Origin of the sequence: Stenotrophomonas sp. 22692 (assembly GCF_052045015.1) — a bacterium.
Lineage (GTDB): Bacteria > Pseudomonadota > Gammaproteobacteria > Xanthomonadales > Xanthomonadaceae > Stenotrophomonas > Stenotrophomonas geniculata.
In genome coordinates this window covers 218424-273161 of record NZ_JBQEMR010000003.1, presented here as the reverse complement: position 1 = coordinate 273161, position 54738 = coordinate 218424, and the positions used below count along the sequence as shown (strand labels likewise).

Below are 54738 nucleotides of genomic sequence, written 5' to 3'. Positions count from 1 at the left end.
GTCCGCGGCATGGATGCCGCGGCCAAGCCCCCAGGGACGGGTTTACGGCGTCCCCGCAATCCGACACCGCCCCGCCCAACCCACAGAAAACCCAGAGCCGCTTTGGCTTTGGCTTTGGCTTTGGCCGTTGCCCTGGCAGGTGCAGGGCGCAGCCCTGCCGACCCACCCTTCCCCTGCGCACGAAAACGATTTCACTGTTTTCAGCAAACCGTCATCCCTTCGCCACGCCAGTACCATATTGCGGAGCAGCATGCGCCCGCGCGCGACCCATGCTAAAAAACGCCCGCCCATCGCTTAGATCGATCCAAGAACGACGCTGCGATGGCCGGGAGTTGGGGGAGCAGCAACAGGACGTACCAGGCCACGCGCACGGTGCTACTGCCACTGCATGGCAATAGCGACAATGTCACTTCAAATTAGATCGATTCAAGTTGTCCGTGCCACGTCACCGGATCAATCCAGGAGAGAGGGAGAGATGGGAATGAAGCATTCAACACGTACGCATGGCCAGGACGTACTGGCGTTGGCCATCGCGCTGGCCTTGGCCGCCGCCGTCATTCCGGCTGGCGCCGCCGCGCAGCAGGCCGCTTCCACCGGCGCGCAGGACGCCACCAACCTGGACAGCGTCCAGGTCACCGGCTATCGCTACGCCATTGAAAAGAGCCTTGAGCAGAAGCGCGACGCCAACGCCGTGGTCGAAGTGATCACCGCCGAAGACGTCGGCAAGTTCCCCGACAAGAACGTGGCCGACGCACTGCAGCGCGTGCCCGGCGTGGTCATCACCCGCAGCGGCGGCGAAGGCAAGACCGTCAGCGTGCGTGGCCTGGCACCAGACCTGACCCTGACCCAGTTGAACGGCAACTACGTCGCCACGTCGGAAACCAACGACGAAGCGACCCGTTCGTTCAACTACACCCTGCTGCCGTCGAACATGCTGTCCAGCGCGGAGCTGTTCAAGTCGCCGGAAGCACGCATCGACGAAGGCGGCATCGGCGGCACGGTGATTCTGCACACCCGTCGTCCGCTGGACATGGAGTCCAACTCGGGCTTCGTCACGCTTGAGGGCACCTCCTCCGATACCCACCACGATATCGACCCGCAAGCCTCGGCCCTGTATTCGTGGCACAGCAAGGATGAGCGTTTCGGCGTGCTGATCGGCGTGACGCAGCAGAAGCGCACCACCCGTACCATGGAAGCCAGCACCGAGGACTACCAGTGGTATGGCGCCGGCAAGGCGCGCGATGCCTATGGCAACGTGCAGGCGCAGGATGGCATCCACTACTGGTGGGGCAAGTCCGGTTTCAACAACCAGACCGGCGGCAACTACAGCGATTTCTTCATGCCGACGTCGGTCAACTTCGCGGTGAAGGAAGAGAAGCGCGAGCGCAAGGGCGGCCAGCTGACCTTCCAGTTCAAGCCGGTCGACAACGTCACGATGACGGCCAACTACTTCCGCTTCGAACTGCAGGGTGATTACACCCAGAACATGCTGAAGATTCCGGAATGGAGCATGGCCCGCTTCAATGGCGATGGAAACTGGGCCGGTGGACGCCTGCTCAACGGCCTGGACTTCGATCCCAGCGGCAACACCGTTACCGGCGCCCAGTTCGAAAAGCTGGCTGGAAAGACCTACTACTGCAATGAAGACCAGGCCAAGGCTGCCGGCCTCAAGCCCGGCGGCTGGGGCCCGGACGACTGCACGGTTCCGACGCCGCAGCTGACCGGTGGCTACAGCAAGGAAAAGGCGCTGTCGCAGACCGCTGACCTGACCATCGACTGGGACATCAGCCCGCTGTGGAAGGCCTCGTTCACCGGCGGCCGCACCTGGTCCGAAGGTGGTCCGTCGATGAACTTCCGGATGTCGGCCAAGCCGCGCCGCAAGGTCGGCAACGATTACCTGTCGGGCAATCTGTACAGCGCCTGGGATCTGACCGGCACGCCTTCGGCCACCTTCTCGCCCGACCTGCAGCAGCAGCTGATGAACGGCATCGCCGAAGTCGACACCGGCTCGACCGATTCGTCGTGGAAGCGCACCGAGGTCAAGCAGAACTACTTCCAGGCCGACGTCACCAAGCTGTTTGAATCCGGCTGGCTGGACTCCATCCAGTTCGGTGCCAAGTACCGTGATGGCAAGGTCCACCGCAACACCGGCAACACCTACTGGGTGTGCCCGGGCCGTGACCCGGCCGACTATGACAACAGCCGCTACCAGAGCGGCTGCGATCCGACTGCCGGCGATGCGCAGCCTGGCTTCTTCCTGTCCAACCCGATCAGCAACATCGCTGGTGGCTTCAATGCCAACGTGTTCCCGGGCATCAACTACCCGGCCTACATCGACTACCTGAACAAGACCTACGGCGGTTCGCACAACCGTACCGAGGAAGACTTCGTCTACAACGTCAACGAGAAGATCTATTCGGGCTACTTCCAGGCCAACTTCCGCACCGAGCGTCTGCGCGGCAACGTTGGCGTGCGCGTGGTGCGCACCAAGCAGTTCGCGCAGTCCTCCGACTCGATCGAGAAGTTCAACGACTACTTCCTGGACAACGCGTCCGGCGCGCCGATGGCCTGCACCGATCCGGCCGCTGCAGCCTACCCGACCTACAGCTGCGAGAGCGGCTTCGTGCGCCTGCCGCACGACCTGGCGCAGAGCAAGACCTACAGCCTGATCGGCGTGGATCGCACGTACACCGACGTGCTGCCGAGTTTCAATATCGCCTGGGACATCACCGACACGCTGGTGCTGCGTGGCGCCGCATCGAAGGTGATCGCCCGCCCCGGCTACACCGACATCGCAGCACCGGGCGCACTGAGCTATTACAGCGAAGAGTACGTCAATGATCGCCGCGTTGCCGGTGGCGCTTCGACCGCAGGCTGGGTGGGCCAGGGCAGCAACAAGCAGCTGGAACCGTTCAAGGCCACCCAGTTCGACCTGGGCCTGGAGTGGTACTTCCAGCCGGGCGCAGTCGCCGGCGTCGGCCTGTTCCGCAAGAACGTGGACAACTTCACTTTGCCGGTGGTGCGCGACACGCCGATGGTCATCAACGGTGAAGCGGTGAACGTGCAGCGCTACGAGACCCAGGCCAATGGCCGCGATGGTGTGTCACAGGGCGTCGAGCTGTATGGCCAGTACACCTTCGATTTCGGCTTCGGCGTGCAGGCCAACTACACCTACAACGACACCAACCTGGCCTCGATTGTTCTGGACGGCCAGGAAATCGGCTCCTCGCCGCTGGTTGGCAGCGCCAAGAACCAGGCCAACGTCACGGTGTTCTACGAGAACGAGAAGTTCCTCGCGCGCGCTTCGTTCAACCGTCGCGGCCAGGTGGTCGGCGGGCTCAACAATGGCCTCACCGTCTACACCGAACCGTATGACCAGCTGGACCTGAATGTTGCCTACAACCTGACCCCGGACTGGACCCTGACCGCCTCGGTGATCAATGCCACCAAGTCCGAGCAGCGCGTGCACCTGGGCAATGACACCAAGGCCCGCCTCGTCTCCAACACCTACGCAGGCCGCCAGCTGTACTTCGGCGCCACCTGGAAGTTCTGAAGCACCACGGGTTGCGCAGGTACGCCCGGCGCAACCCACGCCCTGCTCCGGCGGGGACGTTCCTCCACGGCAGCCACGCTGGTACAGGTGGCTGCCGTTTTTTGTCGGCGCCTTGCCTGTCGTTCAGCCCGGCGCTTGACCCTGCCATCGTTGGAAGGTGCACACTGACTCCACCCCAAGAGCACCGAAGGAGCTACAGATGGAATTCCATGTTGAAGGCATGACCTGCGGTGGTTGCGCGCGCAGCGTGACCCGCGCGATCCAGCAGATCGATCCGAACGCCAGCGTGGTTGCCGACCCGCCGACCGGCCTGGTCAAGGTGCAGACCACCGCGTCGCAGGAACAGGTGTTCGCCGCGGTGAACGATGCAGGCTTTCCGCCTCGCACTGCCTGATTCCCTGAACTGCGTCCACAACGAAGCCCGCCCCGTGCACTGTCACAGGGCGGGCTTTTTGGTTCACGCGATATCGATTCAATGCTTCTGTGCGCGTCGCCGCACTGCACCGGTCTTCGCGGTATCAACCGGCACCGGCGTATCATCGTCCTCACCCAGCCGCTGCAGGATCGGGCACTCAGGGCGCTCGTCTCCCACACAACAGCTGATCAGCGACTTCAGCGTGTCGGCCATCTGCCGCATGTGCTCGATGCGCTGTTCCAGATCGGCGATGTGCTGTTCGGCCAGATGCTTCACGTCGGCACTGTGCCGCGAGGTGTCATTCCAGAGGCCCAGAAGATCGGTGATCTCGGCCACCTGGAAGCCGAGATCGCGCGCACGGCGGATGAAACGCAGGCGGTGGATGTCCGCCTGCGAATACGCCCGGTAGCCCGACTCGGTTCTATCAGCGGCGGGAATCAGGCCGATCTGCTCGTAGTAGCGGATCATCTTCGCCGACACGCTGGAGGCCTTGGCAGCTTCACCGATGTTCATGCGGATCTCCTTCAGTGGGTGGCAGCGGCGGCATCCGCCATCGGCGGCTGGAAGCGGCGCAGGCGCAACGCATTGCCCAGCACGAACACGCTGGACAGGGCCATCGCACCCGCCGCGAACACCGGTGACAGCAGCACGCCCCAGACCGGATACAGCACGCCGGCGGCCACCGGAATCAACGCGGTGTTGTAGGCGAAGGCCCAGAACAGGTTCTGCCGGATGTTGCCCAGCGTCGCCTTCGACAATGCAATGGCATTCGGCACACCCTGCAGGTTGCCCGACATCAGCACCACATCGGCCGATTCCACTGCGATATCCGTACCGGTTCCGATGGCCAGGCCGACATCGGCTTCAGCCAGTGCCGGCGCATCGTTGATGCCGTCGCCGACGAAGGCGACATGGCCATGTGTGGCCTTCAGGCGGCGCACCGCCTCGACCTTGCCTTCAGGCAGTACTTCGGCCACGACCTCGTCGATGCCGAGCTGCCGCGCGATCGCCTGCGCGGTACCGGCATTGTCGCCGGTGATCATCGCCACCTTCAGTCCGAGCTGATGCAGTGCCGCGATTGCGGCCGGCGTGCTCGGCTTGATCGGATCGGATACCGCGATGATCGCGGCCAGGCGACCGCCGATGGAGGCATACAGCGGCGACTTGCCCTGCGTTCCAAGCTGGGTGGCCAGCGCCGCGAACGGCGTGATATCCACCCTCAGATCGCGCATGAAACGATCCGCCCCCACCTCCACGCGCGCGCCATCAACGCTGGCACGCACGCCCATGCCGGTGACCGATTCGAAATCGGCCATCGCCGGCAACGCGATGCCCTGCTCGGTGGCCGCATCCACGATGGCGCGTGCAATCGGATGCTCCGAGCGCGACTCCACTGCCGCCACCGCCCCCAGTACCGTACTGCGATCAAAACCGTCGGCGATCTCCAGGTCGGTCAGGCGCGGGCGGCCTTCGGTCAGCGTGCCGGTCTTGTCCACCGCCACCACCTGCGCGTCCTTCAGCAGCTGCAGTGCTTCGCCCTTGCGGAACAGCACACCCATTTCGGCGCCGCGGCCGGTACCGACCATGATCGAGGTCGGCGTGGCCAGTCCCATCGCGCAGGGGCAGGCAATGATCAGCACCGCCACCGCATTGACCAGCGCGAAGCTCAGCGCCGGCGATGGACCGAAGATCAGCCAGACCGCGAAGGTCGCCAGCGCGGCCAGCATCACTGCCGGCACGAACCACAACGTGACCTTGTCGACCACCGCCTGGATCGGCAGCTTCGAGCCCTGCGCCTGTTCGACCATGCGGATGATCTGCGCCAGCATCGTCTGCGCGCCCACCGCCGTGGCTCGCACCGTCAGTGCGCCCTTCTGGTTGACCGTGCCACCGACAACGCTGCTTCCCGGCTGCTTCTCGACCGGAATCGGCTCGCCGCTGATCATCGACTCGTCGATGTAGCTGCGACCCTCGACCACCTCGCCATCGACCGGCACGCGCTCGCCCGGGCGCACTTCCACCACGTCGCCGCTCTGCACTTCATTGACCGGGATGTCGACGGTGCGGCCGTCACGGATCACATGGGCGACCTTGGCCTGCAGGTTGACCAGGCGCTTGATCGCCTCGGAGGTACGGCCCTTGGCCCGAGCTTCAAGGAAGCGGCCGAGCAGGATCAGCGCGACGATCACCGCCGCCGCTTCGTAGTAGACGTTCACCGTGCCCGGTGGCAACAGCCGCGGTGCAAAGGTCGCTACCACCGAATAACCGAACGCCGCGGCGGTGCCCACCGCCACCAGCGAGTTCATGTCCGGCGCCAGCCGCAGCAGTGCCGGGAAGCCCTTCTGGTAGAAACGGCGGCCGGGGATGGCCAGCACCAGGAGGGTCAGCACGAACTGCAGGTACCAGCTGGCCTGCATGCCGATGGTGGCCATCACCCACTCGTGCATGCCGGGAATCAGGTGCGAACCCATCTCCAGCACGAACACCGGTAGCGCCAGCGCGGACGCCACGATCAGGTCGCGTTTCAGTCCGGCGCGCTCGGCATCCTTCTTTTCTGCAGCCTCATCGTCGGACTGCACACCGGCCTGGATCAAGCGTGCGGCGTAGCCGACCTTGTCGATGGCCGCCACCAGCGCGTCCACGCCCGCCACGCCGCGCACGGTCGCACGCTCCGTGGCCAGGTTCACGCTGGCCTGGCTGACGCCCGGCACCGCCAGCAGCGCACGCTCCACGCGGCCCACGCAGGAAGCGCAGGTCATGCCTTCCACGGCCAGTTCAACGGTAGCGGCGGGCACGTCATAGCCCACCCGCTCCACCGCCTGGATCAGCGCGGCCCGATCGACCGGGCCCGACGGGCGGATATCCGCGCGCTCGGTGGCCAGATTGACCGAAACACTGCCCACACCTTCGACCTTGGACAGCGCGGCCTCGACCCGGCCGACACAGCTGGCGCAGGTCATGCCCTCGATGGGCAGGCTGATGGTGGCGGGGCTTGCGGGGGCTGCAATGGCGCGGGGCGTGCTCATGATCGGATTCCCGGGGTTCCTTCTGGATGTGGACAGGCTAAACCTTGCCATCGTGGGAAGGTCAAATCCAGCCGCCACGTCCAGCCGGTAGCGCCGGGCCAGGCCCGGCGTACCGCCCGCAATCCGCCTCAGAAGGTGAACACGTACTCCAGCGCGAACTCGCGGCCCACCGCGCCGAGCAGGCGGGTCGGGGCGAAGTCATAGTCCAGCTTGTACGGATCCTTGTGGTTCCAGCTGGCCGAATTGAACACGTTGTTGACGTAGACGTTGACCTTGGCGCGTTCGGTCACCTGGTAGCCCATGTTGAAGTTCCAGGTGATGAACGGCCCGACCCGCCCGTAGTAGCGCGTGGTCTGCTGGCCGGCGTTCGGGTTCGGGTTGGGCGAGCCATCCGGACGTGTTGCCGGTTCCAGGCAGTTCAGCGACGGGCTGTCGCTGGGCACATAGCCATCAGCGAACGGCAGACAGCCACCCGGGTTGTTCAGGCGATCGGTGCCCCAGTGGTAGCGCACGCCCGGCACCGAACCGATGCGGTCGGCATAGACATTGGCGTTCCAGTTGCCGCGCTGCCAGGCCAGGCTCGCGCGCAGCTTGCTGCGCAGGTCGCGGTCACGACGCTCCGGGTTCGGGTCGTTGGCGTAGCGCTGTTCCTTGGTCGAGATCTGGTTGGTGTAGTTCAGGCCCAGCTGGAAGCTGCCCCACTGCGCGGTTTCCAGGCGATAGCGCGCGGTCAGGTCGATACCGCGCACTTCGCGGCTGGCCAGGTTGAACGGCCCGCGCTCGATCGATACCAGACGGCCGTTGCTGTCGCGGTTCACGCGGGCCAGGATGCCGGCGCAGTATTCGCCACCGGCCGGATTGGCCCATGGTGTACCGTCGATGTTCTTGCCGGTCAGGCAGCCGGCTTCGCTGGCCAGCACCTCGTCGGCGCCGACGTCGACGATCATGTCTTCCAGCTTGATCGCCCAGTAGTCGGCACTGACCGACAGATTGGGCATCACATCCCAGACGAAACCGACCGTCCACGAATCGCCGGTTTCCGAACGCAGCAGTGGCGTGCCGCGGCGGTTCACGTCGAAGGTGTACCAGACGTCGGTGTTGCCCACGCCGCAGTTGTTGACCAGGTAAGCGCCACTCTGGATGCAGCGCAGGCGGTCATAGGTCTGCACTTCGGAGCTGCTCGGCTGGCCCAGCAGGTAGTGCATGTCCGGCGCATGGAAACTGGTGGCGTAGGAGCCACGCACCAGCAGCGACTCCACCGGGCGCCATTCCAGGCCGACGTTCCAGGTGGTTTCCTTCTGGCTGCCGATGTCCAGCGCTTCGCCGCTGTTGTCAGCCTTGTAGTTGCCATAGCGGTCATAGCGCGCGGCCGCAGTGGCGGTTACGCTCTCCAGCAGCGGGATCTTGAACTCGACGCCGGCCGAATAGCGGGTGCGCTCGCCGCCGCCGCGATCGACGTTCTGCAGGTCGAAGTCGATACCTGCACGCGGATCGGGGCTGAGGTGATAGCCCTGCTGCGCGACTTCGGCCACTGCCGCGAACGAAATCGGACCCGCCCACCCTTGGAACAGCTCGCCGGTGATGTCCGCCGAAGCCTGGTTGACCCACGATGATGCGCGGTTCCTCGCCACCGTGCCCATCTGCCAGTACTGGTCCGGCGTCAGCGGATTCCACCAGCGCGATTCGTTCAGTGCGTAGATCGCCTCGCCATCGGCGGTGGTGCCCAGCTTCGGACCCAGGAAGTAGTCATACGACTTCTGCTTGTCGACCACGTTCTGCCGTTCTTCAACGCGGTAGTAGGAACGCCCCACTGTGGTGCTCCAGTCGAAGCGGTCAGCGAGGCGGCCACGCAGGCCGGCGCTCCAGTCCCAGGACAGTTCGCGGTTGGTGTTGCGCAGCGTATCCAGGCCACCGACTTCATTTGGCGTGAACTGGCGCACGCCCAGGATCGGGCGGTTGCGGTTGGCATCCCAGTAGTAGCCGTTGTCGTCGTCGATCAGCGACACGCTCGGCGGATTGGTGCCCCAGATCGCTTCGGAGCGGTAGACGGCCAGGTTGGTCCAGGCCTGCAGGTCATTGCTGAAGTCGAAGGTGGCATACAGGTTGCCGGACACGTTCTCGGCACCGCCCGTAAGCAGCCAGTTCGCATAGTCCGCACGCATGCCGCACAGGCGGCCGGTGTTGGTGATGGTGTTGGCGGCGTAGTTGTAGACCAATCGATCGGCGGTGTAGTACTCGCCATCGAACTTCTCGCAGGTGCCGGTGGGCGGCGCCAGGCGCTGGCCGGTGGTCGGATCGATCAGCGCCAGGCCGGCGGTGGGACGGAAGCCGACCTTGCGTTGTTCCATGTTCCAGGACGGATACGGTGCATCATCGGCATCGTCCATCTGCGGGCGGTCACGACCGAACAGCGGGTCGCGCTTGGTGTACTGCAGCGCGTAGGTCACGCTCCAGTTGTCGCCGGTCTTGCCGCCGGCCCAGGACAGGTCCCAGGTATCACGGCCGCCTTCGGTGGAGGTGCCGCCGCGTACGCGCACTTCATCGCCGTCGTAGTTGGTTTTCAGGATGACGTTGACCACGCCGGCGATCGCATCCGAACCATAGATGGCCGAGGCGCCACCGGTCAGCACTTCGATGCGCTCCACCGCCGCGGCCGGAATGTTGCCGTAGTTGGAGAAGTTGGTTTCACCGCCATACGGCAGCGGGTAGTCCGCCACGCGACGGCCGTTGACCAGCAACAGCGAGCGGTTCGGGCCCATCCCGCGCAGGTTCAGGCCGCTGGCATTGGGCGTATGCGAGCCCCACTGCGAGGCGGCTTCAACAGTGCCGGTCGCTTCGGTGAGGGTCTTCAGCGCGTCGTACACGCTGACGAAGCCTTCCTTCTGGATCTGCGCGGCGGTGATCACATTGACCGGTGCCGGGCCTTCGACACTGGCGCGCTTGATGCGCGAGCCGGTGACGGTGACCGCATCGAGATCCTTGGTGGACGAGCTTGGGGCTTCCTGCGCATTGGCAGCCAGGGGAAGCAGGGCCAGGACCAAGGCCTGGGACAGCAGGTGACGGCGCTTGCGGACGATCTGAGCCATGGGTGGTTGCTCTTCGAAAGTGTGAACGCATGGACGGGTGGTGGTGCGGCACTACCGGTGATCCGGGCGCCTGGATCGGTTCAGGACCGTCGCAGCACCCTCCCCTGTGGATCGATCCAAACTAAAGCACAGCTGAATCACACCCGGCATGCGGCGACGCAGCAACAGCCCGCGGAATGCCGCTACCGGCCACCGTCATCCCGAACAATCAAAGGGTTGCGAAACATCGCTGAGAGAACGGCTCACACGTCAATGACACGATCGCGACAATCGCGCGCGGAACGGTTTTGTCCGTGATGCCGTGTACGGCCGACAGCGGGTCGTTGTAGATCCGAGCCCGCGCTCGGCTGCTGTTGTTCGCCGCGAAAAGCAGCCGAGCGTGGGCTCGGCTCTACAGAAGAGGCGGGCTACCTTGCGCCGTCCAGCGCCTGCCGCAGCGCGGCCACGGTCGCGGTGGCGGTCTGGCTCCAGTCCGGGTCCAAGCCGCGCAGGGCCGGGTTCTGGAACTGCATGGCCGAGCGGCGCAGGCCTTTTGCGGACGCGTGCAGTTCGGTACAGCCCGCCTGCCGCGCGACGGTTGCGATGTTGCCCGGGGCCAATCCGGCACCTGCCATCACCGTGATACGCCCGGCCGCCTGGGTGACCAGCGCCGCCAGCACATCGACACCGGCCTCGGCGCTGACCTGGCCGCCCGAGGTCAGCACGCGCTGGCAGCCCAGCCCGATCACCTGTTCCAGCGCTGCCGGCAGGCCGCGGGCCGCATCGAAGGCGCGATGGAAGGTCACCTGCAACGGCCCGGCCGCCTGCATCAGTTCACGGCACAACGCCACGTCAACGCCGCCCTGCACATCCAGCGCACCGATCACCACGCCATCGCAGCCCAGCGCGCGGCACTGCGCGATGTCACGCAGCATCAGTTCGGTTTCCAGCGCGTCGTAGTGGAAATCACCCGGGCGCGGGCGCACCAGTACGAACAGCGGAATCGACAGGCGTTCGCGGGCAATCGCGATGGTGGCAAACGACGGCGTGGTGCCACCCTCGACCAGGTTGTCGAACAGCTCGATGCGGTCGGCCCCGCCGGCCTGCGCCGCCAACGCCGAGGCCAGCGAGTTGCTGGCGATCTCCAGGGTCAGCCGCGTGCTCACGCCTGGGTGCTCGTGTAGATCGACGGCGAATCGCGCAGATCATCCTGGCGCTGCGCATCGCACACGGCGTAGACGAAGCCGCGATGCAGCGCGTAGGCGCCCACCTCGCCCTGCTTGTTCATGGCCAGGAAGCACACCTGCAGGGTCTTGCTCGCCTCCGGCCGCTTGCGCATCACACGGTCGATTGCCTCGCGGCAGGCCTGTGCCGGCGAGCGCCCCTGGCGCATCAGCTCAACCACCAGGAATGAAGCGGCGTTGCGGATCATCTCCTCACCCACGCCCGAGGCGGTGGCCGCACCCACTTCGTTGTCGACGTACAGGCCGGCACCGATGATCGGGCTGTCGCCCACGCGTCCGTGCAGTTTCCAGGCCATCCCACTGGTGGTGCAGGCACCGGCCAGATGGCCCTTGGCGTCCAGTGCCAGCATGCCGATGGTGTCGTGGTTGTCGCTGTTGCCGGGAATACCCCGGCGCTCGGCATTGATCTGTGGCTGGTACTTCTCGGTCTTCAGCCACTCGCGCCAGGCCGCTTCGGCCTGCGGCGCCAGCAGGTGCTTGCGCTCGAAACCCTGCTGCACCGCGAACTGCTGCGCGCCCTCGCCCACCAGCAAAACATGCGGGCTGTTTTCCATCACTTTGCGGGCCACCGACACCGGATGCAGGATGTCGACCAGCGCAGCCACCGCACCACAACGGCCATCGCCATCCATGATGCTGGCATCCAGGCTCAGCACGCCATCGCGATCCGGGTTGCCGCAATGACCGACGGTGGGGTTGCACAGCTCACTCTCGGCCCAGCGTGCGCCCGCTTCCACCGCATCCAGCGCGCTGCCGCCCTGCGACAGCACCTTCCATGCGGCCTGGTTGGCCGGCACGCCGAAGTCCCAGGTCGAAACCACCTTGGCCCCACCCTGCGTGCGCGCCTGCACGCCCGGCAAAGCCGCCATGCCTGCGGCCAGTGCGCCGGCCTGCAGGAACTGCCTGCGATCCACCATCTTCCCCTCCCAGTCTGCAATGCACGGCCGGCCCGATGCCGGTCGTGCCGATCAGTCGTGCATGGGCTGTCGTGCGGCGTGCCAGACCGCTGCACCGAGTACGCCCAGCTGGCCGTGCTCCACGCGCCATACCGGCACCTGGCGCAGCACCTCGGTCAGCACGCCCTTGTTGAGGAAGCGCTCACGGAAGCGGCCATCGGCCAGGAAATCCTGCACGTGCGCGGAAATGCCTCCGGCCAGGTACACCGAGCGTGCACCGACGGCGATCGCTGCGTCGCCGGCCAGGCTGCCCAGCCAGGCGCAGAACACCTGCAGCGTCTCCACCGCCAGCGCGTCTTCACCGCTGCGGGCGGCACCGATCAGTGCTTCGGTACTGGTCCACACCGGGGTGACGCCGCGCAGCTCGCACAGGCACGGATACAGGTTCATCAGGCCACTACCGGACAGCACGCGCTCGTTGTCCACGTGCGCCCAGCGCTGCAGCAACTTGCCCAGCACCTGCAGTTCCAGCGCGTTGCCGGCGCCGAGCGCGGCGTGGCCGATCTCGCTGGCCAGCACCGGGCGCCCGCCATCGGCGAAACGCAGCGCGGCGCCCAGGCCGGTGCCCGCGCCCAGCACCAGCGCCGGGAACGCCTGTGCCGGATCGGCGTCGCCGTTCAGTGGCACCAGGGTTTCCGGCTGCAGGTACGGGATAGCCAGCGCCACCGCTTCGAAATCATTGATCAACTGCAGCTCATGCAGCCCGGACTGCGCGCGGGTGGCCGACAGCGAGACCGTCCACGGCAGGTTGGAATTGATCAGTACATCGCCATCGAGCAGGCCGGCGATGGCCACCACCGCGGTCTGCACTGGCTGGCCAAGGCCAGCGGTGAAATCAGCAAGGATCGCCGCCAGGCTGGGATGCTCGGCGCAGGCGTAGATGCGATGGCTGCCCAGCAGCGGCGCCTGGCCGGGTTGGGTTTCAGCCAGCGCAAGGCGGGCGAAGGTGCCACCGACATCGGCGACCACCAGACAGCGCGGAGGACCGCCGCGGGCGGAGTCGGAGGAAACCGGGGACGCTGCTGCGATGGTCACGCTGGCCTGCTTGGATCGATTGAATCGCCCCGATTCTCAGGCATCGGGGCGGCTTTGCCTAGCACGCCGATGATTCAGGTTGGCCTACATGCCTTCCTGTTCGGCCACCTGCACACCATCCACCAGCACGCGCAGGCGCTGCGGGCGGAAGCCGGCGAACACCAGCGGCCGGGTACGCTCGACCAGCACTTCGTGGCCTGCGATGTGGCGCAGCCACGACTGTACCAGCGAGAAGGAGAAGTGCGTGCCCGGATGCAGCGGGTGCTGCACCCAGACCTTCTCGGTGGCGCTCTGCAGCAGCATCGCGCCGGTGAACCAGTGGCGGCTGAGGGTCACCGGCGTGGTGCCGGCCATGAAGCGGATATCCATGCGGGGTCCTTTCGCTGGGGCCGTGATGCGGAGGTCAGGGCTGGGCAGTCTGCAGGCTGTAGCGGGTGGTGGCGGTGAACACCGCACCGTCAGGCTGGGTGGAGCGTACTTCGACCTTGTGGCTGCCCACCGCCAGATCGGTCGGCAGCGCGCCACGCCACAGGTGCGGCGATGCGGTGGCCTCCGGCGAGCGGTCGTAGCCACGCAGGCTGTCAGCCAGATCGTCGGCCACGTTCTCCACCATCAGGCGCGGATCGGGCTGGCTGACCTGCTTCATCGGCTGCCAGGCGCCGCCATCGACGCGGTACTCGACCACGCTGGCATCCTCACCCATGTAGACGTTGGCATAGATGCCCCACGCCGGGTAGGCCCCCTGGCGCAGCACCTTGGGGGCATGCAGACCGATCTGCTCGCTGGCCGGCTTGCCCGCCACCCGGTACTGCAACCAGTAGCTGCCGTTGCCGGCCACGTCGAGCAGCGCATAGCCCTTCGGCGTGCCATCGCTCATGGTGCTGTCCGGCACGCCGGCGGCATTCTTCACCCCGGACCAGAACGCACCGCAGTTGGCCCCCACGTTGTACTCATGCAGCGGCTTGTCGCCATTCCAGCCGTCGGCCTTGCCGTGGTAGACGTGCTGCTGGGTGTGGCTGTGCCCGCTGAGCACCAGCACGTTGCGGAAGTCCTTCAACAGGTCGAACAGGCGCTGACGGTCAGCATGGCGGAAGGTCTCGCGTCCCGGCGCGGCGTCGAACAGCGGGATGTGCATGCCCAGCACCAGCAGGCGGTCCTTGTGCAGGCCCTTCAGGTAGCTGGCAAGGAAGGCGAACTGGTCTTCGCGCAGTCCACCGACATACTTCGGCTTGGCCTTGGGGTCGTACACCACGTCATCGAGGAACACGAAACTGGCGCCACCCTCTTCCACCGCGTAGGTGTCCGGGCCATAGATGTTGCGCCAACTGTCCAGCGAGTGCTCATCGCTGGCGGCATCGAAGTCGAGGTCGTGGTTGCCCGGCACATGGAACCACGGCACGCCAAGTTCGGTGGTGACCTTGTTGATCGCCGGATACAGGGTCAGGTCATCATTGACGATGTCACCCAGAGTGGTGCCCATGCGCGCACTGGTCTGACCGACCAGCGGCGCCACGATCGACTGCTGGTAGTAGCCGATGTCCTTCAGGCTGGCGGTCTGCGAATCGGTGAACACCAGCATCTGGAAACCACGACGGCTGTCATGGCGATCCGACTGCAGGGCGAAATCCCAGTTGCGGGTGACGTCGCTGGTGGCGGCGATACCGCCGTACTTCAGCGCCGGCGAGCCGTTCGGGCGGTAGTGGCGCCAGAACGAGGGCAGGCCATCGGCCGCCTTCGGGAACGAATACGCATCGGGCTTGATTACGAACATGGTCTGGCCATCGCGCACCGGCAGGCTGTAGCTGCCGTCGGCGGCGGTCTTGACGATGGCCTCGCCATTGGAGACCTGCACCCCGGCCAGGCCCGGATCGGTCGCGCCGCGCCCCGGCCGGCCGTCGCGCTCCAGATAGACCTTGCCGGTGACCACGGTGTCCGCGGCCCAGGCCGGCGAGGTCAGCAACAGGCAGCACAGCCACGCGGCAGGCAGTTTCATGGGCGGTCCGGGAAAGAAAGACCGCCTATTGTAGATTCCGTTGATAACATCGCGCACGCGGTAGCGCATGTGCCCTGTAGAGCCGAGCCCGTGCTCGGCTGGCTTGAAGCTCCAGAGCAGCCGAGCATGGGCTCGGCTCTACAAACCCCTTAACGATGGCGCTTTTCCAGCACCGCCCGCGCATCCTCCAGCGACAGCCCGCGCGCGCGCAGCAGCACCAGCAGGTGGTACAGCAGGTCCGAAGTCTCGCCCAGCAGCGCCTCGTCATCCTGCGCCACCGCCGCCAAGGCGGTCTCCACGCCCTCCTCGCCCACCTTCTGCGCGATGCGGCGGATGCCGCCCTCGAACAGGCTGGTGGTGTAGCTGCCCGGTGGCCGCTGCGCCTCGCGCATCGCCACCAGCTGGCCCAGCCCGCCCAGGAAGTCCTTCGGCGCGCCATCGAAGCAGCTCTCCGCACCGGTGTGACAGGTCGGCCCGGCCGGGCGTGCCATCACCAGCAGCGTATCGGCATCGCAGTCCACGCTGATCGACTGCACCACCAGCACGTTGCCGGACTGCTCGCCCTTGGTCCACAGCCGCTGCTTGCTGCGGCTGAAGAACGTCATGTGCCCGATCGCCAGGGTGGCCGCCAATGATTCGGCGCTGACATAGCCCAGCATCAGCACCTGCAGGGTATCGGCATCCTGCACGACAGCGGGCAGCAGTCCGTCACCCTTGCCCCAGTCCAACGCCTGCAATGCGTCCGACGACGGCCTGACTTCAATAGACATCCCGCACCTCGATCTGCTGTCCGCGCAGGTAGCGCTTCAATTCCGGAATGGCGATGGCACCGCTGTGGAACACACTGGCCGCCAGCGCGCCGTCGACGTCGGCCTGGTCGAAGGCTTCGGCAAAGTGCTCCATCGCGCCGGCACCGCCAGAGGCGATCAACGGTACCTGGCACAGTGCCCGCGCCTGTTGCAGTTGCACGACATCGTAGCCACGGCGCACGCCATCGCTGTCCATGCAGTTCAGCACGATCTCACCGGCGCCCCGCCGTTGCGCCTCGACAATCCAGTCCAGGGTGCGCAGTGGCACCGCCTGGGTCTTGTCCGGGTCCCCGCTGAAGCGGCGCACCCGCCACTGTCCATCGGTCTCGCGTACCGAATCGACACCGACCACTACACACTGCACGCCGAACTCGTCGGCCAGTTCAGTGATCAGTTCCGGACGGCCCAACGCCGGCGAGTTGATCGACACCTTGTCGGCACCGGCGAACAGCACGCGACGCGCGGTTTCCACGCTGTCGATGCCACCGGCCACGCAGAACGGAATGTCGATCAGCCGCGCGATGCGCTCGATCCAGGCCACGTCCACTGAACGCGCCTCGGGGCTGGCGCCGATGTCATAGAACACCAGCTCGTCGGCGCCCTGGTCACGGTAGCGCTGCGCCAGCTCGGCGATATCGCCCATGTCGACGTGGTCGCGGAAACGCACGCCCTTGACCACGCGGCCATCGCGCACGTCCAGGCACGGAATGATGCGCCGGCTCAACATGCCAGTGCCTCCGCCAGGTCCATGCGCTGCTCCAGCAGCGCCTTGCCAAGGATCGCGCCACCGCAGCCTGCACGTCGCGCTTCGGCAACGTCGGCCACGTCACGGATGCCGCCGGAAGCCTGCACCGCCACGCCCGGCAGCAGCGCCGACAGGTGCTGGTAGAGGCTGATGTTGGGCCCGGCCAGCATGCCGTCGCGGGCGATGTCGGTGCACAGCAGGTGGCGCATGCCGGCGCGTGCGTAGCGCTGAGCCAGAACGTCCAGGGTCACCCCGGCGTTCTCGGTCCAGCCGTGCACCGGCAGCTGCCACTGGCCCTGTGCATCCTGGCGGGCGTCAAGCGCAATGGTGATGCGTTCGGCGCCGAATTCCTCCAGCCAGCCCACCACCTCATCGGGACGGCGCACGGCCAGCGAGCCGACCACTACGCGACCGGCGCCAGCATCGAGGATGCGCGCCACGTCGTCGCGACCGCGCACGCCACCGCCGGTCTGCACCTGCAGCGGCGTCTGCGCACGGATCGACGCGAGCAGCGGCGCAAGGGTGTAGCCACCGGCACGCGCAGCGTCCAGGTCGACCAGATGCATCCACTGCGCGCCCTGCGCAGCAAAGGCCTGCGCGCGCGGCAGGGCGTCGTCGCCATACGAGGTTTCCTGCGCGTAGTCGCCCTGGCGCAGCCGCACCACGCGGCCATCACGGATATCCAGCGCGGGGTAAACGATGAAACTCATGCAGCCGTGCCCTCGAGGAAGTTGCGCAGCATCAGCGAGCCGGTCTCGCCGGAGCGCTCGGGGTGGAACTGTGCGCCGTAGTAACGCCCCTGCTCCACCACGGCAGTGAACAGGCCACCGTGGTCGCAGGCAGCGACAGTGTGGGTATTGAGTGGTGCCGCATAGCTGTGCACGAAGTAGGCGCTGGCGCGCTCCGGCACACCGCGCAGCAGCAGCGATTCGCGCAGCGGCAGCAGCCGGTTCCAGCCCATGTGCGGCACACGGATGCCGCAGGCCGGCACCAGCTTGCGCACCACGCCGGGAATCAGCCCCAGTGTCTCCACACCCGCTTCCTCGGAGCGTTCGAACAGCAGCTGCATGCCGAGGCAGATACCCATCAGCGGCACCTCCAGTCGCTGCAGCGATTCCACCAGGCCCTGCGCGTGCAGGCGCTGCATGCCGGGACCGGCGGCGCCGACACCGGGCAGGATCACCCGCTGCGCGCCGATCAGGCCGTCCGCATCGCGCACCAGCCGCACCGTCGCACCCAGACGCTCCAATGCATAGCGCACCGAGCCCAGGTTGGCACCGCCGGCATCGATCAGCGCGACGTCGCTCACAACGCCCCCTTGGTGGAAGGCAGCGCGGTGCCCTGCCGGGCCAACGCCGGACGCAGCGCACGCGCCAGCGCCTTGAAGCAGGCCTCGACCTTGTGGTGATCGTTGTCGCCGCGCACCTGCAGGTTGAGGTTCAGGCCACTGGCGTCGCACAGCGAGCGGAAGAAGTGCGGCACCAGCTCGGTTGGCATATCGCCCACGCGCTCACGCTTGAACTCACCTTCGAACACGAAGTACGGCCGGCCGCTGAAATCCAGTGCGGCGCTGGCCAGCGTCTCGTCCATCGGCAGGGTGAAGCCGTAGCGGCCAATGCCGCGCTTGTCGCCCAGCGCCTCGCGCAGCGCCTGGCCCAATGCGAGCCCGGTGTCCTCGATGGTGTGGTGCTCGTCGATGTGCAGGTCACCCTCGGCCTGGATGTCCAGCGCGAAGCCACCATGCTTGCCGATCTGCTCCAGCATGTGGTCGAAGAACGGCAGTCCGGTGGAGATGCGCGCATCGCCGGCACGATCCAGATCGAGTTCTACGCGGATCTTCGTTTCTTTCGTATTGCGCTGGACCACCGCGGTACGCGGCGCGTCGGCCAGCGCGTGGGCAATGCCCGCCCAGTCCCACTCGCCACCAAACTGTTCGGTGCGCAGCTGGAAACCACGGATATTGAGGTTGTCGGCGAACTGCAGGTCGGTGATGCGGTCACCCACCATGCCCGAACGCGCCCAGTCGATGCTGCGGTCCTGCAGGTAGGCGGTCATCAGGCCGATGCCCGGCTTGCGGGTCGGCGCATTGTCCTGCGGCCAGCTGCAATCGATCAGCACGTCACGGAAGGTAATGCCCTGGCTCTCGAAAATCTGCAGCATCAGCTCGTTGGGACCGTCGAAGCTGGCACGTGGGTAGCTGTCGCTGCCCAGGCCATCCTGGTTGGTGACGATCACGAACTGGTAACCGGCATCCCGCAGCTTCAGCAGCGCCGGGATCACCTGCGGCACGAAGCGCAGTTTCTCGTAGGCGTCGATCTGGAAATCGGACGGCTCCTCGATGAGGGTGCCGTCGCGGTCGATGAACAGGATCGGGGTCATGCTGCGGCCCTCCGCGCCGACAGGGCCGCAAGCACGCGGTCATTCTCTTCGGGGCTGCCGATACTGATGCGCAGTGCATCGCCCAGCTGTGGCGCGGCGCGCTGGTCGCGCACCACCACGCCTGCAGCCAGCAGCGTATCGAACGCGGCCTGGGCATCGGCGAAGCGGACCAGCAGGTAGTTGCCGGCCGAGGCATACACCCGGCACACGCCGGGCAGGCCGGCCAGGGCTGCACGCAGGCGCTCGCGCTCGGCGATCACCGTGGTCACGCGCTCGGCGGTGCGTGCCAGCGCGGCCGGCTGCAGTGCCTGAACGGCCAGTTCCGCGCACGGAGTCGGCACGGGGTACGGCGCCTGGCAGCGGCGCAGCACGGCAATCAGCTCGGGGGCGGCGATCAGGGTTCCGATGCGCGCGGCGGCAAGAGCGTGCGCCTTCGACAGCGTGCGCAGCACCGCCAGATTCGGGTTCGCGGCCAGCAGCGTGGTCGCCGACGGACGCTGCGCGTACTCGACATAGGCCTCATCCACCACCACCAGTGCCTGCCCGCGCAGAGCGGCGGCCACCCGCTCGATCTCGGCCAGGCCGATATCGCTGCCGGCCGGGTTGGACGGCGCGCACAGGAAGACCAGCTTGGCGTTGCGCGACTTGGCCGTATCGATCACAGCATCCAGATCCGCACGCAGGCCGTCTTCGGTATCAACCAGCGGCACCTCAAGCAGTGCGGCGCCCTGCAGGCGCGCGCAGACCGCATACATGCCGAACACCGGCGGCGTGACCAGCACGCCATCGCGGCCCGGCACGCACAGCGCGCGCACCAGCAGATCAATGGCTTCGTCACTGCCGCGACCGATCAGCAGCTGCTGTGGCGTCACGCCGTACAGCGCCGCCAGTCCCTCGCGCAATGCCAACGGCTGCGGTTCGGGATAGCGCCGGCTGCTGCCTGCGGCATCAGCGGGATTGGCCCAGGCCGACTCGTTGGCGTTCAACCAGACCTCGCCCTGCACCGCCGCACTGCGCGCCGAGCTGTAGCCGGCGAAGGCCTGCAGATCCGGGCGCACCAGTGCCAGCACGTCATCAGCGGCGGCGCTCATGCGGCGGCCTCCATGCGCAGGGCCACTGCACGCTCATGCGCATCCAGGCCTTCGGCGCTGGCGATGATGCGTGCGCAGCCACCGATTGCCGCCAGTCCTGCAGCGCTGGCACTCTGCACGCTGATCAGGTTCTGGAAGCTGGCGACGCTGACACCGCTGTAGGCACGTGCGGCGCCTGCTGTCGGCAGTACGTGGTTGGTGCCGCTGCAGTAGTCACCCAGTGCTTCCGGCGTGTAATCGCCGAGGAACACCGAGCCGGCCGCCTGCACCTGGTCCAGCCAGTCGCGCGGCTGGCGCAGCGCCAGGATCAGGTGCTCGGGCGCATAGCGGTTGCTGATCGCGAAGGCTTCCTCCAGCGAATCGACCTGGATCAGGCGCGAGGCCGACAGCGCCTGGCGCGCGATCTGCTGGCGCGGCAGCAGGGCCACCTGGCGCTCCACTTCGGCCTCGACCGCCGCCAGCATCGCGGCATCGTCGGTCAGCAGAAGGACCTGCGAATCCGGGCCATGCTCGGCCTGCGACAGCAGATCGGCAGCCACGAACGCCGGATTGGCACCCGCATCGGCGATCACCAGCACTTCCGACGGGCCGGCCGGCATGTCGATGGCGGCGGCGCCGTCCTGTGCGACCTGCTGCTTGGCTTCGGTGACGAAGCTGTTGCCGGGCCCGAACAGCTTGTCGCAGGCCGGGATGGTGGCGGTGCCATAGGCCATCGCGGCAATCGCCTGCGCGCCGCCGAGCTTGAACACGCGCTGCACGCCGGTCAGGCGCGCGGCCACCAGCACCGCCGGATCGGCAGTCCCGTCGGCGCGCGGCGGCGTGCACAGCACCACCTGCGGGCAACCAGCTAGTTGCGCCGGCACGCCCAGCATCAACGCGGTGGACGGCAACGGCGCACTGCCTGCTGGTACGTACAGGCCGACCCGGCCGATCGGCCGCAGCATGCGTTCGCAGACCACGCCCGGTGCGGTCTCCACGGCATAGCCCTTGCCCATGCCAGCCTCATGGAAGCGCGTGATGCGCTCGGCGGCTTCGACCATCGCCTGGCGCAGTTCGGCCGGCACCGCCGCTTCGGCGGCCGCGAACTCGTTCTCGGACACTTCAAAGGAGACCAGCTCGACACCGTCGAAACGTGCGGTGATCGCACGCAGCGCGTCGTCACCCTGTTCGCGCACTTCTGCAATCAGCGTGGCCACCGCGTCGCGGGTCTGCTGCGCCACGGTCTGCACCGGGCGGGTCAATGCCGCGCTACGCGCGGCCTCATCAAGTCGGGACCAGATCAGACGGTTCATGCCAGCGATCGCTCCACGCTCAACACCATCAGGCCCTGCGCGCCAGCGCGCTCCAGTTCTTCCATGCGCTGCCAGCTCAACGGGCCGGGGCACATGGTCTGCAGGCGCAGCGCACCGCCATCGGCCGGCAGCCGCACCAGCGGCTCGGCATCGGCCAGCAGCTGTGCCAGCGCATCCACGCGGTCTTCGCTGGCGCGGAACATCAGCAGCTTGCGGTCCTGGCGCTGCACCACGCCGTCGAGACGGCGCAGCAGCATCGCCCGCAGCGACGCGCGTGCGTCATCCGGCACCCGCACCGCGCCCGCCAGCACCGCCTCGCTGTCGAGCAGGTTGTGCACCGGGGTCAACTGGTTGGCGCGCAGCGTGGCGCCGCTGGAGACCAGGTCGCAGATCAGGTCGGCGGTACCGAGGCGTGGCGCGATCTCCACCGAACCGGACAGCTCGACCACCTGTGCATCCACGCCCTGCTCGGCCAGCCACTGCTTGAGGATGGCCGGGTAGCTGGTGGCGATGCGGGTGCCGGCCAGCTGTGCCGGACCCTGCCACTGCCACTCCTCGGGCACCGCCAGCATCAGCCGGCACTGGCCGAAACCCAGCCCGCGCAGCGCCTGGTAGGCATCCGGCAGGCCGATCTGGCGACGCGCCGCGGCCTGCTCGTCCAGTTCGTTGCGACCGACGATGCCGAGGTCGCAGACGCCGTCCGCGATCAGGCCGGGGATGTCGTCGTCGCGCACCAGCAACAGGTCCACCGGCAGCGACTCGCCGTAGCAGAACAGTTTGTCGCGGCTTTCGCGCCAGCTCAGGCCACAGGCGCTGAGCAGGTTGCGGGCGGGCTCGGCCAGCCGGCCACTCTTCTGGATGGCGATACGCAACCGGTCTCGTGCCGGCGCTGCCTGGGTTGCACTCATGGGGGAGGTCTCGAAGTTCGGAACGGGGCGCGGATCAGCGCGAAGCAAGGCGGTCGATGGCGGCGGCATAGCCTCGATGGCCATGCTCGAGCGTGCGTGCCACCCGTCCGGTGGTGGTCACGCTGACCCCGGTGCGCTCGTGGATCTCACGGTACGGCACACCCTGCTGCAGCAGCGGCACCACCTTCCAGCGGTCGGCCATCGCCTCCAGTTCGGCCGGGGTGCACAGGTCGCGAAGGAAGGCCTCGACCTGCTCAGGCTCGCGCAGGGTGGCAAAGGCCCGGGCCAGGGCTTGCAGGTCGGCCTTCGGGTCTTTGGCGGCAATGTCCGGGCGGGCTTTCACGGGGTCGTTTCCATGCATCAATGTAATAGCGCGTTAGTACATTAGCGCATTCTTGCGCAGTGCGTCAAATCGTGGATTGGGTTGGGGTACGGCAGGGCCGCGCCCTGCTCCCGCAGAGGCAACGTCTACGTCAAAAGAAGGCATCCCAAGGGTTGCCGGGGCGGGTCCGGTCGAGGGGGACGCTGCAAGTACCCCTCCGGGGCCCGGCCCAGCCGCTGGCGGCTGTGCGTTCGGGCGCTTGCGAAGCAGTGCTTCGCAAGCAAAGCGCCCTCACCCATGTAGCTCGGTCGCCGCATCCATGCGGCTCACGCCCCCTCAACCGGACCCACCCCGCCTTCGACAGTTGGCCGCGAGCTGTCGGGACGGCCGGGGCCCGGAAACGAGAACGCCCACCGGGTGGTGGGCGTTCTCGTGGCGTGTTGGCGCGCGGCCAACCGGCCGTTACATCACCTTCGACTGCTCCAGCTCGACCTGCAGGGTGCTGGCCAGCTCGTCGCGGGAGACTTCGAACTGCTGCTCGCGCAGCAGGTCCTTCACCGCCACCACGCCGCGCGCCAGTTCGTCCTCACCGGCCAGCACCACGAAGCGGATGCCGGCCTTGGCGGCGTACTGGAACTGCTTGCCGATCTTCTTCGGTTCCATCTGCACTTCGGTATTGATGCCACCGGCGCGCAGGCGGCGCGCGATGTCCAGCGACTGCGGCATACCCTGCTCGTCCATCAGCGCCACCAGCGCCTGCACGCTGCTGGCTTCGATGCCGTCGATCAGGCCGGCCTCGCGCAGCTGCCAGAACAGGCGCGACAGGCCGATGGAGATGCCCACGCCCGGCAGCTTCGACTTGCTGTAGTGGCTGGCCAGATCTTCGTAGCGGCCGCCCGAGCAGATCGAGCCGATCTGCGGGTGATCGGTCAGCGTGGTCTCGTAGACGGTGCCGGTGTAGTAGTCCAGGCCGCGCGCGATGGAGAAGTTCAGGCAGTACGCGGTTTCCGGCACGCCCAGCGCCTGCACCAGCTGCAGCACTTCGCGTAGTTCAGCAACACCGGCACGCAGGATCTCCGAAGAACCGGCGTCGGCTTCAAGCGTGGCCAGGTGCGCCAGCGCATCGGCATGACCCTGCGAACGCACGGCCACGAATGCCAGGATCTTCTCGACCTGCTCGGCCGGAATCTCGAAGCCCTCGCCCACCAGCGTTTCGCGCACGTAATCGGCACCGCGCTTGTCCAGCTTGTCCACTTCGCGCAGTACCGCCAGCTGGCGCTCGCCTTCGGCCACGCCCAGGCTTTCGAAGAAGCCGCGCATCAGCTTGCGGTTGTTCAGCTGGATGCTGAAGTCACCGATGCGCAGTTCCGAGAACACCGCGTGGATGACCGCCAGCACTTCGGCGTCGTAACGCACGCTCAGGCTGTCCTTGCCGATCACGTCGATGTCGCACTGGTAGAACTCGCGGAAACGGCCGCGCTGGGCACGCTCGCCACGGTACACGCGCTGCATCTGGTAACGGCGGAACGGGAAGGTCAGTTCGTGTTCGTGCTCGGCCACGTAGCGCGCCAGCGGCACGGTCAGGTCGAAGCGCAGCGCCATTTCCGGCAGCGAACGGTCACCCGATTCGGCGGCGTTGGCCAGCGCACCGGTGGACTGCACGAAATACACCTGGCGCTCGGTCTCGCCACCGGACTTGGTCAGCAGCACGTCGGACAGCTCGAACACCGGCGTCTCCACCGGCAGGAACCCGAAGCGCTCGTAGTTGCGGCGGATGACGTCCAGCATGCGCTGGAACGCAATCTGCTCGCGCGGCAGCAGTTCAAGGGTGCCGGGCGGGGTACGGGGCTTGATCACGGGCGGAACTCCTGCTGGAACGGGACGTGGGAGGGGGGCGACATTCTAGCGCCCCCGCCTCGGGCAGGGTCGAACGGCCGCTTGAAGTATCATAAGGCCCTCCCCGCCCGCGATACGCCCCCCCGCAACATGTCACGGCCATCCGGCGCTCCGCCCGCCACCAACGATCCCGCCTCGCCGTCCTGCACCACGCTGGACTGCCTGCACTGCTCGGTTCGCCACCTTGCGGTGTGCTCGGCGCTGTCGCCCGATGAAGTGCAGGCGCTGGAACAGGTCACCGTCTCGCAGCAGGTCAGCATGGGCAGCACGCTGGCCCGCACCGGTGAAGAGCGCGACCATGTCTATACATTGACTGCCGGCGCACTGCGCCTGGTGCGCACCCTGGCCGACGGCCGCCGCCAGATCAACGGCTTCGTGCTGCCCGGCGACTACCTGGGCCTGAGCGGCAGCGACCACCACCGCTACGACATCGAGGCCATCGCCGACAGCCGGGTATGCCGCGTCGCGCTGCCACAGATGAAAGCCCTGCGCAGCCGTTTCCCGCACTTGGAGCGCAAGCTGCTGCAGCGCGCCTGTCAGGAACTGGATGCCGCGCAGGACGCCGCGCTGGCGCTGGCACGCCTGCAGCCGGCCGAGAAGCTGGCCGATTTCCTGCTGCGCCTGGCCGCGCGCGAGGCCAAGCTGGGCGGCGACGGCCTGCGCGTGTCGCTGCCGATGGGCCGTGGCGATATCGCCGACCATCTGGGCCTGACCATGGAAACGGTCAGCCGCACCTTCACCAAGCTGCGCCAGCAGGGGCTGATTGCCCTGCCCCACCTGAACGTGGTGGAGATCCTCGACGAGGATGGGCTGCGCACGCTGGCCGGTGAAGGGTTGATCTGACCGCATCGCGGTTGGTGGGGTTGCCGGCCAGCGGCCGGCACTACCCGTGTTGCGCGAAGGGCATTGTAGAGTCGAGCCATGCTCGACTCATCGCGCCGTGCGCGAACAACAGCCGAGCATGGCTCGGCTCTACATGGGAGCCAACACCTCACGCAACGCCGCGTAATCGGCGGCCAACGGTTCGGCGTGCGCCGGCCGCTGCAACAACGCATCCAATGCAGGCGGCACGGCCACGGGTTCGCCGATCAACGGTTCGACCACAGCCTCGAACTTGGCCGGATGGGCGGTAGCCACCACCGCCCAGTCACCCTTGGCACCACGCGCGCGCAGATCCTGCAGCACCTTCACCGCCGTCGCCGTGTGCGGGCAGAACAGTTCGCCGCGGCTCGCATACGCTGCGGCAATCGTGGCGCGGATGGTCACGTCGTCCACCGCGAACGCACGGAACGCAGCGCGCAGCTCGGCATCATCTCCGTGGTAAAGCCAGCGCAGGCGTTCGAAGTTGCTTGGCGCCCCTACGTCCATTGCATTGGCCACGGTGGCCACACTGGCCTGCGGCTGGTAGTCGCCGCCGCTGAAGTACGCTGGCAGTACCGCATTGGCATTGGTGGCCAGCACGATCTGTCCGATCGGCACACCCAGCGCACGCGCCAGCACCGCAGCCATTGCGTTGCCAAGGTTGCCGGTCGGCACCACCAGGTTGAGCCGGCGACGGGTTTCAGCATGATGGGTCAGTGCCGCATGCGCGTAATAACTCATCTGCGGCAGCAGGCGGCCCAGGCTGATGCTGTTGGCCGAGCTCAGCGGCACCTGTGCCTGTAGTTCGCGGTCAGCCAGCGCCTGCTTGACCATGGCCTGGCAGTCGTCGAAAGCACCGGCCACGCGCAGCGCCTGGATGTTGTCGCCGAAACAACCGAGCTGGTGCGCCTGGCGCGGTGACACGCGGCCATCCGGATACAGCACCACCACGCGCACGCCCGGCTGGCGATGGAACGCCGCCGCCACTGCAGCACCGGTATCGCCAGAGGTGGCGACAACAATGCTCAGGTCGCGGTCCTTGCCGGCCTGCAGCCGCGAAAGTGTTCCGGCCAGGAAACGCGCACCGATATCCTTGAACGCCGCCGTCGGCCCATGGAACAGCTCCAGCACATGGTCGCCGTCGCCGAGTGCACGCAGTGGCACCGGGAAGTCGAACGCCTCGCGGCAGATCGAAGGCAGCGCTGCCTCCAGAGCATCACCTGCGAAGAACGGTGCCAGCAGATCGGCGGCGGTATCGGCCAGCGTTGCGCCGGCCTGCAGCTCACGTGGCGCCGGCAGCACCTGCGGAACATACAGCCCACCATCGGGCGCCAATCCTGCAGCGATCGCCGCACTGAGGCCGACGGCCGGGGACTGGCCGCGGGTCGAAACAAATTGCATGGGTTGGGTATCCAGTAAAGGGGAAGGATTCAGCACAAGCGGGCTCCCGGTGCATCCAGCGGCGACACCCAGGCATCGCTGTCGAAACCGGCGGCGGCGAATGCCGCCTGCACCGGTGCGGCAGCGGCGCGGGCCTGGTCGGCGTCCTCGAACCAGGCGAACACGCTGGGGCCCGCGCCCGAAATGCCCGCGCCCATCGCATGCGCAGACAGCGCCGCATCGCGTGCGGCCTCGAAGCCCGCAATCAGGCCGGCGCGGCGAGGCTCCACCAGCACATCACGCAGTCCTGCGCGGACCAGCGCGGCGTCGCTGCGATGGCAGCCACTGAGTACCAGCGCAAGGTTCGCACTCTGTGCCACGAATTCACCCAGCGCATAGCTGCCCTGCAGCGCCTGGCGTGCGCGGCGTGTTTCCAGTACCGCGTGCGGATGCACCAGCAGGCTGTGCCAGGTAGCCGGTACCGGAATCGGCAGCAGGCGGTCGGCCGTGCACAGTGCAAGCCCGCCCAGCAGCAATGGCCCCACGTTGTCACCGTGACGGCCACCACTGGCCACCGCCTCGCCATCCAGCGCAAATGGATACAGCGCCTCGCGCGTCAGCGGCGCATCCAGCAGTGCATTGGCGGCGACCAGCGCAGCGACGCACGACGCTGCCGAACCGCCCATGCCGGAGCCGAACGGAATGCCCTTGTCGATCTCCACCGCGAATCCGAAGTCCAGGGCCAGCCCTGCGCGAAGCGACATCAGCGCAGCACCTGCGGTGTTACCAGCCGCATCCAGTGGCAGCTCGACCGCACTGCCACGTATCGCATCGATGCGCACCACCGGTTCATCGATGCGGCGCACGCTCACGGTATCGCCAACACCGGCGATGGCATGACCAAGAATGTCGAAACCCACCGCCACGTTGGCCACCGAGGCAGGCGCGAACGCACGTGCGATCACAGGCGCGCTCCTTCGCCGGCGGCCACCCGCAGCAGGTCGGCGAACACACCGGCCGCTGTGACTTCCGGACCGGCCCCCGGCCCCTGTACCACCAACGGATTGTCGCAGTAACGGCGGGTACGGAACTGCACCACGTTGTCGGTCAGCCGCAGGTTGGCGAAGGCGTGATCGGCGGGCAGTTCCTGCAGGCCCACCGAGGCGCCGCCGGCACCCAGCTGCGCCACGTAGCGCAGCACCGCGCCACGCGCCCGCGCGTCCTGCAGGCGCTGAAGCAGGCTGGCATCGGACTCGCCCAGCCGCGCCATGAAGTCATCCACGCTGCCCTCGCGCAGTAGCGCCGGCACCAGGCTTTCCACCTGTACCTGTTCCAGGCTGAGTGCGTGGCCGGCTTCGCGGGCCAGGATCACCAGCTTGCGTGCCACGTCCACGCCGGACAGGTCATCGCGCGGGTCGGGCTCGGTGTAGCCCATCGACCGCGCCTGCGCGACCAGCAAAGAGAACGGCTGGCTGCCGTCGAAACGGTTGAACAGCCAGGCCAGCGTGCCGGAGAAGATGCCCTCGATCGCCAGCACTTCATCACCGGTATCAACCAGGTCACGCAGCGTGGTGATCACCGGCAGGCCTGCACCCACCGTAGCCTCGTAGCGGAAGCGTGCGCCACTTGCCGCCGCCGCGGCGCGGATGCGCTGGTAGCGCGGCAGCGGCCCGGCCCCGGCCTGCTTGTTCGGGGTGACCACATGGATGCCGGCCGCCAGCCAGCCCTCGTAGCGCTCGGCCACCTCGGCGCTGCCGCTGCAGTCGATCACCACCGCATGCGGCAGGTGCGCGGCCAGCAGGTGTTCGGTGAAGCGATCCAGATCGCTGCACTCGCCGGCGCCCTGCAGAGCCTCCCGCCAGTCGGCGTGCAGGCCGTCCACTTCCAACCGCATGCGCGAGCGTGAGGCCAGTGCACGCAGGCGCAGGTCGACATTGGCCTTGGCCAGCAGCTGCGGGCGGGCGGCCAGCAACTGGTCCAGCAGCGCGGCACCGACATTGCCCGGCCCGATCACACCGACCGCGAAGGTCTGCGGCGACAGCCAGAAACCGGCATGCGCCGCGCGCAGCGCACGGGTGGCATCAGCGCTGTTCACCGCCACCGAGATGTTGCGTTCGGACGAGCCCTGTGCGATCGCCAGGATGTTCACCTGCGCACGCCCCAGTGCCTCGAACAGGCGTGCGGCCACACCGGGCTGGCCGGCCATGCCGTCACCGACCGCCGCCAGTACGCTGACGCCCTCACTGACCTGCACGCGCTGCACCTGACCGACCGACAACTCGTGCGCGAACGCGTGCAGCAGCGCCTCGCGGCCACGCGCCGCTTCAGCAGCACGCACCACGCAGCAGATCGAATGCTCCGACGAACCCTGCGAGATCATCACCACCGACACCTGTGCCTGGCGCAGGGCCGCGAACACGCGCTCGGCCGTACCGGGTACACCGATCAGGCCGGTGCCTTCCAGGTTCAGCAGAGCCAGACCGGGGCTCAGGGTCAGGCCCTTCACTGGCCCGCGCGGCGAGCGCTCGGCACTGATGCGCGTACCCGGATGTGCCGGCTGGAACGTGTTGCGGATGAAGATCGGCAGGCCCAGGCGGATCGCCGGCGACATCGTCTGCGGATGCACCACCTTGGCACCGAAGTAGGCCAGTTCGCAGGCTTCGTCGTAGCTCAGCGATTCCAGCTGCACGGCTTCAGGCACCAGCCGCGGGTCGGCCGACAGCACGCCGTCAACATCGGTCCAGATGTGCAGTTCATCGGCGTTGAACAGCGCGGCGAAGATCGCGCCGGAGTAATCGCTGCCGTTGCGGCCGAGGGTGGTGATACGGTCATCGCGATCACGCGCGACGAATCCGGTGGCAACCAGGCGCGATTGCGGGTGCTGCAGACGCCACTTGGCCAGGCGGTCGGCACTGGCTTCCCAGTCGACATCCACGCCCAGTTCACCGTGCCCGACCACCAGCACATCACGCGCATCGAGCACCGCACACTCTTCGCCCAACGCCCGCAGGTGGGTGCCAAGCAGCTGCGCGGAGAACACTTCGCCCAGGCCCTGCACGCGGTCCAGGACCTCGCGCGGCAGTTCACCGATCACCGCCAGCGCGGCCAGCACTTCGGCCAGCTGATCAAAGCGGGCGTCGATCCATTCGACCGTCTCGCCCACCTGCTCGCCCAACAGCGCCACGGCGGCGCCGCGATGGCGCGCTCGCAGCGCATGCCACGCTTCACGCCAGCTTTCATCACCCTTGGCCGCCAGCCGGGCCAGTTCAATCAAGGCGTCGGTGACGCCCTTCATCGCCGAGACGACAGTGACCTGCAGCGATTCGGGACGGGCCAGCAGCAGGCCGGCAACATGGCGGTAACGTTCGGCATCAGCCACCGAGGTGCCACCGAACTTGTGCACGACAGTGGACGGTGCAGCCAGATCGGCCTGGGCAACGGGATGAGCGGGGGCGTGGGAAGACATGCAGACCTCGGCAGGAGGCCCCATCGCATGCAGGTGTCGAGTTTCCCCGCCACCTGTATGGTGCGGGGCCGTGGTTTTCGGGAGTTACACGAAGACGACGGGCCGCACCAGGGCAGTGGTGACGGTGGTGGTGGTAATGGTGGTGGTGGCGACCGGCGCAGTCGAACGGCCCGCGGTGGCGGGGGCGATCAGGCTGGCGTGGGCGGCATCAAGAACCATGGCGTACAGAAAACACTGCGCGCCGGGCGGCTGTCAAGTGCTGCGATGCAAAAAACCATTGCGGCGATCATCGGCCAACGTGCGGGCATTTGGTTGCATCTGAGACAAAGTCGGCATCAGCACGCTTGACGAGCGTATTCAGCCTGCATGTTCGGCGATCGCGCGCGGCGTGCGGTGGGCATGCGCGCACCGCATCACGCCGGCCACCAGGAACACGATGGCCAGCGCCTCCAGCAGCGAGGGCCAGCGCTGCTGCCAGGCGAAGGCATACAGCAACGCAAACAGCGTCTCGAACACGATCATCTGGCCAGTCAGGGTCAGTGGCAGCAGGCGGCTGGCGCGGTTCCAGAATGCGTTGCCGAGGATCGAGGCCACCACTGCCACACCGGCGCTGATCGCCCAGAAACCACTCCACTGCGCCGCCGAATGGCTGCCGGTGTGGCCGATGAAGGCCATCGGCACCAGCAGCAGGGCCAGGCCGCCAGTCGTCACGCCGGTCAGCAGCGACCAGTCATGGCTGGACAGGTCCGGTCGGCGCGCCAGCCAGCGGCTGTTACCGATCGAGTACAACGCCCACGAGAACAGCGCGCCGAACGCGCACAGCAGGCCGATCAGGCGCTGCCGCCACGGGGTTGCCAGGTGCTCGGACATCAGCGCTTCCCAGCCAACCAGTCCCACGCCGAGCACGCACAGGCCCAGCGCCGGCAGCAGCTGCCTCAGCGGCACCGCCCCCTGCTCGCGCACGCCAACCAGGGTGACCACCACCGGAATCAGGCCGACAATCAAGGACGCCGCCGCGCCACCGGCCCACTGCACCGCCGTGGCCAGCAACAGGAAATACACGAGGTTCCCGGCCAGGCTCAGCCACAGCAGGCCGATCCATTCGGCGCGGCCCAGCCGCGGCGCCAGCCGCTTCCATCGCGGCAGCAGCAGGGCTACGGCGATCAGGCCGTAGACCAGATAGCGACCGGCCGACAGTTGCAGGGCGTTGAACGACTGCAGCACGGCGGGCGCGAGGAAAACCACGCCCCACAGTGCGCCGGCGGCAACGCCATTGGCGATGCCCAGGGCCATCGGGTTGTTGCGCATTCGGGTTCTTCGGGGGAGAGAACGGGCCGCGCAGTGTAAGCGCTGGCCGGTGGGCGCTCTTGACCGAGGCTACTGCCTTGTCACCTCTGTAGGGCCGAGCCCATGCTCGGCTGCGATTCGCCCTTGTGCAGATAAGGGCAGCCGAGCGTGGGCTCGGCTCTACAGATCAGCCGGCGCTCCTGCGCCACGCGGCCGGGGTCTGGCCACACTCGCGGCGCAGCGCACGGGTCAGTGCGCTCTGCTCGGAATAGCCTGCGGCCAGCGCGATATCGCTGATCGGCGCCGTGCTGGTGCGCAACCGATGCTTGGCCCAGCGCAACCGGCACGCACTGAGCCAGGCTTGCGGGCTGAGCCCGAACTCCTGCTGGAACAGCGCGTGCAACCGGCTCTCGCTGACCCCGACGAACGCAGCCATGCGCGCCACCGGCCACGCACGCCCGGGGTCGGCCTGCACCGCCGCACACAGGCCCTGCATGCGCGCGCCACTGCCAGCAGGTGCAAATACCTGCAGCAACTGCGGCAGCAGCGCCGGCATCGGCTGCCCTGCCTGCACCTCGGCCAGGCGCCGACGCAATGCCAGCGGCAGATGCAGCCAGCGCTGCCGGCACAGATGCTCCTGCGTGCCGTCATCGAGCACGCCCGGAGGACAGTCAACGATCACGAACCCATTGGGACCGTCAGCCATCTGGTCATGCGCTTCGCCGGCAGCAACGAAAGCTCCCTGCAGCAGGTCCAGCCGACCGCCGCGCCCCTCCATCTCGAACTGCAGCTCACCCTGCAGCGGCAGCACCCACTGCGCGTAGTCATGGCGGTCCAGGCCAGTGGCCTGCCCGTAGTGCCGCAGATGGAAGATGGCGCCCATCCGTGCAGTGTGCGCGTGTAACAACGGCCGTGCAAACCGCTGCTATAGTCGATCCGTCATCCAACGCAGGGAGTGCAGGACATGACCCATCAGCAGGTGTCCCTGGTGCTCGCCACCAGCCTCGGCCTGATGCTCGCAGCTTCGGCCTCCGCACAGGAGCGTACGCCACCGGCTCCGCACTGCATGGACGCTGTCGGCGTACAGGAAGTGGAGCAGGCTTCACCGCGCTCGATCGCACTGCGCGCCGCCTCCGGCCAGGCCTATCGGATCGACTTCAACGAAGATTGCCCCGGCGTCCGCGGTGCCACCTCGTTGAAACTGGAAGCCCCCGCCGGCTGGGCCTGCGGCCGCCCCAGCGAACGCGTCGTGGTCGACGGCCGCCGATGCACCATCAGCGCGGTCACCCCGCTGCAGGATCGTGACTACGCCAGTGTCGCCCGCGACAGCGACCGCCTGCGCACGGCCACCCTGCCCGCCGTGACCATCCGCGAACGCAAGGAGGTACGCCGCAGCTTCGGCGGCTCACCGTCCTACTGCTTTGCCACGCGCAACGTGCGCGCCTGGTCCTCCGACCCGCAGGGCATGCTGGTGGAGACCAATCCGCACCGAAATGGTGGCCATCGCTACTACCGGGTCGAACTCGGCAGCCACTGCCGCCAGCTCGACCGCGCGCCGCAGCTGAGCTTCCACTCGGGCCTGCAGAATGGCTTGATCTGCGGCAATCCTGGCGATCGGATCATGGCTGCCGAGTTCGAGACAGACGATCTGCGCAGTGAGAGCATCGCCCCGCTGCCGCAGTACACCCGCGGCAGCTGCGCGATCCAGGCGGTCTACCCGGCCTCCAGCCAGGCGTCGAACTAACCGTCGACGCCGAGGAAGGTGAACGGTGCGCTGGGCACGAAGTGACCCAGTGCATCGCCAGCGAAGGTATTGCGCTGGTCCGGGCCGAGATCGAGCTTGAGCACCTTGCCGCCGAAATCGACCTTGTTCAGATCGACCCAGAAGGTGTTCGGGGTCAGCGCCGATTCGAAGAAGTACAGCCGCCGCTTGTGGTCAGCCACGGTGCGCCAGCGTGTGGATGAGATGTTCGGCTCGCCCGGCGTGGTGATGCCGTACGGCACCGAGGTGTTGCGGATCACGCTGAACACACTGGCCAGCGCCACCACCGGATCCTCGGCCTTGGGAATGGCGTTGATGTAGAACGAGGCGCGCGCGAAGCGGTCAGCGGAGCGGTTGGTACCCGGCAGCATCACCGTGCCGCCGATCTGCTGCCAGTAACTGTTGAGGGCCAGCTGCTGCTCGAAGATCGGCGAGTTGGTCATCACCTGATAGCGCCGGTCATGGTGTATCACCTGGCGACCGCCGATGTACTCGACGATGGCGCTGTCGCCGCTGGCATCGGACAGTGAAAGATGCAGTGTTGCCTGCCGATCCTCGCCGGGCACCTTGTCGGTGACGATGGAGTACGGCTCACGCTTCAGCGCTGCCACTGCCTCCTCCACCGTAGCGAAGTTGTCCAGCACGTACTGTGCCCACAACGAAATCGCCAGGCCCGGTTTGTTGCCACGCTGCTGTGGATACTCCGACTCGACCAGCCACAGCAGGTTGGCCACCAGGCCCTTTTCGTTCATGCCATCGGTGGTCGACACGTCGTAGCCGGTGGCCACCACCGAACCGTAGCGCGCGGTCCAGGCCAACGACTTCGGGCCGGCCTGACCGGTGCGGGCAATGCCGCGCGGCAGTATGTAGAGGTTGGTCGCCACATCGACCTTCCAGTCCATCGAGCGCGCGGTGATCACATCGCCGTTGTCGCCCAGGTACACCGCACGCGTGCAGGCCAGCGCTGGTGCTGCTGCGGCGGCCAATGCGACCGCAAGCAGTGCCTTTTCCTTCCACTTCATCCGTGCCATGTCGTTGCGCTCCTTTCCCCGTGATCCATGGATATGACCCCATGCAGGGTGACACAGCGGTGAAGCCTCAGCGGACTGCGCGATCGTGCAGCCAGAAACCTGCAAGCATCGCCGGCACGAACCACAGCGCCTCGCGCGATCCCACCGCCAGCCCGGCGATGGCAGGGCCCGGGCAATAGCCTGCCCAGCCCCAGCCGATGCCGAACAACGCCGCGCCCAGCACCAGGCACAGATCGACACCGCGCGCAGCGGGCAACTGGAAGCGCGTTGCGCAGGACGGACGCGCGCGCCGCAGCACCCAGCGGTGGCCACCCGCGCTGACCAGCAGTGCAGAGGCCAGCACCCAGGCCAAGGTGGGATCGAAATCGCCGGCGATGTCGAGGAAACCGAGGATGCGGCGCGGATCGGTCATGCCGGCCAACGCCAGGCCTGCGCCGAAAAGCGCGCCTGCCGCACCGGCGGCCACCATCGCGCGGCTCATGCCAAGCCTCCGCCGTGACGGATCAGGAACGTGGTCAGCATCGCGCAGGCCATGAACACCAGCACCGCCAGCAGCGACCGCTTTGAGCCGCGGGCCAGGCCGCAGACCCCGTGACCACTGGTGCAGCCATTGCCCAACCGCGTACCGAAGCCGACCAGCAGGCCGGCACCGACCAGCTGCCACGCCGGCAAGGCATCACGCAGCAGGGCGCGGGGCGCTTGCCCTGGCGCGGCCTGCCACCACATCACCAACCCTGCAGCAGCCAGCAGGCCGAGCAGGAACGCCCAACGCCAACCTCGCTCACCTGGCGCGGCACGCACACTGCCAGCAGCGATGCCACTGATGCCGGCCACCCGGCCCGTGGTTGCCAGCAGCACCACCGCCGCCGCACCGATCAACGCGCCCCCCGCCACCGCGGCCCACGGCAGGGTCATGACCTGCCTCCGCCCATACCGTACATTCGCTTGCCTTTTTATTTAGATTTTTCTAAATTAGCTTTTTCTAAATCCACAGGTCAACCATGGCCCGCCCCCCGCTCGACAGCGCCGCCATGGCCGAGCACGCCTCGCAGGCTGCAGCCCTGCTCAAGAGCCTGGCCCATCCTGCGCGGCTGCGTGTGTTATGCCGCCTGGTCGAAGGTGAGGCGCCGGTGCCGGAACTGCAGGCACTGACCGGACTCAGCGCATCAGCGCTGTCACAGCATCTGGCGGTGCTGCGCGAACTGGACATCGTCGCGACCCGGCGCGAAGCGCAGGCGATCCACTACCGCGTGATTGAAGGGCCCGCACTGGGCTTGCTGCAGGCGCTGCATGCCGCCTACTGCGGCGGCACCTCGCGTTGACGCTCAGCCGGCGTGCAGGACTGGCTGCACGACGTTGTCGAGCAGATCCACCGGCGTCGGCGCGGAACGATCGCCCTGGAGGGCACGGGTAAAACCCGACCAGTCGCTGGATGACAGCTGGCGCAGCAGCGCCTCTTCCACCGGCAACGCGCGCATCGACCAGTACGGAAACTGGCGCTGGCCGAGGCGGCCGCGCGCCAGCTCGATGATGTCGACATGGCTGCCGGCCTGCAGGATGCGCTCATAGACCGAATCGATACCGTCCGGCGGCCCCTCGATGTACTGCAGGAATCGCCCGCCGTCATGCAGCAGCACACCGGTCACGCCCGCCATCTTGTTGAAGCGGGCTGCATCGTCGACCAGCGCCCGCAACCGTTCAGCGGAAAGATCCGGCAGCGCCTGGCTGACATAGGCGATGGCACGCAGTGGCATGGTGCTTCCTTGACAGGATGTACACCCACGGTAGCAGTTGCGGACGAGTCCGTCTCAACACCCGCGGGCGTTTCCTGAAGAATTCAGGTTGCTGCTGCAGGCAGCCCCTCGACGCGCCTTGGCAGCAGGGCTTCGAAGACCACCTGCCCGGCCTCGTTGCGCGCGGCGATACGCCCCCCATGCGCGCGCACGAACTGATCGACGATGTACAGACCCAGCCCCAGGCCCTTGCTCTGGTGGAAGCTGGCCTTGAACGGCTCGAACAACCGCGGCAGCAGCGCGTCGTCGATCCGGCCGGCGTTGCTCACACGCAACAGCACGCTGCGGGGGTCGCGCCCGTCCACCTCCACCCTCGCCTCGCTGCCGTGGGTCAGCGCATTACCGACCAGGTTGGCGGCAACCTGGCCTAGACGGTCCAGATCGCCCTGCAGCCGCGTATCACCGTGCATGTCCAGATGGATCCGGCCTGCCCCATGCGCACTGCCCGCCTCAGCCACCACCGCGCGGGTCACGTCGGCCAGGTCGCAGGCACTGGCCTGCAGGCGCAGGCCACCGCTGCGGATCCGCGAGAAGTCCAGCAACTGCTCGACCATGCGTGCCATGCGCAGGGTGCTGGCCTCCAGGTACTGCAGCGTCTGCTGCGCGCCAGTGTTGTCTTCGGGAAGATCCAGCGCCAGCTTGTCGGCACACAGCAGGATGGCCGACAGCGGCGTGCGCAGGTCGTGGGTCAGTACCGCGGCCATCGTTTCGTTGAGCTTGAGCGCGCGTTCCAGCGCCTCGTTGCGCGCCTTCAGCAGCTGCCGCTGCTGGTACAGCTCGATGAAGACATTGACCTTGCTCAGGATCACCTGTGGCGCCACCGGCTTGTGCAGGAAATCGACCGCGCCGCTCTCGTAGCCCTTGAACACGCGCAGGGGATCATCCGGGGAGGCGGTCAGGAAGATGATCGGCACGTCGCGGCTGCGATGCGAACCGCGCATCAGTTCGGCCAGGGTGAAGCCATCGATCTCCGGCATGTGCACGTCAAGCAGGGCCAATGCCACCTCGTGCTCGAGCAGCAACTCCAGCGCCTGCGCACCCGAGCCGGCCAGCAGCAGGTTGACCCCTTCTCGCTGCAGCAGGGCCTGCATGGCTACCAGGTTCTGCGGCACGTCATCGACGATCAGCAGGTTGACCGGGGTCTGCGGCTGCGCAGGGTCCGGTGGCAACAGGTTCATGCAAACAACTCCTTCAGGCGGCGACACATCAGTTCAAGGGGCAGCACGGCATCGGCGCCGGCATGCTGCAGGGCGGAAGCCGGCATCATCGACGCCTCGGCCTCCTCGGGACATTGCAGCCAGGCACGGCCACCGGCGGCGCGCACCGCAGCCACGCCTTCACTGCCATCGCTGCTGGCACCGGTCAGCAGCAGGGCCAATACCTGCCCGCCGAACACTGCAGCAGCGGAGTCGAACAGTGGATCGATGGCCGGACGGGAAAACAGCACCGGCGCATCCACCGACAACGCCACCGATCCCTCGTCCTCCACCAGCAGGTGGTAATCCGGCGGCGCGAACGTCACCGTGCCCGGCTGCAACGGCTGCTTGTCTTCGGCTTCGCGCACCGGCAACGCGCAGTACGGCGCCAGCACCTCGGCGATGCGGCTGGCACGGTCACGCGGCAGGTGCAGCACGGCCAGTACCGGTACGGGCAGCGTACCCGGCAGTGCACCAAGTACCGCCTGCAAGGCGGCCACGCCACCGGCGGACGCGCCGATCACCAGCACGGCTGGACGCGCCGGCAACGCCATCAGGCCACCTTCCGGTACAGGCGATGCTCGCGCGAACAGACATCGAAGGCGTCATGGTGGCACCCAAACTGCAGCGACTCCTTGCTGCCCAGGCCAAGGAAGCCACGGTGCACCAGCGCTTCGCGGAACAGGCCGACGGCGCGGTCCTGCAGATCGCGGTTGAAATAGATCAGCACGTTGCGGCACGACACCAGGTGCACTTCGGAGAACACGGTATCGGTAGCCAGGCTGTGGTCGGCGAACACCACGTTGCGACGCAGCTGGCGGTCGAACACCGCACCATCGTAGGCGGTGGCGTAGTAGTCGGACAGCGACGCCGTGCCGCCGGCGGCCAGGTAGTTGCGGCTGAACTGGGCCATCCGGTCGATGCCATAGGCGCCCGCCTCGGCGGTGGCCAGCGCGGCCGGATTGATGTCGGTGGCATAGACGATGCTGCGATCAAGCAGGCCCTCTTCGTGCAGCAGGATCGCCAGCGACCACACTTCCTCGCCGGTGCTGCAACCGGCCACCCACAACTTCACCGAGGGATAGGTGCGCAGTACCGGCACCACCTGCTCGCGCAGCTCACGGAAGTACGCAGGGTCACGGAACATCTCCGAGACCTGCACGGTGAAGAACTGCATCGCCTGCGCGAACAGGTCCGGCTCGTGCAGCAGGCGGTGCTGCAGATCGGCCAGCCGCCCGCACTCATAGCGCTGCATGGCCTGGCGGATCCGTCGGCGCAGCGACGACACCGCGTAACTGCGGAAATCGTAGTGGTAGCGCTGGTACAACGCTTCCAGCAGCACCTTCAGCTCCAGGTCGAACAGGGCCTGCTCGTTCATTGCCGCGAGCACCAGACCCGGCACAGCGATACCAGCTTGTCGACGTCGATGGGCTTGGCGATGTAGTCGTTGGCACCGGCCTGCAGGCAGCGCTCACGGTCGTCCGGCATGGCCTTGGCGGTCAGCGCGATGATCGGCAGGTCCTGCAGGTGGCGTTGCGCGCGGATCTCGCGCATTGCGGCCAGCCCATCCTTCTCCGGCATCATGATGTCCATCAGCACCAGGTCGACGTCGCGCTCGGCCAGGCGATCCACCGCTTCCTGGCCGTTGCGCGCGATCTCCAGCGTCACGCCCAGCGGCTCGAGCACGCTGGACAGCGCGAAGATGTTGCGCACGTCGTCCTCGGCCAGCAGCACCGTCCGACCGTCGAGCACAGTATCGCGACGGCGCGCCTCGCGCAGCAGGCGCTGCTGGTCGGTTGGCAGGCTGGCCTCCACGCTGTGCAGGAACAGGGTGACCTCGTCCAGCAGGCGCTCGGGCGAACGTGCGCCCTTGATGATGATGCTCTTGGAATAGCGACGCAGGCGCTGCTCTTCCTCGCGGCTGAGCGCGCGACCGGTGTAGACGATCACCGGCGGGAAACCGACATCGTCGTTGCCGGCCATGTGCTCGAGCAGGTCGTAGCCACTGCCGTCGGGCAGCGACAGGTCCATCACCATGCAGTCGAACGTGACCGTGCTGAGCTGTTCCAGTGCGCCGGCCAAGGTGCCCACCGCGACGATCTGCAGCTGGTCGCGGCCCAGCAACAGTTCCAGGTTGCGGCGCAGCTCGCTGTCGTCCTCGACGATCAGCAGCCGCCGCACGTCGCGTTGGCTGGTCTGTTCCAGCTGCTCGATGGCCGTCACCAGACGCTCGCGCGTGGTCGGCTTGATCGCGAAACCAATCGCGCCCAGCTCGCGCGCCACCTGGCTGCGATCCATCGCCGAGACCACGTGCACCGGGATATGCCGGGTATCGGGGTTGCGCTTCAGGCGCTCCAGTACGCTCAGGCCGGACACGTCCGGCAGGCCGATATCGAGCAGGATGCCGTTCGGGCGCAATTCGCTGGCCAGGGTCAGCGCCTCTTCGGCGGTCCCGGCCACCACGCAGTCAAAGTCCAGTTCATGGGCCAGGGCCACCAGTGCTTCGGCGAACGTGGCGTCGTCCTCAACGGCCAGGATCAAGCGGCCAGCGCGTTGGCGACGACCGCGGTCATCGGCCACGCTGGGCACCGTCGTGGTCGGCGCCACCGCGGCCGCTGCAGGTACCGGCATCGCCGGCACAGTGGCCGTGGCGGGCGCCGCCACGGGCGCCGCAGAGATGTCAGTGGCGTTCGATGCGGGCGCACCCTGCAACGGCAGTTCCAGGATGAAGCAGCTGCCGCGGCCCGGTTCACTGTCGACCTGGATGCTGCCGCCCATGCGCTCGGCCAGATCGCGCGAGATCGACAGCCCCAGGCCGGTGCCACCGTAGCGGCGGCGGGTGCTGCCATCGGCCTGGCGGAACGCCTCGAAGATGACCTGCAACTGCTCGCGAGCAATGCCGATACCGCTGTCGCAGACCTCGAACCGGATGCGGCCCTGGCCGCCCGCACGCACGTGCAGGCTGACCTTTCCATGCTCGGTGAACTTCACCGCATTGGCCAGCAGGTTCTTCAGAATCTGCTGCAGGCGCTGGCTGTCGACCACCAGCTGGCTCGGCGCCAGCGCATCGGCCTCGATCTGCAGGGCCAGGCCCTTCTGCCGCGCCATCGGCTCGAAGGTCTCGCGCAGGCGCTGCAGCACGCTGTCCGTCACCACCACTTCATCGGCCAGCTCGACGTGGCCGGCCTCGATGCGCGACAGGTCCAGGATGTCATTGATCAGCGACAGCAGGTCGTTGTTGGACGACAGGATCGCGCGCGCATACTTCACCTGTTCTTCGGTGAGCGTGCCGTCCTTGTTGTCGGCCAGCAGCTTGGCCAGGATCAGCGAGCTGTTCAGCGGCGTACGCAGTTCATGCGACATGTTGGCCAGGAACTCGGACTTGTAGCGCGAGGTGGCGGCCAGTTCGTTGCTGTTGCGCACCAGCTGGCTCTGCGCGACCAGCAGCGCCTGCTTCTGCGCCTCCAGCTCGTGGGTGCGCTCTTCCAGCTGGACGTTGCTCTGTTCCAGCTCGGCCTGCTGTTCTTCCAGATGGCTCTGCGACTGCAGCAGGCTGCGGCTCTGCTCTTCCAGTTCCTCATTGGCCACGCGCAGCTCTTCCTGCTGGGCCTGCAGCTCCTCGCCCTGGCGCTGGGATTCCTCCAGCAGCACCACCAACTGTGCACGCAGCAGTGATGCGCGCAGCGCCATGCCGATGGTCTCTGCACAGCGCTCCAGCAGCTCGACATCGAGTCGATCCTGTTCGCCGGCGCGGGTGCGTCCCAGTTCAACGATGCCCACGACCGCACCATCGCTGCTGATCGGCGCCAGGATGCGCTCGCGCACCGGCAAGCGCCCCAGGCTGGTCTGCAGCTCAAGCACCGAATCGTCACCCCCGTGCAGGTGGCGGATGCGTTCGTCCCGCGCCACCTGCCCGGCCACGCCCTCCTGCAATGCCAGCGACGCCGGCATGCCGGACGGCAATGCCAGGCCACCGGTCAGCTGCAGTCGCCCCCCTTCCAGGCGGTAGACGGCGGCGACATCCGCCTGTAGCTGGGCCCCCAGGCTGGTTGCCGCGGCCTCGGCGATCTGCTCGGGACCGAGGTCGCCGCGTAGGCTCATCGCCACCGCGTTTTCGGCCTCCTGCAGCCACAACGCCCGCATTGCATCCCGGCGTGCCTGGATCGCGCGGGAAACGATCAGCGCGATCATCAGGAACGCACAGCCGCCGATGCTTCGGTTGACCAGCGAGAACGCCGAATTCGAGCTGGCCGGGGCGATGTTGAACCCGATGACCAGCAGGACGCAGGCGAGCACAGCCACGATGAACGGCGCGCGTGCACTACGCTGGAACACCGTGACGCCCACCGCCAGGAAATAGGCGAGCCAGACGGCATAGCCCAGTGGAACCACCAGCTCCAGGGCGATGGTCGCCCCCAGCAGCACGGCGGAGGTCATCCAGATCCAGCGGTCACGCGTGGTCGCACCAGGACGCATGCAGGTCGGTTCCAGCAAATAAAGGTGGGAGATGGTACCCCGTGTCGTATTCAGCCGCACAGTACGAATGGCACGTGCCATGCCTCTACACACTCTTCACACTGCACTGCCTAGCTTCACGTCCCTCCCAGGGGTAATGCTCATTTCCACGTGGACGCTGCCGCCTCTACGACGTCCGTGCTGACGGACACTTCCCGCCAACTGCGACTGCTGATCGACAGCGTGCGCGACCATGCGCTGTACCTGCTTGATCCTGATGGCATGGTCTGCAGCTGGAACCCGGGCGCGGAGCGCATCAAGGGCTATTCAGCCGATGAAGTGATAGGCACGCACTTTGGCCGTTTCTATCTGGCTGCCGATCGTGAGGCAGGTGAACCGCAGCGCCTGCTCCGCCATGCAGCTCAACATGGCCACGTTGCCAGTGAAGGGTGGCGGGTACGTCGCGATGGCTCCTCGTTCCGTGCCAGCGTGGTCATCGAGCCGGTCGTCGAGGCAGGCGAGCTGCTCGGCTTCGTCAAGATCACCCGCGACATCACCGAGCAGTGGCAGGCACAACGACTGCTGCGCGACGCCCAGCGTGCGCTGCGCAACACCCAGCAGTTCGAAACCGTCGGCCGCCTCAGCCGCGGCCTTTCACACGAATTCAACAACCTGCTGACCACCATCGGCAACGCGCTGGACCTGCTCTCACTGCGTGTAAGCGGTGACGATGCGCGTGCCGCCGAGCTGCTGGATGCTGCACAGGCAGCCACCGACCGCGGCGCGCTGTTGACCCGCCAGTTGCTGGCGTTCAGCACCGGCCAGACGCTGATCCGCGAGCCACTGGACATCAATGCCCTGGTACTGCAAGGGCTGCCGGACCTGCAACGCGCCTGCCCGCCCACGGTGACGCTGGATGCCCATCTCACCCCCGGCCTGCCGCAGGTGAGCACCGATGCGATGCAGCTGCAGACCGCCCTGGCAAACCTGGTGGCCAATGCCGTGGAGGCCACCGCCGATGGCGGCCGCATCCTGATCGGCACCGCACTGGAACATCGCCTCGACCCGGATGCGGACACCACGCTGCAACGCGGCTATGTCACCCTCAGCGTCTGCGACGAAGGCCACGGCATGGCCGCCGACATCGCCGAGCGGGCCAGCGAGCCCTTCTTCACCACCAAGGACATCGGCAAGGGCAGCGGCCTGGGCCTGAGCCAGGTGTTCGGATTCACTACCCAGAGCGGCGGCTTCGTCGATGTGTCCACCACCCCCGGTGTCGGCACCACGGTCAGCCTGCTACTCCCCGCAACAGAGGATGCAACCGATGACCGATGAACCGATCCGCGTACTGATGGTGGAGGACCAGACCGATCTGCGTGAGATGATCGGGCTGGCGCTGCGCGACCTTGGCATCGATGTGGCCACGACCGCCGACGCGCATGAGGCCGCCGCCCTGCTGAAGGGCGAAGCACGTTTCGACGTGGTGTTCAGCGACGTCAGCATGCCCAACGGCATGTCCGGCATCGAGCTGAGCGAGCATGTGGCGCGCGAGCAACCGCAGGCTCGGATGATCCTGTCGTCCGGTTATGCGCGCTCGCAGCTGCCGCCGCTGCCGGAACAGGTGGAGTTCCTGCCCAAGCCGTATCGGCTGCGCCAGCTGGTGCAGCTGCTGAAGCAGGCGTAAGCCACGGCGCCCCGGCCGCAAGCCCCTGCGGTCAATCCTTCATCGCCCCCCGCTGGAACGACGCGAGCAGCGTGGAGGCCGCCGCGGCCGGCGCCAGCCGACCACGTGCGAGTGACCAGGTGATGCCGTAGAAACACGTCCAGTAGAAGTCCGCGAGCCACACTGCGGTGAAACCGACGTTGAACTCTCCGGCCGCCTGACCACGCAGGAAAAAGGCCTCGAAGCGCTCGCCGATCGGCGCCCAGCGCTCCGGCAGCAGATGCAGGTCGCCCTGGCGCTGCTGCTCTTCCATCATCCGCGCGAACAGCAGCGTCACCAGTTCCCAGTCCGCCAGCAGCGTGGCGGTGACCTGCTCCAGCACGTGGCGTGCATCACCGCCCTCGTCGAACCAGACCGCCGCCGCTTCCAGACGCTCGAAGCCTGCGGCGAACAGTGCTTCGTCTATCGCTTCACGTGTCGGTGCAAACCGATACAGCGTGGCCCGGCTGATGCCTGCCCCCTGCGCCAGTTCGCTGAGCGTGCAACGCGGATGGCTGACCAGGGTGGCTGCCAGGGCGTGGTGCAGGTCGCGGCGGGTGCGTGCTGCGGCAGGTCGCATGAAAGCGCTGAGGTGTGGGTTCACCCTCACGCTAGCATGAATCATCAATTAATAAACTGAATCACGGATGATTCATCCGAATCACCAATGCGCTAAAACGGGTGTGCGTCCGGTGCACCCGGGTCGGTGCGCGACAGGGAACGCGTCACAGGCATCGAAGGAGACAACGCCATGCTGCATCCACTACGCGATATCGCTGTACTGTTCGACGCCAGCGACACCGGGAACCGCGTTCTCAACATCGCCGCCCATCTGGCGCAGGCGCAGCAGGCGCATCTGGTCGCAGTCTCCACCGCCCAGCATCCCACCGACATCGCCAACGGCTTCGCGCGCGGCGCCGGCATCGCCGCCGCGCTCGACCATGAGGCGCGCGCGGATGCCGCCTGCACCGCACAGCTGATGCAGAACCTGCGTGCCGTGTCCGAGCCGCTGCAGATCAGCACCGAACTGCGCATCGTCTCGGACTATCTGGGCGGCGCCGACCTGGCCCTGCAGTCGCTGTACTGCGACCTGATCATCGCCGGCTATCCGCGCACGCCCGGCGCCCCTTCTGGCTGGCACCCGCTGGGCACGCTGCGCCAGACCGGCGTGCCGATGCTGTTGGTGCCGCCGCATTGGCAAGGCGATCAGGTAGGCCATCGCATTGTGGTGGCCTGGAATGCCAGCAAGCAGGCACGTCGCGCGGTGGCCGATGCGCTGCCCCTGCTCGCACGTGCACAAGCGGTGCACCTGCTGATGGTCGACACGCCCAAGGCCGAGGCCACACCCGGCGCAGAGATGGCCCAGCATCTATCGCGGCATGGCGTTGAAGTGGAGATCCAGACGATCAGTTCGAGCCAGGGCGGCGTTGCCGCAACCATCCGCCAGCACGTACTCGATGCCGACGCAGACCTGCTGGTGCTGGGCCCTTACAGCCGCAGCCGGGTGGTCGAGCGCGTGCTCGGCGGAGTCACCGAGGATCTGCTCGCCGAAGTACCGGCGCCGCTGTTCGTATCACATTAGTGCCACCCTGCCCCGCCCGGCGGTAGCCAGTCAGCGATTGACCGGTATGCCGCCGGAAGTAGCGACACAGGTAGGACGCATCCTCGAAACACAGGCGCTCGGCGATGCGACCGATCGGCAATTCGCTGTAGGTGAGCAGTGCATTGATCTCCAGCACCACCTGACGGTCGATCAATGCCTTCGGCGTCTCGTCGAAGCACTCGCGGGTCAGCTGCGAAAGATAGAACGGGGTGATGCACAGCGCCTCGGCGTAGGACTGCACGTCACGTTGGCGCGTGCTGCGCTGCCCGACCAGCTCCCAGAAGCTCCAGGCCAGGCGCTCGCGTCGGCTGACCTGCGCGGGCGCCCGCTTCTGCTTCGGCAGCAACGTGGCCATCTTCAGGAAGAAACTCTGCAGGAGATTGCGCAGCATCACGTGGCGATGCCGTCCACCGTTGTGCTGCGCGTCCATCATCAGCTGCAACCATCCCTGCAGCAACGGCACATCCAACGGTGACGGCCGGCAGTGCGGCTGTTCGTGCAGGAACTGGAACAGCGCATTGGGCAACACATAGGCCACCTCCGATGCCAGCGCTTTGGGCATCAGGCAGACCATCGCCAGGAAGCCGCGCGAGCGATGCCGCAGCAGCGCCAGCGTGTCCTCTGCCAGCACCAGCACATCATGACGCTGCACCGCTACTTCGCGGAAATTCAGTGCAAAGCGCGCGCACCCCGAGACGCATACCAGTACCACCAGATAGGCGTGACCGAACGACAACGGGACGCCCTGTCCTTCGGCCAGCGTACTGACCTCCAGCCGCATGGATTCGTCCTGGTCCAGAAGCTGGGGTACGCGGTCCATGGGCCGATCCGGCGGTATTCCGGGCCCCAGCATACCCGGGCTCGACCATCAGTTGTGAAAAGTACCGAAACCATCAAGGTCCCGTTCTGGGCCGGTCGCGCCTGGCGACCTAGCCTGTGCACTCTCTTTGTCTCCTTGGAATCGACATGCAGCTGCACACCTAACGCTTGATCCTTCGCCCCTGGCGAGACACCGACGCCGCCGATCTGTACGAGTACGCCCGCGACCCGCGCGTGGGTCCGATCGCCGGTTGGCCGGTGCACACCAGTGTCGAGGAAAGTACCGAAATCATCCGCACCGTCTTCAACCAGCCAGAGGTCTACGCACTGCAGAACCGCGAAGACGGCCGCGCCATCGGCTGTGTCGGCATCCTGATCGGCGCTGACAGCAACTTCGAGATCAGCGACCGCGAAGGCGAGATCGCCTACTGGATCGGCGTACCGTACTGGGGCCGTGGGCTGGTCCCCGAGGCGGTGCGCGAAGTGATGCGGCATGCATTCCTGCAGCTGGAGCTGGAAGCGCTGTGGTGCGGCTACTTCGCTGACAACCTGCAATCGCTCACCGCGCAGAGCAAATGCGGTTTCCAGCATCACCATACCGAAGTGAACAAGTTCAACAGCTTCCTTGGCGACTACCGTACCGAGCACATCAGCCGCATCACCCGGGAGCAATGGTGTGCCCTGCAGGCCGCCACACCGGTTTGAGCCGGATTCAGCCCGACGTGCGCTGCATGAACAGAAGTTCCGGCGTTGAGGACGCTTCAACCTGCTGGAAACCGAGATCGCGGTACAGGGCCACGGCGGCCGTGTTGTCAAGATAGACGCGCAGAGTGAGGCGTTGGATACCGCTTTCGCGCAGCGCCTGTGCACTCAAGGACTGAACGAGCAGCCGGCCAAGGCCGCGCCCGCGTGCCAGTGGGGAAACAATGATGCGGCCCAGGTGCGCGGTGCCGGCGCCAGTCATCCAGTACTGGCCGAAGCCTACACAAACACCCTGCTCGTCCAGCAGCGCCCAGCCCGGGCGCACCTCGAGCTCAAGCACCTGCGCGAACCGCTGCGGCGGTAGTGGAAACGGCACACCCTGGCCTGCCCAGCGCTGGGTGGCCCCGGCGGATTCGGGCCAGCTGGCGACGGTGGCGTAGTTCGAAGGCTGGACGGGGCGAAGGTTCGGTTCCATGACATTCATGGTGCGCCATTTGCACCGGATAGACACGCTTCATGGCCGCACTTGAGTTTTGTCATAGGACAATAAACAATTCCAGACGTCCAGTCGTCACGCCCCAGGCGCGGTGGCACCCAACCCATCCCAGTTCCGGGAGATCCCATGTTCAATGGCCTCAGCGCGTTTCCCCTGACCCCGCTCTCTGAAGCCGGCATCGACTTTCGGGCATTTGCGCACCTGATCGAGCGCCTGGCTGATTCCGGTGTTGATTTAATGGGCGTCCTGGGCTCTACGGGTAGCTACGCCTATCTTGAAAAGCCCGAGCGCAAGCGGGTGCTGCGCGAAGCACTCGCGCATGCCGGGGGCGTACCGGTGATCGCCGGAATCGGTGCACTGCGCACCCGCGATGTGCTGGCACTGGCGCTGGATGCGGAGGATGCAGGTGCTGCAGGCCTGCTGCTCGCCCCCGTGTCTTACCAACCCCTGAAGGATCATGAGGTGCAAGCGCTGTTCGAAACAGTATGCGCAGCGGTGCGCACGCCGATCTGCGTCTACGACAATCCGGGCACCACGCATTTCCGCTTCACCGATGCGTTGCATGGCCGCATCGCCGCATTGCCCAACATCGCTTCGATCAAGATCCCGCGCCTCGCAGATGATCCGGCTGAGGCGGCCGCGCGCGTTGCTGCACTCCGCGCGTGCGTTCCCGCGCATGTGGCGCTGGGCGTCAGTGGTGACGCGTCGGCCGTACGTGGACTGCTGGCGGGGTGCGATGGCTGGTATTCGATAACTGCCGGACTGTTCCCCGAGGTTGCGCTGCAGATCGTGCGGGCCGTGGGTAACAGCGATGCCGAAGGTGCCATTGCCCTCTCTGCACGACTGGCGCCGCTGTGGTCGTTGTATGACCGCTTTGGCGGGATTCGCGTCATGGCCTGCGCGGCGGCGCTGCTGGGGTTGTGCGGCGAGGACTGCCTGCCACTGCCGTTGCAGGGGCTGCGGGGCGGCGAGCGCGAGGAGGTGGCGGCGGTGCTGGGTGGGCTGGGGCTGCTGTAGAAGCCCGGCGAGCGGTTGCCGTGCAGTGTGGCGGGTGGTGACCCCGGCCCGATTCGAACGGGCGACCTTCCCCTTAGGAGGGGGATTTCGTCGCCCGATCAATCAACGACTTACGAAGTGCATGGGACCGGCATGGGTCCATTTGCGCTCAAACACCCCTGCGCATCTGCTCCAGCCCTGCCCTCACCCACGCTTTGCTGCGGACGTCCCTCGCTCGGGGCTTGGTCTCAGCCGGCGGCTTGCGCAGTTCGAGCGCCGCCTTGATCCGCTCGACCTCCTTCGCTCCGGCCTCGGCCAGGCGCCGGGCCTGTTGCCGCTGCTCGCGGGTTGGCGGCAGACCGGGCAGTGGTGGGGGCAACTGGATCGGCGTGCTATCGGTCAGTCGGGCGACTGCCTCACGCAGCGGCAGCTCGGGATACAGCCTGGCCGCACACCAGCGCTCGGCGTACCGCTTCGCCTGCCGGACATTGGCCGCGCGCACTTCCTTCACCTGCCACATCTTCTGGCCTTCCATCCATAGCCGGACCCCTGGACCGCCGTCGGGCGTGACGCTGGCCGTCTCGCGGCCGTTGTACCAGAGCGCCCAGCGCTCACCGGTCTGGACCCAGCCAGCGGGGATCGGGGCGGTGCGGAAACCTTGGTAGCCGTGCGAGGGAAGCATGGCCGGAAGGATACGACCGGCCGTCGCAGATCCTGCGAACGCGGCGGCGACCTGTCTGAATCGTTCTGTCGCTAGAACGTCGATTCACATCGTCACCTCGCCAATTCCGTTGCTATCCATCCGTGATGTAGGCTTCAGCTGCCTTGGGGAACGGAGCTACGTGATGAGGATGGAGACGAGAGGACCCGAGCGAGGGATCTGCAACATATGTGGCGAAATGGGGAAGCTCACCGAAGATCACATTCCACCGAAAGGTGTGCCTCGAGTCGGGCAGGTGTATCTATCCAATCTCGTCGAATCCCTGGGTGCAGAGAAGGCAGGCAAAGGGTCTCGCCTGTTTCAGAACGGGGTCAAGTATCGTTCGATCTGTAGGGTCTGCAATGGAGACCTGCTCGGGGCTGCCTATGATCCCCACCTCATCAGCTTTTGTAGGGCCGTGGAGACTGCATTCCGTGAGCGCCTGTATCTACCCCAAGATTTTGAGGTGAAACAGAATCGCCTCTTCCGCTCCGTAATAGGCCATCTCCTCGCTCATGGAGTTGGCCTTCATCGCACGGGTCCGTTTCCTTCTTCAAAGACGGACTACTTCCTCGACCCGAAAATGTCCTTTCCAAGCAATTTGAGGCTTTACTGCTGGGTGTATCCGTACCAGCGACAGGTCATTTCTCGGTGGATGGCGAGCATCTTCGATACTCGATATTCCGGAGAGTCGTTCATTTTCTCAATTGCAAAGTTTTTCCCGGTCGCGTGGCTCTGCTCCAGCGCAGATCTGCCACCTTACATTCAGCCTGGCGTCGTTCGCGTCGACTCATTGGCAACGGGCGATGTTGATGACACGGCGGTGATCACACTAAGTCCCAGCAGCGTCCCTCGACCCACATGGCCGGAGGCTCCCGGGGATAACGGAGCGGTTTTCTTGAACAGACGGGGCACCGTGGCAACCCCGCGACGCGGGAACTGGTAGTCCCAACAATCACGCGGCAGCTGCATCCCCCTAGATATCTTCAGCGCATGTGCGGCCGATTCGTCCAGCTCCCAGTGATCGACTTTGGCCAGCCGGGGCTGGCTGACCTTGCCCCTGGCCTGGCCGAGATCCAGCCCAGCTACAACCTCGCGCCGACACAGCGCGCCTCGGTGATCCTGGACCGCGGCGAAGGCCGGCGGGTCACCCGGCTGGCGTGGGGCCTGTTGCCGTTCTGGGCCAAGGCCAAGGGCCTGCAGGGATCGACCATCAACGCCCGGATCGAGACGGTGGCAACGAAGCCGGCCTTCCGGTCGGCGTTCAAGAAGCGCCGCTGCGTCATTCCGATGGCCGGCTACTACGAGTGGTCGGTCAGCCCCGAGGACGGCAAGAAGGACCCGTGGTTCATCCACGCGGCCGGGCCGCTGCTCGCCGCCGGCCTGTGGGAGGACACCAGCCCCCTGCTGCCCGACGGCAACCTGGGCAGCTTCACCATCATCACCGGGGACAGCAGCGGTGTGTCGGCCGACATCCACGACCGCATGCCGGTGTGGCTGCAGGCCGATCAGCTCGATGACTGGATGGCGGCCAGCGCCGACGATGCCATGGCCATGCTGCTGGCCAGCGAACCACCGGCGATGGAGGCCTACCGGGTCAGCCGCGCGGTCAATACGCCGCGGAACAACCGCGAGGACCTGCTGCTACAGGTCGAGTGAGAGAGGGCCGAGCCAGGCTCGACCCTCCCTGCGCCTTACTTGAACAGCCCTGTGCGGCTGAAGTAGATGATCGGGCTGTTATCGCTGTCGGAGCCGATGAAGCATCCAGCCGAAGGGGACCACACGATGCCCTCCGGGGTGGGCATAAGCGTGCCTGCCAACGGAGCGGGAATGTCAGTGGCCTGGAAGGTGGCGCCGTTGTCGCGGCTGATGAACTGCCTGGCACTGACCACGCCTGGGCCGGACATGTAGGGTTGGATCACCAGCAGTCGCAGCGTTTCGTCGTAGGCGACGAACCCGGGTTGATTGTATCCGGCAGGAATTCCGGGGAGGTCAGTCGGGCGGATGGGCCTTTCAAACGTGAGCCCACCATCGCGAGAAATGACGTAGCCGCTGATACTGGTAGTTGAATCAGTGCCGGACACCCAGATTTCTCCGTTCGGCAAGCTGGCTACACCATGCCGGGAGTTGATGTTCACACCTGCCGGGGGCGTGTAGTAGGCCCACGCTGTAGCGGTGGGGTCGGCCGTGCATACAGCGTATCCCACTGAACCACCGGTCGCCGCGTGCGGAAGACACACGGCCCGATCAAACTTGGCGCTGTAGGCGACGTTGTAATAGTTCCCGGTATTGCTCTTGTTGGCCGGCGCGGCTCCACCAGCATTGAGCGTGAGGATTCGGCGGGTATAGGCACCAGCGCCCACCGCGATGAAGATGTTCCACTCGGGGATCCATTTAACGAACTGCCAAGCCGAGTCGTAGGGGGTGTAGCTGCGCCCCCAGGTGAGTCCGCCATCGAGGCTCCGCGCAACGTAGTGACCGCAGGCGACAAGCACCTGGTCACGGTCGTTGTAGGCAAAGGACCGGGTGTAGTACGGCGTCCCCGGATCTGGCGGCTGGACGATCCGCGTCCAGGTCACGCCCTTGTCGTCCGACCACCAGATGTTTCCGTCATGGCCGCCCATCAGCAGGCGCCCAGCCCCGTTGAACTTGATGGCGTAGGGCACGCCGCGCCATTCCATGCTGCCGCGAGTGCGGGCCTGCCATGCACCATCCCACAGGACGACGCTCACCGTGCCCTTCCACAGGTAACTCCGGCCGCGCGAGTCGCTGACCAGTAGCGACAGGCTCAGCAGCTTCTCGTAGTTGATGCCAGCCGACGGGACCGTGTGGTCCCACTCGAAGGTGTCGACAAAGAGAATCTTGTTCTGCCGGTGACGGATGCCGTTGCCGGCAACGTTGATCGTCGCCGCACCCGCCGGCGCCACGCCGGTAACGTTGGAGTCGTAGACCCGGTTCTTGCTGGCGGACATGACCCGGTTGCCCTCGGCCGAGTCGATCACCTCACCGGCAAGGTTTCGGTATTCCAGCATCACCGAGGCACCGGCGTTGCCCGCCGACGATGCGCCCTGGCGCACCTGGCACTTCGCGTGCGTCACCTGCCCGGGCTGAACCGAGTATCGGGCGGTGCTGGAAATACGGGATTCGCCCCAGTTGCCGTAGTAGCCAGCCGCCCACAGGCCGGTCGGCGGGTTCTCGGTGCTGATCTTCCAGCCGGGACCACCGATCCAGCCAGAGTCGCCGGCCTCGAACCCAGGATTGACGATAGGCGCGAGGCCGGACACATAGGCAGGCCAGGCCAGGACGACCTCCTGCGTGGCTTGGTCGACATACAGGCGGTAGCCCTCGGGCAGCTTGTCGCCGTCGATCTGCCGTACCTGGCAGGCGCCGATACCGTTCTTGATCTGCAGGCGGCCCTCGTAGGCGGCCGAAGGCTCGGCGCTGGGAAACAGGCCGGCGACGTACAGCGCCTTCTGCCCCAGCTGCTGGTCCAGGTCCGGGCGGTCAAAGATGCGCGCGGTCATGTCAGCTGGCCCTCTGGCCGACCAGGTACACCCGCAGCCCCTTGGCATTGGCGGTGCCGAGCTGGTCGACGTCGATCGTGATTTCATCGCCCTTGGCCAGGATGTTGCCGCCGGCCTCGTACACGGCGGGGATCGCCGCGGTCTGCGTACTGCGCTCGTTGTTGTCGAAGGTCAGCTTCGTCGACAGGATGCTGGTCCCGTTCCGGTTGACGTCCACGGTGAACACCACGCCGGTGGCCTGGGCGGTGGACAGGGTGGCGTAGATGCCGCCATTGGCGACGGTGTCCAGCATCAGCCCGTAGGGCAGGATCAGACTGTCCTTGCCCACGCCGGTGCCGATGTTGGAGCCGATCAGCACCGATCGGTCGATCAGGGCGAAGCACTGCAGGTCAACGGAAGCGGCCACGCGCAGCAGGTCGCCGGCAGCCACCCACGCGTCAGCATCCGGCGCAATGCAGGTGCCGCTGATGATGCAGCCCTGCGCGCGGGTCTTAGCCTGGAAACTCGGCGGCACGGTGAGCGGTCCGCCGCCCTCGACGGCGAGCGTCACCTGGCCGGCGCCCACCTGCAGCACCGAGAAGAACTGCCCTTCCTTCCAGTCGGCGCTACCGCCGGTGTTCGCCCGCATGGTCAGGGTGATCGGCGTGGCCGAGTTGGCCAGGATCAGGGTGTTGTGCATGTCCCCGGCCAGCGTGGTGTTGCCGGTGACGCTGACAATCCGAGGCGCAACCGTGTAGACCGGCGGTTCACCGATCCACGGCCTGGCGTAGCCGCGCAACGTGGTGAAGCCCTGAACGCCGTCAGCCAGCGGCACCTTGAACCGAATCGCCGGCGGCGCACCATCGACACCCGGCACGATCAGGAATTCCCCTACCCCAGCCGCATCAACCGGCCGGGACACCTTGTAGTTTCCAGCACCGGCAGTGATCTCGACTGCGGTGTCGTAGAACAGCGGGCTCAGCACGTCCGCGCCGGCCAGAGGGAAGTCGGTCACCTCCCCGTCGCCCTCGAACGTCCACAGCCGCGGCGTGATTCCGATCGTGCCGCCACCGCCCTGGATCTGCTCAATCAGCACCAGCGCACTGCGAAGGTTCAGGGCGTCCGCCAAGGCCGTGGCGTCGCCCACGTTGGTGATGCGGCTGCCCTTGGCGTCCCAGACGAACTCGCCCGTAACCGGGTCCTGGACCAGCTGCATGCCGTTGTCCAGCAGCTGCTGCAGCTGCATCACCCGGTAGTCGAAAGCGTCTTCGTGGATCTCCGGCAGGAATGCGCCCTGGTTGGTGATGTCCGTCGGCTGGTCCATCGGGACCGTGCGCAGGATCAGGATGTCGGCATTCAGCGCAGGCGGGACGTTGAAGGTCACCACGCTGGCCGGCTGCCGCAGCCCGGCCACCGTGTACTGCGCCGGCGGCACCAGGTGATAGACCGGGTGCGTGCCGGTGAACACCTGGATGTGGCTCGACAGGAATGCCCTCGGCCCGTTGAACGCGGTGGCGACGCCGTTCCCCACGTAGGTCTTGCGGCGGTCATTTGCGGAAATGGTCATGGGTGCATCGGCTCCAGAAAGAAGAAGCCCGCATCTGCGGGGCTGGGCGTGGTCGATTACTGCTCGTCCTTGGGTCGGCGGTACATGAGGTATGCGGCCGCCTCGGCTGGGTTGTCCGGGGTGTACTGGCCGGTACCGACGTCGTAGAGGTATTCGCCGGTGGTCAGCATCTGATTGCTGGGAATGCCCGTCAGCGGACCGGCGGCGCGCACGCCGGTCTTGATCAGCTTTTCCGCGTCGGGCTCGTCGTCGTCGGCGATCCAGTCGCGCCCCTCCTTCCATGCCGTCTGGCCGAACTTCACCAGCGCCACACCGGCGTCCACGATCGGGTTGGGGCGGCCCATGCTGGGCTTGCCTTCGATCGCAGCATCGATGCCGCCGGCAACATCGCGCAGCAGGGGGATCGTCTGGAACGGGAACAGCAGAGTCTTGCGTGCAAGCCAAGCGCTCCAGTCGTCCCAGCCCTTTTCGTCGTCGTCGCCGCCATCCGGGCCACGCATCATCAGCAGCTCGAACACCGCGTTGGACAGCACGCCGGCCGACAGCCAGGTGCCCAGCGCCCGGGCCGGGGACTGCACACGCCCAAGGTACAGGCCGCGCAGGCCCGATTCCTGCAGGCGGTTGTTCATGATGATCATCGGGCCGATGAACATGCGTACCCACTTGTAGCGCGGGTCACGCTCGGCAGCA

The 54738-nt window shown here is 66.6% G+C and carries 50 protein-coding genes (1 of these 50 cut by a window edge); 12 read left to right on the top strand and 38 right to left on the bottom strand.

Annotation, left to right across the window (positions count from 1 at the left end; all coding sequences use genetic code 11):
• The first annotated feature begins 475 nt into the window (after positions 1–475).
• Together ACTJJM_RS06035 and ACTJJM_RS06030 are read left to right on the top strand one after the other, a co-directional pair.
• Positions 476–3553, top strand: a complete 3078-nt coding sequence (locus ACTJJM_RS06035) for a TonB-dependent receptor (protein ID WP_049453303.1) — start codon at positions 476–478, stop codon at positions 3551–3553.
• A gap of 199 nt (positions 3554–3752) precedes the next feature.
• Positions 3753–3947, top strand: a complete 195-nt coding sequence (locus ACTJJM_RS06030) for a heavy-metal-associated domain-containing protein (RefSeq protein ID WP_019338512.1) — start codon at positions 3753–3755, stop codon at positions 3945–3947.
• Between the two features lie 78 nt (positions 3948–4025).
• Here ACTJJM_RS06030 and cueR read toward each other — a convergent pair whose 3' ends face one another.
• The 18 genes from cueR to hisS all read right to left on the bottom strand — a co-directional run bounded on the left by cueR (position 4026) and on the right by hisS (position 24690).
• Positions 4026–4481: a Cu(I)-responsive transcriptional regulator gene (gene cueR, locus ACTJJM_RS06025; RefSeq protein WP_440865313.1), complete on the bottom strand. Its 456-nt coding sequence runs from the start codon at positions 4479–4481 to the stop codon at positions 4026–4028.
• Between the two features lie 11 nt (positions 4482–4492).
• Positions 4493–6994, bottom strand: a complete 2502-nt coding sequence (locus ACTJJM_RS06020) for a heavy metal translocating P-type ATPase (RefSeq protein WP_440865312.1) — start codon at positions 6992–6994, stop codon at positions 4493–4495.
• Positions 6995–7122: 128 nt separating this feature from the next.
• Entirely contained in the window at positions 7123–10080 is a 2958-nt protein-coding gene (locus ACTJJM_RS06015) for a TonB-dependent receptor plug domain-containing protein (protein ID WP_440865311.1), read from the bottom strand.
• A 407-nt stretch (positions 10081–10487) separates the two neighbouring features.
• Positions 10488–11225 carry a copper homeostasis protein CutC gene (locus ACTJJM_RS06010; RefSeq protein WP_440865310.1) on the bottom strand — a complete coding sequence of 246 codons (738 nt, stop codon included), beginning with the start codon at positions 11223–11225 and terminating at the stop codon, positions 10488–10490.
• Entirely contained in the window at positions 11222–12220 is a 999-nt protein-coding gene (locus ACTJJM_RS06005) for a N(4)-(beta-N-acetylglucosaminyl)-L-asparaginase (RefSeq protein WP_440865309.1), read from the bottom strand. The genes ACTJJM_RS06010 and ACTJJM_RS06005 overlap by 4 nt, the downstream gene beginning before the upstream one ends.
• A 51-nt stretch (positions 12221–12271) precedes the next feature.
• Positions 12272–13294 (bottom strand): glucokinase, encoded by a 1023-nt coding sequence (locus tag ACTJJM_RS06000; RefSeq protein ID WP_440865308.1) that lies wholly within the window; start codon positions 13292–13294, stop codon positions 12272–12274.
• A gap of 84 nt (positions 13295–13378) precedes the next feature.
• Entirely contained in the window at positions 13379–13663 is a 285-nt protein-coding gene (locus ACTJJM_RS05995) for a hypothetical protein (RefSeq protein ID WP_109813980.1), read from the bottom strand.
• Between the two features lie 34 nt (positions 13664–13697).
• Complete coding sequence (locus tag ACTJJM_RS05990) at positions 13698–15287, bottom strand: calcineurin-like phosphoesterase C-terminal domain-containing protein (RefSeq protein WP_440865307.1); 1590 nt, start codon at positions 15285–15287, stop codon at positions 13698–13700.
• A gap of 149 nt (positions 15288–15436) precedes the next feature.
• Complete coding sequence (hisIE, locus tag ACTJJM_RS05985) at positions 15437–16057, bottom strand: bifunctional phosphoribosyl-AMP cyclohydrolase/phosphoribosyl-ATP diphosphatase HisIE (RefSeq protein ID WP_109813978.1); 621 nt, start codon at positions 16055–16057, stop codon at positions 15437–15439.
• Positions 16047–16823, bottom strand: a complete 777-nt coding sequence (gene hisF / locus ACTJJM_RS05980) for an imidazole glycerol phosphate synthase subunit HisF (RefSeq protein WP_012480036.1) — start codon at positions 16821–16823, stop codon at positions 16047–16049. Before hisF ends, hisIE begins: the two co-directional genes overlap by 11 nt.
• Positions 16817–17551, bottom strand: a complete 735-nt coding sequence (gene hisA / locus ACTJJM_RS05975) for a 1-(5-phosphoribosyl)-5-[(5-phosphoribosylamino)methylideneamino]imidazole-4-carboxamide isomerase (RefSeq protein WP_099560671.1) — start codon at positions 17549–17551, stop codon at positions 16817–16819. Before hisA ends, hisF begins: the two co-directional genes overlap by 7 nt.
• Entirely contained in the window at positions 17548–18150 is a 603-nt protein-coding gene (hisH, locus tag ACTJJM_RS05970) for an imidazole glycerol phosphate synthase subunit HisH (RefSeq protein WP_012480034.1), read from the bottom strand. Before hisH ends, hisA begins: the two co-directional genes overlap by 4 nt.
• Complete coding sequence (gene hisB, locus ACTJJM_RS05965; RefSeq protein WP_010482587.1) at positions 18147–19220, bottom strand: bifunctional histidinol-phosphatase/imidazoleglycerol-phosphate dehydratase HisB; 1074 nt, start codon at positions 19218–19220, stop codon at positions 18147–18149. The genes hisH and hisB overlap by 4 nt, the downstream gene beginning before the upstream one ends.
• Positions 19217–20311, bottom strand: a complete 1095-nt coding sequence (hisC, locus tag ACTJJM_RS05960) for a histidinol-phosphate transaminase (RefSeq protein ID WP_440865306.1) — start codon at positions 20309–20311, stop codon at positions 19217–19219. Before hisC ends, hisB begins: the two co-directional genes overlap by 4 nt.
• The gene (gene hisD / locus ACTJJM_RS05955; protein ID WP_010482590.1) at positions 20308–21603 is read right to left on the bottom strand and encodes a histidinol dehydrogenase; all 1296 of its coding nucleotides are present in this window, start codon (positions 21601–21603) and stop codon (positions 20308–20310) included. The genes hisC and hisD overlap by 4 nt, the downstream gene beginning before the upstream one ends.
• The gene (gene hisG, locus ACTJJM_RS05950) at positions 21600–22511 is read right to left on the bottom strand and encodes an ATP phosphoribosyltransferase (RefSeq protein ID WP_010482592.1); all 912 of its coding nucleotides are present in this window, start codon (positions 22509–22511) and stop codon (positions 21600–21602) included. The genes hisD and hisG overlap by 4 nt, the downstream gene beginning before the upstream one ends.
• Before the next feature lie 34 nt (positions 22512–22545).
• Complete coding sequence (locus tag ACTJJM_RS05945) at positions 22546–22854, bottom strand: YerC/YecD family TrpR-related protein (RefSeq protein WP_010482593.1); 309 nt, start codon at positions 22852–22854, stop codon at positions 22546–22548.
• A 441-nt stretch (positions 22855–23295) separates the two neighbouring features.
• A complete protein-coding gene (gene hisS, locus ACTJJM_RS05940) occupies positions 23296–24690 on the bottom strand; it encodes a histidine--tRNA ligase (protein ID WP_049453131.1) in 1395 nt (464 codons plus the stop codon).
• Between the two features lie 129 nt (positions 24691–24819).
• Here hisS and ACTJJM_RS05935 point away from each other — a divergent pair, with 129 nt between their 5' ends.
• Positions 24820–25572, top strand: coding sequence for a Crp/Fnr family transcriptional regulator (locus tag ACTJJM_RS05935; protein WP_010482595.1), 753 nt, complete (start codon positions 24820–24822; stop codon positions 25570–25572).
• Between the two features lie 129 nt (positions 25573–25701).
• Here ACTJJM_RS05935 and thrC read toward each other — a convergent pair whose 3' ends face one another.
• From thrC to thrA, 3 genes are read right to left on the bottom strand one after another with little or no spacing between them, the layout of a single operon-like run.
• Positions 25702–26991, bottom strand: a complete 1290-nt coding sequence (gene thrC, locus ACTJJM_RS05930) for a threonine synthase (RefSeq protein WP_049483277.1) — start codon at positions 26989–26991, stop codon at positions 25702–25704.
• A 29-nt stretch (positions 26992–27020) separates the two neighbouring features.
• The gene (locus ACTJJM_RS05925) at positions 27021–27935 is read right to left on the bottom strand and encodes a homoserine kinase (RefSeq protein WP_043397198.1); all 915 of its coding nucleotides are present in this window, start codon (positions 27933–27935) and stop codon (positions 27021–27023) included.
• A complete protein-coding gene (gene thrA / locus ACTJJM_RS05920) occupies positions 27932–30436 on the bottom strand; it encodes a bifunctional aspartate kinase/homoserine dehydrogenase I (RefSeq protein WP_440865305.1) in 2505 nt (834 codons plus the stop codon). Before thrA ends, ACTJJM_RS05925 begins: the two co-directional genes overlap by 4 nt.
• Before the next feature lie 27 nt (positions 30437–30463).
• On the opposite strand from thrA, the gene ACTJJM_RS05915 reads away from it, so the two are divergent.
• Positions 30464–30784 (top strand): hypothetical protein, encoded by a 321-nt coding sequence (locus ACTJJM_RS05915; RefSeq protein ID WP_177178891.1) that lies wholly within the window; start codon positions 30464–30466, stop codon positions 30782–30784.
• A 9-nt stretch (positions 30785–30793) separates the two neighbouring features.
• Here the strand turns inward: ACTJJM_RS05915 and ACTJJM_RS05910 are convergent, their stop codons facing one another.
• Both ACTJJM_RS05910 and ACTJJM_RS05905 read right to left on the bottom strand, forming a co-directional pair.
• Positions 30794–31744 carry a DMT family transporter gene (locus ACTJJM_RS05910; RefSeq protein ID WP_125437599.1) on the bottom strand — a complete coding sequence of 317 codons (951 nt, stop codon included), beginning with the start codon at positions 31742–31744 and terminating at the stop codon, positions 30794–30796.
• 166 nt (positions 31745–31910) lie between these two features.
• On the bottom strand, positions 31911–32606 hold the full coding sequence (locus tag ACTJJM_RS05905) for a helix-turn-helix transcriptional regulator (RefSeq protein ID WP_010482600.1): 696 nt from the start codon (positions 32604–32606) through the stop codon (positions 31911–31913).
• Positions 32607–32687: 81 nt separating this feature from the next.
• Here ACTJJM_RS05905 and ACTJJM_RS05900 point away from each other — a divergent pair, with 81 nt between their 5' ends.
• Positions 32688–33467, top strand: a complete 780-nt coding sequence (locus ACTJJM_RS05900; protein WP_241874311.1) for a DUF6491 family protein — start codon at positions 32688–32690, stop codon at positions 33465–33467.
• Here the strand turns inward: ACTJJM_RS05900 and ACTJJM_RS05895 are convergent.
• The 3 genes from ACTJJM_RS05895 to ACTJJM_RS05885 form a co-directional block, all read right to left on the bottom strand.
• Positions 33464–34516, bottom strand: a complete 1053-nt coding sequence (locus ACTJJM_RS05895; protein WP_019338492.1) for a linear amide C-N hydrolase — start codon at positions 34514–34516, stop codon at positions 33464–33466. The two genes, ACTJJM_RS05900 and ACTJJM_RS05895, sit on opposite strands and share 4 nt — an antisense overlap.
• A gap of 67 nt (positions 34517–34583) precedes the next feature.
• Positions 34584–34997 (bottom strand): DUF6691 family protein, encoded by a 414-nt coding sequence (locus tag ACTJJM_RS05890; RefSeq protein WP_440865304.1) that lies wholly within the window; start codon positions 34995–34997, stop codon positions 34584–34586.
• Positions 34994–35431, bottom strand: a complete 438-nt coding sequence (locus ACTJJM_RS05885; RefSeq protein WP_049483264.1) for a YeeE/YedE family protein — start codon at positions 35429–35431, stop codon at positions 34994–34996. Before ACTJJM_RS05885 ends, ACTJJM_RS05890 begins: the two co-directional genes overlap by 4 nt.
• Positions 35432–35517: 86 nt before the next feature.
• On the opposite strand from ACTJJM_RS05885, the gene ACTJJM_RS05880 reads away from it, so the two are divergent.
• Positions 35518–35838 (top strand): ArsR/SmtB family transcription factor, encoded by a 321-nt coding sequence (locus ACTJJM_RS05880; protein ID WP_440865303.1) that lies wholly within the window; start codon positions 35518–35520, stop codon positions 35836–35838.
• A gap of 3 nt (positions 35839–35841) precedes the next feature.
• Here the strand turns inward: ACTJJM_RS05880 and ACTJJM_RS05875 are convergent, their stop codons facing one another.
• From ACTJJM_RS05875 to ACTJJM_RS05855, 5 genes are all read right to left on the bottom strand, one after another.
• A complete protein-coding gene (locus ACTJJM_RS05875; protein WP_010482608.1) occupies positions 35842–36270 on the bottom strand; it encodes a BLUF domain-containing protein in 429 nt (142 codons plus the stop codon).
• Positions 36271–36353: 83 nt separating this feature from the next.
• Positions 36354–37487, bottom strand: a complete 1134-nt coding sequence (locus ACTJJM_RS05870; RefSeq protein ID WP_010482609.1) for a hybrid sensor histidine kinase/response regulator — start codon at positions 37485–37487, stop codon at positions 36354–36356.
• The gene (locus ACTJJM_RS05865) at positions 37484–38059 is read right to left on the bottom strand and encodes a chemotaxis protein CheB (RefSeq protein ID WP_049449145.1); all 576 of its coding nucleotides are present in this window, start codon (positions 38057–38059) and stop codon (positions 37484–37486) included. The genes ACTJJM_RS05870 and ACTJJM_RS05865 overlap by 4 nt, the downstream gene beginning before the upstream one ends.
• Positions 38059–38883 (bottom strand): CheR family methyltransferase, encoded by an 825-nt coding sequence (locus ACTJJM_RS05860; protein WP_440865302.1) that lies wholly within the window; start codon positions 38881–38883, stop codon positions 38059–38061. The genes ACTJJM_RS05865 and ACTJJM_RS05860 overlap by 1 nt, the downstream gene beginning before the upstream one ends.
• Positions 38880–41981 (bottom strand): response regulator, encoded by a 3102-nt coding sequence (locus ACTJJM_RS05855; RefSeq protein WP_440865301.1) that lies wholly within the window; start codon positions 41979–41981, stop codon positions 38880–38882. Before ACTJJM_RS05855 ends, ACTJJM_RS05860 begins: the two co-directional genes overlap by 4 nt.
• Before the next feature lie 150 nt (positions 41982–42131).
• Here ACTJJM_RS05855 and ACTJJM_RS05850 point away from each other — a divergent pair, with 150 nt between their 5' ends.
• Together ACTJJM_RS05850 and ACTJJM_RS05845 are read left to right on the top strand one after the other, a co-directional pair.
• On the top strand, positions 42132–43295 hold the full coding sequence (locus tag ACTJJM_RS05850; RefSeq protein WP_425531760.1) for a two-component system sensor histidine kinase NtrB: 1164 nt from the start codon (positions 42132–42134) through the stop codon (positions 43293–43295).
• A complete protein-coding gene (locus ACTJJM_RS05845; protein ID WP_049453150.1) occupies positions 43285–43644 on the top strand; it encodes a response regulator in 360 nt (119 codons plus the stop codon). The genes ACTJJM_RS05850 and ACTJJM_RS05845 overlap by 11 nt, the downstream gene beginning before the upstream one ends.
• A 31-nt stretch (positions 43645–43675) precedes the next feature.
• Here ACTJJM_RS05845 and ACTJJM_RS05840 read toward each other — a convergent pair whose 3' ends face one another.
• Complete coding sequence (locus tag ACTJJM_RS05840; protein WP_049453152.1) at positions 43676–44242, bottom strand: TetR/AcrR family transcriptional regulator; 567 nt, start codon at positions 44240–44242, stop codon at positions 43676–43678.
• Positions 44243–44413: 171 nt separating this feature from the next.
• Between ACTJJM_RS05840 and ACTJJM_RS05835 the strand changes: the two genes are divergently transcribed.
• Complete coding sequence (locus ACTJJM_RS05835) at positions 44414–45244, top strand: universal stress protein (protein WP_241888321.1); 831 nt, start codon at positions 44414–44416, stop codon at positions 45242–45244.
• Here the strand turns inward: ACTJJM_RS05835 and ACTJJM_RS05830 are convergent.
• Positions 45192–46085, bottom strand: coding sequence for a helix-turn-helix domain-containing protein (locus ACTJJM_RS05830; protein WP_311069131.1), 894 nt, complete (start codon positions 46083–46085; stop codon positions 45192–45194). The two genes, ACTJJM_RS05835 and ACTJJM_RS05830, sit on opposite strands and share 53 nt — an antisense overlap.
• 167 nt (positions 46086–46252) lie before the next feature.
• Between ACTJJM_RS05830 and ACTJJM_RS05825 the strand changes: the two genes are divergently transcribed.
• Positions 46253–46789 carry a GNAT family N-acetyltransferase gene (locus ACTJJM_RS05825; RefSeq protein ID WP_311069130.1) on the top strand — a complete coding sequence of 179 codons (537 nt, stop codon included), beginning with the start codon at positions 46253–46255 and terminating at the stop codon, positions 46787–46789.
• Positions 46790–46796: 7 nt separating this feature from the next.
• Here the strand turns inward: ACTJJM_RS05825 and ACTJJM_RS05820 are convergent, their stop codons facing one another.
• Positions 46797–47261 (bottom strand): GNAT family N-acetyltransferase, encoded by a 465-nt coding sequence (locus tag ACTJJM_RS05820; protein ID WP_224329393.1) that lies wholly within the window; start codon positions 47259–47261, stop codon positions 46797–46799.
• Between the two features lie 147 nt (positions 47262–47408).
• Here ACTJJM_RS05820 and ACTJJM_RS05815 point away from each other — a divergent pair, with 147 nt between their 5' ends.
• Complete coding sequence (locus tag ACTJJM_RS05815) at positions 47409–48299, top strand: dihydrodipicolinate synthase family protein (RefSeq protein ID WP_423165838.1); 891 nt, start codon at positions 47409–47411, stop codon at positions 48297–48299.
• A 148-nt stretch (positions 48300–48447) separates the two neighbouring features.
• On the opposite strand, the gene ACTJJM_RS05810 is transcribed toward ACTJJM_RS05815, so the two are convergent.
• Positions 48448–48960: a hypothetical protein gene (locus ACTJJM_RS05810; protein WP_440865300.1), complete on the bottom strand. Its 513-nt coding sequence runs from the start codon at positions 48958–48960 to the stop codon at positions 48448–48450.
• A gap of 1011 nt (positions 48961–49971) precedes the next feature.
• Between ACTJJM_RS05810 and ACTJJM_RS05805 the strand changes: the two genes are divergently transcribed.
• A complete protein-coding gene (locus ACTJJM_RS05805) occupies positions 49972–50637 on the top strand; it encodes an SOS response-associated peptidase (protein WP_440865299.1) in 666 nt (221 codons plus the stop codon).
• A gap of 35 nt (positions 50638–50672) precedes the next feature.
• On the opposite strand, the gene ACTJJM_RS05800 is transcribed toward ACTJJM_RS05805, so the two are convergent.
• The 3 genes in view from ACTJJM_RS05800 to ACTJJM_RS05790 are tightly spaced (at most 56 nt apart) and all read right to left on the bottom strand, a layout consistent with a single transcriptional unit that may run on beyond the window.
• A complete protein-coding gene (locus ACTJJM_RS05800; RefSeq protein ID WP_440865298.1) occupies positions 50673–52502 on the bottom strand; it encodes a hypothetical protein in 1830 nt (609 codons plus the stop codon).
• A 1-nt stretch (position 52503) separates the two neighbouring features.
• Positions 52504–54048, bottom strand: coding sequence for a hypothetical protein (locus tag ACTJJM_RS05795; RefSeq protein WP_440865297.1), 1545 nt, complete (start codon positions 54046–54048; stop codon positions 52504–52506).
• Positions 54049–54104: 56 nt separating this feature from the next.
• On the bottom strand, positions 54105–54738 hold the end of the coding sequence (locus ACTJJM_RS05790; RefSeq protein WP_440865296.1) for a hypothetical protein. Its footprint extends 5360 nt past the window's final position; 634 of the gene's 5994 nt are visible here — the last part of the coding sequence; its start codon lies beyond the right edge, outside the window — the gene reads right to left on this strand; the stop codon is at positions 54105–54107.

What these genes read in the sequence shown, in the direction of transcription:
- ACTJJM_RS06020 (WP_440865312.1), bottom strand. Translation starts at nt 6,994, where the DNA reads ATGAGCACGCCCCGCGCCATTGCAGCCCCCGCAAGCCCCGCCACCATC.
- ACTJJM_RS05830 (WP_311069131.1), bottom strand. Translation starts at nt 46,085, where the DNA reads ATGGACCGCGTACCCCAGCTTCTGGACCAGGACGAATCCATGCGGCTG.
- ACTJJM_RS05810 (WP_440865300.1), bottom strand. Translation starts at nt 48,960, where the DNA reads ATGCTTCCCTCGCACGGCTACCAAGGTTTCCGCACCGCCCCGATCCCC.
- ACTJJM_RS06030 (WP_019338512.1), top strand. Translation starts at nt 3,753, where the DNA reads ATGGAATTCCATGTTGAAGGCATGACCTGCGGTGGTTGCGCGCGCAGC.
- ACTJJM_RS05835 (WP_241888321.1), top strand. Translation starts at nt 44,414, where the DNA reads ATGCTGCATCCACTACGCGATATCGCTGTACTGTTCGACGCCAGCGAC.
- ACTJJM_RS06035 (WP_049453303.1), top strand. Translation starts at nt 476, where the DNA reads ATGGGAATGAAGCATTCAACACGTACGCATGGCCAGGACGTACTGGCG.
- ACTJJM_RS05995 (WP_109813980.1), bottom strand. Translation starts at nt 13,663, where the DNA reads ATGGATATCCGCTTCATGGCCGGCACCACGCCGGTGACCCTCAGCCGC.
- hisF (WP_012480036.1), bottom strand. Translation starts at nt 16,823, where the DNA reads ATGTTGAGCCGGCGCATCATTCCGTGCCTGGACGTGCGCGATGGCCGC.
- ACTJJM_RS05865 (WP_049449145.1), bottom strand. Translation starts at nt 38,059, where the DNA reads ATGGCGTTGCCGGCGCGTCCAGCCGTGCTGGTGATCGGCGCGTCCGCC.
- hisG (WP_010482592.1), bottom strand. Translation starts at nt 22,511, where the DNA reads ATGAGTGCAACCCAGGCAGCGCCGGCACGAGACCGGTTGCGTATCGCC.
- ACTJJM_RS05895 (WP_019338492.1), bottom strand. Translation starts at nt 34,516, where the DNA reads ATGGCACGGATGAAGTGGAAGGAAAAGGCACTGCTTGCGGTCGCATTG.
- ACTJJM_RS05910 (WP_125437599.1), bottom strand. Translation starts at nt 31,744, where the DNA reads ATGCGCAACAACCCGATGGCCCTGGGCATCGCCAATGGCGTTGCCGCC.
- ACTJJM_RS05840 (WP_049453152.1), bottom strand. Translation starts at nt 44,242, where the DNA reads ATGCGACCTGCCGCAGCACGCACCCGCCGCGACCTGCACCACGCCCTG.
- ACTJJM_RS05935 (WP_010482595.1), top strand. Translation starts at nt 24,820, where the DNA reads ATGTCACGGCCATCCGGCGCTCCGCCCGCCACCAACGATCCCGCCTCG.
- ACTJJM_RS05885 (WP_049483264.1), bottom strand. Translation starts at nt 35,431, where the DNA reads ATGACCCTGCCGTGGGCCGCGGTGGCGGGGGGCGCGTTGATCGGTGCG.
- ACTJJM_RS05890 (WP_440865304.1), bottom strand. Translation starts at nt 34,997, where the DNA reads ATGAGCCGCGCGATGGTGGCCGCCGGTGCGGCAGGCGCGCTTTTCGGC.
- thrC (WP_049483277.1), bottom strand. Translation starts at nt 26,991, where the DNA reads ATGCAATTTGTTTCGACCCGCGGCCAGTCCCCGGCCGTCGGCCTCAGT.
- ACTJJM_RS05875 (WP_010482608.1), bottom strand. Translation starts at nt 36,270, where the DNA reads ATGCCACTGCGTGCCATCGCCTATGTCAGCCAGGCGCTGCCGGATCTT.
- hisA (WP_099560671.1), bottom strand. Translation starts at nt 17,551, where the DNA reads ATGAGTTTCATCGTTTACCCCGCGCTGGATATCCGTGATGGCCGCGTG.
- hisC (WP_440865306.1), bottom strand. Translation starts at nt 20,311, where the DNA reads ATGAGCGCCGCCGCTGATGACGTGCTGGCACTGGTGCGCCCGGATCTG.
- ACTJJM_RS05805 (WP_440865299.1), top strand. Translation starts at nt 49,972, where the DNA reads ATGTGCGGCCGATTCGTCCAGCTCCCAGTGATCGACTTTGGCCAGCCG.
- ACTJJM_RS05795 (WP_440865297.1), bottom strand. Translation starts at nt 54,048, where the DNA reads ATGACCATTTCCGCAAATGACCGCCGCAAGACCTACGTGGGGAACGGC.
- ACTJJM_RS05800 (WP_440865298.1), bottom strand. Translation starts at nt 52,502, where the DNA reads ATGACCGCGCGCATCTTTGACCGCCCGGACCTGGACCAGCAGCTGGGG.
- hisB (WP_010482587.1), bottom strand. Translation starts at nt 19,220, where the DNA reads ATGACCCCGATCCTGTTCATCGACCGCGACGGCACCCTCATCGAGGAG.
- ACTJJM_RS05815 (WP_423165838.1), top strand. Translation starts at nt 47,409, where the DNA reads ATGTTCAATGGCCTCAGCGCGTTTCCCCTGACCCCGCTCTCTGAAGCC.
- ACTJJM_RS05855 (WP_440865301.1), bottom strand. Translation starts at nt 41,981, where the DNA reads ATGCGTCCTGGTGCGACCACGCGTGACCGCTGGATCTGGATGACCTCC.
- ACTJJM_RS05870 (WP_010482609.1), bottom strand. Translation starts at nt 37,487, where the DNA reads ATGAACCTGTTGCCACCGGACCCTGCGCAGCCGCAGACCCCGGTCAAC.
- ACTJJM_RS05990 (WP_440865307.1), bottom strand. Translation starts at nt 15,287, where the DNA reads ATGAAACTGCCTGCCGCGTGGCTGTGCTGCCTGTTGCTGACCTCGCCG.
- ACTJJM_RS06005 (WP_440865309.1), bottom strand. Translation starts at nt 12,220, where the DNA reads ATGGTGGATCGCAGGCAGTTCCTGCAGGCCGGCGCACTGGCCGCAGGC.
- cueR (WP_440865313.1), bottom strand. Translation starts at nt 4,481, where the DNA reads ATGAACATCGGTGAAGCTGCCAAGGCCTCCAGCGTGTCGGCGAAGATG.
- hisIE (WP_109813978.1), bottom strand. Translation starts at nt 16,057, where the DNA reads ATGTCTATTGAAGTCAGGCCGTCGTCGGACGCATTGCAGGCGTTGGAC.
- ACTJJM_RS05905 (WP_010482600.1), bottom strand. Translation starts at nt 32,606, where the DNA reads ATGGGCGCCATCTTCCATCTGCGGCACTACGGGCAGGCCACTGGCCTG.
- ACTJJM_RS05915 (WP_177178891.1), top strand. Translation starts at nt 30,464, where the DNA reads ATGCAGGTGTCGAGTTTCCCCGCCACCTGTATGGTGCGGGGCCGTGGT.
- ACTJJM_RS05900 (WP_241874311.1), top strand. Translation starts at nt 32,688, where the DNA reads ATGACCCATCAGCAGGTGTCCCTGGTGCTCGCCACCAGCCTCGGCCTG.
- ACTJJM_RS05860 (WP_440865302.1), bottom strand. Translation starts at nt 38,883, where the DNA reads ATGAACGAGCAGGCCCTGTTCGACCTGGAGCTGAAGGTGCTGCTGGAA.
- thrA (WP_440865305.1), bottom strand. Translation starts at nt 30,436, where the DNA reads ATGTCTTCCCACGCCCCCGCTCATCCCGTTGCCCAGGCCGATCTGGCT.
- ACTJJM_RS05880 (WP_440865303.1), top strand. Translation starts at nt 35,518, where the DNA reads ATGGCCCGCCCCCCGCTCGACAGCGCCGCCATGGCCGAGCACGCCTCG.
- ACTJJM_RS06015 (WP_440865311.1), bottom strand. Translation starts at nt 10,080, where the DNA reads ATGGCTCAGATCGTCCGCAAGCGCCGTCACCTGCTGTCCCAGGCCTTG.
- hisD (WP_010482590.1), bottom strand. Translation starts at nt 21,603, where the DNA reads ATGAACCGTCTGATCTGGTCCCGACTTGATGAGGCCGCGCGTAGCGCG.
- ACTJJM_RS05820 (WP_224329393.1), bottom strand. Translation starts at nt 47,261, where the DNA reads ATGGAACCGAACCTTCGCCCCGTCCAGCCTTCGAACTACGCCACCGTC.
- ACTJJM_RS05845 (WP_049453150.1), top strand. Translation starts at nt 43,285, where the DNA reads ATGACCGATGAACCGATCCGCGTACTGATGGTGGAGGACCAGACCGAT.